Origin of the sequence: Flectobacillus longus (genome assembly GCF_030056705.1) — a bacterium.
GTDB classification, from domain to species: domain Bacteria; phylum Bacteroidota; class Bacteroidia; order Cytophagales; family Spirosomataceae; genus Flectobacillus; species Flectobacillus longus.
The window spans coordinates 1-57671 of sequence record NZ_JASHIC010000031.1 but is presented as its reverse complement, the minus strand read 5'-3'; the positions used below and the strand labels follow the sequence as shown (position 1 = coordinate 57671).

Here is a 57671-nt window from a genome sequence, read left to right as displayed (position 1 = left end):
CTCAATCTAAGGATTCCAATCCTATTATAAAAATTAACCCCCTTGCAAAGTTTTGGAAATAAAGCCTCAGGATAGAATCCAGAGAAAAAAAGGTGCTGGATTCAATCCAGCACCAGCACAGTCTATTTTACTTTATATCCGAAATCAGAAATCCCAAATCTACAATAGTCTCACAATTCATCACTCAAAACTCATAATTAAAAAATAATCCCCATCTTACTCGGTAAAATGGGGTTATTTGCACTAACGATTACACAATACAAATTAATTCCATCCGCCGCCGAGTGCTCTGTAAGCATTTACAAAAGCATTCATTTGGCGCATTTTTGTTTCAATCAATTCCATACGTGATTCTAATACATCACGCTGGGTCAACAACACTTCCATATAATCTGCTCTAGCCGACTTGAAGAGTTTGATAGAGATTTCCGTAGATTGTGTAAGTGCCTCTACTTGATTAGACTTCATGTTGAAGTTCTTATCCAAGTTATCTATGTTTGATAATTGGTTTGTTACCTCAATACAAGCATTCAACACCGTTCTTTCAAACTCGATGATTGCTTTAATTTGCTTGGCACTTGCTGTGTTATAGCCAGCAATCAAGGCATATTTGTTTACCAATGGTCCTGCAATATCGCCTGCCAATGAGGTAATCAATGCTTGAGGTAGATTGACCAAATACAAAGGATTGTAAGATCTAAAGCCCAAACCAGCACTCAAACCCAAAGAAGGGTAGAAGTTGGCTCTCGCAATACTTACGTCTAGTTTAGCAGCTGAAAGTTTCAACTCTGCTGCTCTTACGTCTGGACGGTTGATAATCAATTGCGAAGGCAAGCCAGCATATATCTTTGTTGGTGCCAAAGTGTTGAAATTGTCCGAACTTCTATCTACATGTTGTGGGTAACGTCCCACCAAAAAGTTGATTTTGTTTTCGGCTTCAACAATTTTCTGCTGAATTTCATACTGCAAACTTTGCGTTTTGAACACCTCAGCCTCGAATCTGCGCACAGCTAGTTCAGTAACTTTAGCTGCTTGTTTTTCTTGTCTGATGATATTCAAGGCATTGTTCAAAATCTCGATGTTTTGCTTGATAATAGCCAATTGGTTATCTAATGCCAACAACTCGTAATAAGAGTTAGCGATTTCGCCTACCAAATTGGTTACCAGAAAGTTTTTGCCCTCAATGCTTGCGAAATAGTTTTGTGCAGCTACTTTTTGTGCGTTACGCAATTTGTGCCAAATATCCACTTCCCAACTCGCTCTTGCGCCCACCATCATATCAGGCAAAACCTCTGGAGTTCTTACGCCAGGGCGGATTTCAGACATATCGTCTGCCGCACCTTGACTGGTATATCTCGAAACTTTGTCGACACCTAAGCCACCGCCAAGTTTTACAAAAGGAAGGTATTCCCCTTTACGAGCATTGATTTCGTTGCGCGAAATTTCAATTTCTTGTAAAGTAAGATTCAGTTCCTGATTGTTTAACAAAGCTGTATCAATCAAGGCTTCCAATTTTGGATCGGTGAAAAACTCTTTCCACTTGATTTTAGCCACATTGGTCGAATCGCTTGTACCGCCATTGTAAGTAGCTGGTGTGTTACGGTTTTCTATTTTAGTCACAGGTACCAAAGACTTTGGTACGCAGGCCGCTACCATCATCAGTACACAGCCCGTTGCTAAATAATTGATTTTTCTTATATTATTCATCGTCGTTACTGTCATCTGGTTGAGGGAATGAATCTAATTGGTGAACAAGGTTTTCTGTCAAGGAGTCGTTCTCTTCGTCTTTGATGAGTTTGCGACCTTCAGCCATTGAACCAAAGATATAATACAAGCCTGGTACAATGATTACCCCGAAGATGGTACCGAATAACATACCACCCAAGGCCGAAGCACCAATTGTTTTGTTACCAATTGCACCTGCACCGTGTGCCAATACCAATGGAATCAAACCTGCAATGAAGGCAAATGAAGTCATCAAGATTGGACGGAAACGAACTCTAGCTCCTTCGATAGCTGCATCAAGTACGGTTGCACCTTGATGGTGTTTTTGCATCGCAAATTCTACAATCAATACGGCGTTTTTACCCAACAAACCAACCAACATGACCAAACCAACTTGTGCATAAATATCGTTGGCCAAGCCCATAGATTTAATCATCAAGAATGAACCAAATACCCCTGCTGGTAATGATAATACTACCGACAATGGAATAATAAAGCTTTCATACTGAGCAGCTAATACCACATATACGAATGCCAATACGATAAGGAAGATATATACGGCTTCGTTACCACGTCTAACTTCATCATAAGAAAGGGCAGCCCAGTCAATATCAAATCCGTGTGGCAATGTTTCTTTGGCAACTTGTTGTACAGCAGCAATCGCCTGACCCGAACTAAAACCTTTGGCAGCACCACCACGTATTGCGGCAGTAGTGTACATGTTATAGCGGTTGATTTCGTTTGGCCCTTGCATCTTCTTGATTTTCATGAAAGATGAGAAAGGAACCATTTCGTCACGGTTATTTTTCACATACAATTTCATGACATCTTCTGGCAATTGTCTAAACTCTGGCGATGCTTGTACGAATACTTTAAAGAAACGTTGGAATTTGATAAAACCTAGTTCGTAAGTACTACCAATCAAAATAGACAAAGTGTTCATGGCATTACCAATCGATACGCCTTTTTGCATAGCCAATTGGTTGTCAATTTCTAGTTCGTACTGAGGATAGTTGGCACTAAAGAAAGTAAACAAACCTGTGAGTTCAGGACGTTTTTGCAAAGCTTTCATGAAATCATTTTTCACGCTTTCCAACTGATTGTAGTCACCTGAGTTAGTTTTATCCAACAATTGTAGGGCAAAACCACCCGCTGCACCATAACCAGGAACCGCTGGTGGATCGAAGAATTCGATGGTCGCTCCAGGGATTTCATGTGCTTTTTCTTCTAGTTCGTAAATGATTTCAGAAACAGAATGATGACGTTCATCCCATGGTTTTAAGTTAATCAAACAAGTACCTGCGTTTGAACCACGACCTTCGGTAAGTACCTCATAACCAGCCAAGGCTGATACCGATTGAATACCTTCTACTTTTTCAGCAATTTCTTGAAGTCTACGTGAAATATCGTTGGTACGTTCCAATGTAGACCCTGGAGGCGTTTGGATAATCGCATAAATCATACCTTGGTCTTCACTTGGAATAAAACCTGAAGGTAGATTAGAAGCAATACCTGCAATACCAAGCACAAATACAATCCATAATACGACAGTAACTAATTTGCGGTGAGCGATTACTTTCAATATACTCACATAATAGTTTGTCAACTTTTCGAAACCTGCGTTGAATACATCCAAGGCTTTGTCTAAGATATTTTTCTTCTTAGGTTTACCGTGATTATTTTTCAAAATCATGGCACAAAGTACTGGTGTTACCGTAAGGGCAATAATCCCCGAAAGAATGATCGAACTTGCCATTGTGATAGAGAACTGACGGTAGAAAATACCTACAGGACCACTCATAAATGCTACTGGCACAAATACCGCAGTCATCAACAAGGTAATCGCAATAACGGCACCACTAATCTCACCTAATACTTTTCTTACGGCCTTATAAGGGGACAGATGTTCCTCTTCCATCTTGGCATGGACGGCCTCGACGACGACAATGGCGTCATCCACTACGATACCGATAGCCAATACCAAGGCAAACAAAGTAATCATGTTGATGGTCAAACCAAACAACTTAATAAAGATGAATGCACCAATCAATGAAATAGGTACTGCAAGTGTTGGAATCAACGTTGAGCGCCAGTCTCCCAAAAATACAAATACTACTAATGCCACTAGAATAAAGGCATCGCGAAGGGTATGAATTACGTTTTCGGTAGAAGCATTCAAGAAGTTAGATACGTCATAACTGATTTGATAGTCCATACCTGGAGGGAATGACGACTTTTTCAGTTCATCTAATTTATCTTTAACACTCTTGATTACATCACTAGCATTTGAACCATAAGTTTGTTTTAAGACAATCGCCGCCGAAGGATAACCATTTAGATTTGAGTAAATATCATAATATTCACTACCTAATTCTACCTTGGCAACATCTTTTAACCTCAGGATTTCACCATTAGGATTCGACCGAATAATTACATCTTGATATTGTTCAGGTTTGTTAAAACGTCCCTGATAGGTTAATACATATTCGAGCGCTTCGGCACGTTTACCATCGGCACGACCAATACGACCAGGCGAACCAATCACACTTTGGTCACCCAAAGCCTCCATGATTTCGTCGGCTGAAACGTTGTAAGCACGCATACGGTCTGGGTTTAACCAAATACGCATAGCGTACTGACGGCTACCCAATATACGAGCCTGACCGATACCATTCAAACGCTGTAACTCAGGAATCATGTTCACCCCAGCAAAGTTGAACAAGAATTTCATATCCGCATTTTTGTCTTTCGAGTAAAGGTTGACATACATCAACATACTGTTCATTACGCGGTTTACGACAACCCCTTCACGTTGTACCAAGGTCGGAAGGCGGTTCAATACTTGGGCAATCCTAGTATTTACCTGTACGAGGGCTTGGTCGGGGTCAGTTCCTAAGTTAAATACAATCTGAATGTTGGCTTCACCCGCTGAGGTAGCATCGGAAGTCATGTAGCGCATACCCCAAACACCGTTGATAGCCTGCTCAAGGGGAATAAGCACAGACTCGGTTAGTACTTTGGCACTAGCACCAGGATACGATGCACTTACCATTACTACTGGTGGTGCAATTTCTGGAAATTGTGAAGTAGGGAGTGTCTTCAAAGACAAAATCCCCATGAAAACGATGACGATCGATATTACTATCGCTAATACCGGTCTTTGTATGAATTTACTAAACATATTCTTCTTGAAGTTTTTGAATACACAAGTGATTGAAGTAAGTATTGAAAGAGTTTGAATTGAGTGAATTGGTGGTTATGAAACACAACCACCTCATCCATAACCCAATGCGTGCGAATTCCAGAACTCACGCATTAAGAATTCACTCAAGCATAATAGCTAACTCTCACAATTTCTACTATTATTCAGCATACACTCTTAAGTGCGAAATCACTTTTTGTGGATCCTCGTAATCGAACTTAATCTTGTCGTTGTCTCTAACTTTCTTAATACCTTCAAGAAGTATTTTTTCATCACCTTTCAAGCCTGATTTGATGATATAAATATCTGGCAATTCAGCAGCGATGGTAATTTCACGTGATTTTACCGTATTATTTTTATCTACGACAAATACATATTTTTTCTCAAGTACTTCGAATGTAGCTTTTTGTGGAATGATAACTGCATTTTTCAATGGAGACTCCATCAAGATGCTACCTGTTTCACCATGTCTCAACAATTTCTCTGGGTTTGGAAACGTAGCACGGAAAGCAATGTTACCTGTTTCGTTATTGAAATCCGCTTCAATCGTTTGAATCACACCTGTATGAGAGAAAATATCTTGGTTAGCCATTTTCAATTTTACGATTGGTAAAGTTGTTCCTTTGGCTTTTGTTTTCAAGTCAAGATATTGAGATTCAGGTACATTGAAATAAACCCACATTTTGCTGTTGTCTGAAAGGGTTGTCAACAAATCACCGTCATCCAACAAACTACCTTCACGTACAGCGAAGTGATCCATAATACCATCAAATGGCGCTCTGATTTCGGTAAAGCCTAAGTGTACTTTGGCTAAGTCCATTTCAGCTTTTGCTTTATCCCATTTTGCTTTTGCCAAGGCTAATTCGTTTTTAGAAACAATATTGCTCTCTGCCAACGATTTAGTGTTTTGGTATTCAATTTCAGCAAAATTTGCTTCAGCTTGTGCTTTTTGGAACTCAGCTTGATATTGCAAAGGAAGGATTTGGAACATCAACTGTCCTTTCTTCACAAACTGACCTTCATCAACATAAATCTTTTTTAAGTAACCTTTTTCTAATGCACGCAATTCGATGTGCTGAATTGCGCGGATCTGGCTCACAAACTCGTGAATGGCGGTTGTGTCTTTTTTTAGCGGGCTGGTTACAAGAAGTTTGATCTCTTCTTTCTTTTCTTCCTCTTTTTTAGAATCGCAGCTTGTATGGCATAGCATCATAGCCACACCCATAAGGATGAGAATTTTTTTCATGATTTTGTATTGTGAAATTGTGAGATAGATTACTGTAATCAGTTCTAGAAGCAATTTAAGCAAAATGTATAGGCAAAGTCAATACCTAATATACTGTCTTAATAATCACTTACTTAGGAAACTGAAACAATAGTTGGAATGAAGACGGGGTACGACTCCCCAAAGCATCATCTCATAGTCTGATTACTCGAAAAACTATGAATAATTTGTTGGGAGATAATTGTGAAAGATTCTTATAATAATAAGAAAATTGAGGACTGCGAAGTTGGATTAAATTTTGGTACCAACTAAAGAAAAGAGATGCAATGGCATTGCCACCCTGAATATGTTCTGATGAAGCAAGAGTTGCTTCATCTTCTTCTACTTCTTTTTCGTTTGCATCAAAGAATACTTTTTCCCCTCTTTCTGAAACAGGTACAGTATAAATGGGGCTTTGATGAGGCTCAAGAAGTGCGTTGTGAAAAGACGAGTTTGACTTAGAAGAAGACACTATAATATCTCCGTCCTTGTGCGAGCGAGCCATCAACTGGTTCGTGAAGCTCAACACGAGGATAACTAGTGAGAAGAGATATTTTACAAATGTCTTGTTCATTTGATGCGAAAAGTAGTGTGTTGAAATAACACTTGCAAATGTTTTAACTCAAATTTATTATTTAAGAAACAAGAATCTTGTATTAGTTATATTATATCCTTATTTCTTATTAAAAATGATTGAAGACCTAAATTTTTTTGTACTTTTTGGGTATCTACAAAAACTTCAAAATCTGGGAGTGTACTGGATACCATACAAGATAAAAAAGCGGAGTTTTTAAGTATTTGAAATATAGTGATTTATGGTTTGTATATGGCACTAATTATTCAATCTGTATGCTCTTGGTACTCATTAATCTTGTAGAGTTATCAAAGACAAATATTTTATTTCTTGGATTTGTCCTATCACAATTTTTACTCGAATATCAACCGATTCTAGTTTTTGTTCAAAATTGTTGACCTCTTATCTTCTTGAGACTCTCCAATTTTATAAAGGTTTAACTCTTGATCAAAAAAAAGTGAAATTTCATTCAGCCAAAGAAAATTTACTAATGAAAAAGCTGACGATAATGAAGAGGTGTCATCTTTTTTATTTTTTTAAATTGTCTATTAAAATTTGAAACGTTTTGAAATCCAGCATCAAAACAAATATCGGCAATAGAAATTTCTTTATCTTGAAGCATTTTACAGGCATATTCTATGCGGATTTCGGTCAAGATATGGCTAAAAGTCTCTCGAGTTCGATTTTTGAAATATCGACTAAATGCCGATTCGCTCATATTGACCAAACTGGCAACTTGTTCGAGATGAATTTCATGTTGAAAATTTTGCATCATATAAGCAAATACCTGCTTGATTCGAGCCGACTCCTCTGAATTATTGATGGTGATAGTATAGGAATTCAAATACTTAATCGTGGTTTCTTTACTCATCTGATTAAGGATAGACAAAAAACCTAGCAATTTGTCCAATCCTTCTAGCTGGCTCAATGATAATAAAGTTGGTTTTATTTTTTGACAAAATTCCTTACTAAATTGAATACCTCGCTTAGCATTTTCTAATAAATCAAACACTTTTTGGTTTTCTGGTTTTAAGAAAAAATCACTCCCTAAAAAATCTTCTGTAAAATGTATCACAACTGATTGAGCCATTTCTGAGGACTTTCCTTCAATAAAATCATTATCATTTTTGTAAAAATGTGGTACAAACGACCCAATAATTACCAAATCATCGGGACTAAAATCCTCTATACTTGTACCTATGTACTTTTTGCCCGTACTGGATTTCATCCAAACAATCTCAATTTCAGGATGAAAATGCCAAGGCGTTGGAAAAAATTGACAGGATTGTTCAAATATATTGAACGACAAGTCCGAAGGTTTATTAATCTTAAGTAATTGTGGTTTCATGGTATTGATTATACATATTTCTAACTGAATTTGTCAAAAAAGTATTAAAAATTAAATGAATTGGTAAATTATTACTTGTATTACTTTGATACATTTGTGTTAATATTTAAAGAAAATTTTGAATAAAATTTACTATGAAAAATATTGTACCTTATTCATTAAAGACGATTTTTACTATTGGTTTAGTAAATATTTTGGGAGTAGGATATGCTCAAAATCCCCAACAACCTTACTTGGGGCATAGAACAGTACCCATTTTGACGGTTGGAAAATTAAAGTTTAAAGACCTAAACAAAAATGGGAAACTCGACGCCTATGAAGACTGGCGATTACCCATCAATACCCGAATCCAAAACCTTGTAAGCCAAATGACTTTGGACGAAAAGGCTGGTATGATGCTTATTAGTACAACTCGTATGGCCGGTGATTTTGCTTTCGAACAAGGTAAGCCGAAAGGATCTATTACAAGCGGTTTTAACGAGGAAGATTTGGTTCAAAATATCAATATGTTTAGTCGAAAACCTTTGCCATATCCATTACTGTCGGCATCGGGAACGACTAAGGGTGTGAAAGAAAAACACCTGCGAAATTTTATTTTGCGAGCCAATACAGACGCCAAAACCATAGCTGAATGGTCCAACAATTTGCAAGCACTTACCGAAGATACTCGTTTGGGTATCCCTGCGATTGTGGCATCTAACCCTCGAAATCATATTACTCGTGATAATTCCGTAGGCTTAAGTGTAGGAGCAACAGTGTTTTCAAAATGGCCAGGTGAATTGGGCTTGGCTGCCATGAGAGATTTGAAACTAACACGTCAATTTGCCGAAATTGCTGCCCAAGAATGGAGAGCCGTGGGACTTCGCAAGGGATATCAATACATGGCAGATTTAGCTACAGAACCTCGTTGGCAACGAATAGAAGGCACTTTTGGCGAAGATGCTGATTGGGCTGCCAGCATGATTTTTGAAGTGGTACAAGGTTTTCAAGGGAAAAAACTGAATGCCAATTCTGTAGCGTTAACGACTAAGCATTTCCCTGGCGGAGGTCCACAGGTAGAAGGTCAAGACCCACATTTTGATTTTGGGAAAGATCAACATTACCCTGGAGGAATGTTTGAATACCATCTCAAACCATTTATTGCGGCTATCAAAGCGGGTACTTCTTCGATGATGCCTTATTATGCGAAACCTATCAAAACCGAATTTGAGGAAGTTGGTTTTGCTTACAGTAAAGCCATTATTACTGATTTGTTAAGGAAAAAACTAGGTTTTCAGGGTATTGTAAACTCTGATACAGGACCTATCGAGATGATGCCTTGGGGAGTAGAAGGTCTTTCTATTTTGGAACGTTATCAAAAAAGTTTAGACGCTGGCGTTGATTTATACTCTGGTTCTGCCGACCCAAGTTTATTGATTGAAACCGTTAAAAAAGGGCTTGTTAGCGAAAAACGCATTGATGAATCTGTTTCGAGAATTTTGAAAGAAAGATTTGAACTAGGACTTTTTGAGAATCCTTATGTAGATGCTGAAGCGGCTCAAAAAACGGTAGGAAATGCTAACTTTCAAAAAGTAGCTGATATTGCCCTTCGCAAATCCATTGTGGTACTGAAAAACGAAAAGGTTTTGCCAATCAAAGCTAAAACTAAGGTGTATTTCGAAACGTATTTGGAAAGTGGCAAAAACAATCCTCATTATGTATATCAATCAAAATCTTCAGCGGATTATGCGGTAGAGTTTGTAAAAACGCCTGAAGAGGCAGATCAGGTTATTGTTTGGTTGATGCCAGGAACGGCAGGTGGCTTATTTGGTTCGACAGGGGCACCGATTGATTTACGTCTTTCTAAAAACCTGATTGATGTTGAATATGTCAATAAAATTTTAAAATTGGGTAAATCAAGCACACTTTGTGTCAATTTTACAAGCCCTTGGGTGATGGAGGAATTGGCGCCAAGTAATGCCTTATTAGCTACTTTTGGTACAACTCCTGAGGCTATTTTGGATATAGTTTTAGGAAAATTTAAACCTTCAGGTAAGTTGCCATTTTCTATTCCTGCATCATCAAAAGCAGTGTTAGAAAACCTTTCAGACGTACCAGGTTTTATGAAAAAAGGAGATTATGCCCTCTATAAATCTGGAGATGGCTTACAAGCATTGAAATAAGGTTAATATTTGGATAATTAGTTGTTATGTCTTGCTCGTTTGAATAAAGCGGGCAAGATTTTTTTTGAAAAACATATCGTTAAATTTGTATATCGCAATATTACGATATACTTTTGTTCTGTCAATAAAATTTCTCAATGCGCATGACTCATATTGTCAATGATATAGTAATCCGAGCAATGCAGAAGAGTGATTGGAAAAGTGTTGCGCAAATCTATCAGGAGGGTATGGATACCGACATGGCCACATTCGAAACGCAAGTACCTTCATGGGAAAAATGGGATAGCGGGCATTTAAAAATCTGTCGTTTGGTTGCAGAGTACGCAGGCAAAGTTTTGGCTTGGGCTGCCCTAAGTCCCGTTTCTACGAGGCAAGTTTACGCAGGAGTTGCCGAATTGAGCATATATGTAGCTACTGAGTCCAAAGGCAAAGGTCTTGGAAGTATCCTAATGAGCAGGGTGATAGAAGAAAGCGAAAACGCAGGTATATGGATGCTCCAGTCAAGTATTTTTTCAAATAATACCGTTAGCATTCATTTGCATCAAAAGGCTGGTTTTAGAATAGTAGGGTACCGAGAAAGAATTGCTCAAAGAAACGGCATTTGGCGCAATACGCATATCCTTGAGAGAAGAAGCCCTAGTGAGTTTTGAGTGGTGAATTGTGAATGATGAATTAGGGCTTTACGAAAGTTTTTATCTTGTTCAAAAGAGTTCTTACTCATTGTTTTTTAACGTGAAACAGCAAGAGTTACCACTACATCAATTTTATTTTGCGTCATTGCTCAACATTCACAACTTATATTATAACCAACATTTCTAATGATGATTTTCAGTCCAATTCAAAACTTAATTGAAGCCTCAATTGCTCAATTTGATACGATTTCAGAAGAGAGAAAGGCTCTTCTAACACAAATTTCAAGCTTTATAAGCGCACAAGTAGCTAATCAAGAACCTGTGAGATTGGTATATATATGTACACACAATTCTCGTAGGAGTCATTATGGGCAAATTTGGGCTGGTGTGGCGGCTGCTTATTATGGTATTCCGCAAGTGGAAACTTATTCGGGTGGAACTGAAGAAACAGCTTTTAACGAAAGAGCAGTTGCAACATCCGAACGTTTAGGATTTAGAATAGAGAAAACTACGAATGGCGCTAATCCTGTCTATCAGGTCTATTTTGCTGACGATGTGGCACCTGTTACAGCATTTTCTAAAAAATATGATAGTGATGCGAATCCAAAGGCTGGATTTTGTGCTGTAATGACCTGTAACAGTGCCGACAAAAATTGTCCAGTGGTATTTGGCGCAAGTGCAAGAGTTGCAACGCCATACGAAGATCCCAAAGCCTTTGATGGCACTCCAGAAGAATCTGCCATGTACGAAGCCAGAAGCAAGCAAATCGCCTTGGAGACGCTGTATGTTTTTTCTTTGGTAAAATAAAAATTGCTCAATTACTCACTCATTCAATCACTCAATTAACATGGGTATTACAAAAACAGATTTTTTTTCTGATGAGCAAAATGACTTAGCCATTATGTTTAAGGCCATTGGTCACCCTGCTCGGGTAGCTATCTTAGACTATCTCTTGAAGGTAAATGCTTGTATTACAGGAGATATAGTTAATGAGCTTCCTTTGGCACAACCTACGATTTCTCAACATTTGAAAGAACTCAAAAATGCAGGATTAATCAAAGGTGCTATTGAAGGTAATGCTATTTGTTACTGTATCGACGAAAAAGGGGTCGAGAAGCTTCAAAGTTATTTTGGAAATATTCTCTCCACGCTCAATAGCCGTAAAGGTTGTTGTGAATAAAATTGCATTAATACGCTCTAGGCTATAAGCCGTAAGCATTAGGCAAAAAAGTTTCTATTACTTCATGAGAAATACTATTTAACTTTTAGCCTACCGCATAAAGCCTAGAGCTTAAAGCGGGTAAAATTTAAGATTGGGCTTTGGGCTTTCAGGTAACGGCTTTCGGCTGTGGGCTTTGGAAAAAAGCATGACTGTGGTTATTAAAAAACATTTTAACACTCTTTGCCTTGTGCCTGTTGCCTAGTGCCTAAACACATAACTTAAATCTTATTTTGCACGATTACTTATTTTCATCAAAACGCATAAAATCATGAAACTTTCAGAAGTAAAACAACATTTAGCAACTGCCGAATCGGTAAATTTTCAATTAGCAAATGGCACTTTTGTACCAGAACATTTTCATGTAACAGAAGTCGGACTAATCACCAGACATTTTATTGATTGCGGTGGGGTGGAGCGCATCGAGAAGATAATAAACTTCCAATTATGGGATGCAAATGACTTCGAACATCGTTTGAAACCACAAAAATTGTTGAATATCATCGCATTATCCGAAAATAGATTAGGTATTGGAGATTTGGAGGTAGAGGTTGAGTATCAGTCTGATACCATTGGTAAGTATGGATTAGGATTTGATGGCATAAACTTCCAATTGCTACCGAAGAAAACAGCTTGTTTGGCGCAAGATGCTTGTGGTGTACCTGCCCAAAAACCTAAAGTGTGCTTGAGTGATTTGCAAGCAAGTCAGTCAGCATGTTGCACGCCTGGAGGCGGATGTTGTTAAAAATGTTTAATCAGACTTCTTCGCATCATCAGGACTAAGTCTTTGGCATTGAGGTTAACAAGATTGATAAGAAACAATTTATATTTTGGCTTAAGGCATAAAGCTTACAGCCTAGAGCAAAAACGATATGAAATGTCTGCAAATAATTGTGCCCCAGTTGTAGAACGCAAGCAACTAGGTTTTTTAGATAGATATCTGACTCTTTGGATATTCTTGGCGATGGCAATTGGCGTTGGAATCGGGCATTTTTACCCTGAATCCTCTAATTGGATTAACTCATTTTCGAGTGGAACTACCAATATTCCATTGGCAATTGGCTTGATTTTGATGATGTATCCTCCACTTGCAAAAGTGAAGTACGAAAAAATGGGAGAAGTCTTTTCTAACATAAAAGTATTATCAGCGTCATTGGTACTGAATTGGATTATTGGACCCATTTTTATGTTCCTCCTAGCTATTACTTTTCTCAACGATTATCCTCATTACATGGTTGGTTTGATTTTGATTGGACTGGCAAGATGTATTGCAATGGTGGTAGTTTGGAATGATTTAGCTGATGGAAGTCGTGAATATGCCGCTGGACTCATTGCCCTAAATAGTATTTTTCAAGTGCTATTGTATAGCGTTTATGCGTACATTTTTATCGGAGTCTTACCCACTTATTTTGGTATTCAAGGATTGAATATTGAGGTAAAAATGAGTCAAATCGCAGAGAGTGTGGGGATTTATCTTGGGATTCCTTTTGGTTTAGGACTTTTTAGTAGATGGATTTTGATTAAAACCAAAGGCGAAACTTGGTTTCAAGAAAAGTATGTTCCTATGATTTCTCCGATTACTTTGATAGCGTTATTGTTTACCATTGTGATTATGTTTAGTCTTAAAGGTCAACTTATCGTACAGATTCCGATGGATGTGGTTCGTATTGCCATTCCCTTGATGATATATTTTGCAGTAATGTTTGTGGTAAGTTTCATTATTGGAAAAAACTTTGGCGCAGATTATGCCAAAAGTACTTCTATCGCCTTTACTGCAACTGGTAACAATTTTGAATTGGCGATTGCCGTAGCGATTGGCGTGTTTGGCATCAATAGTGGAGAGGCTTTTGCAGGTGTTATTGGACCGTTGGTAGAAGTGCCAGCCTTGATTGGATTGGTAAACTTAGCCTTTTGGTTTAGAAAAAAATGGTACACTTAGGTAGAGTGCTGAATTTCGAGTGCTGAATTTTGAGTGTGATTTTATGACTTGCCTAGTTCGAGACTTAGTCTTGAACTAGGTATGTTTTCAAACAGTTTCGGATTTGTTTTTTTGATTTCGGAAAAAATTCAGAAGACCATTTCTATTAGTTATATACTTTGTCTTAAACTAGAAATTTTCATACATCAAGCAATGAATACCGTACAACTTGGCTTAAAAGAAAACTGGAAGCAATTTTCGATTCTTGTCATCATCAATGCCTTTGTGGGAGGAATGATAGGATTGGAACGCTCGGTCTTGCCACAATTGGCTGAGAAAGATTTTGGGATTTCCTCCAAAACGGCAGTGTTTTCATTTATCATTGCTTTTGGTATCACGAAGGCAATCTGTAATTATTTTACAGGAAAACTGGCTAATCTTATTGGGCGCAAAAAACTCCTTGTGATAGGTTGGGCATTTGCCTTGCCTGTACCTTTTATCTTAATCTACGCCAACAATTGGAACTGGGTTATCTTGGCAAATATCTTACTGGGTATCAATCAAGGTTTGGCTTGGAGTATGGCGGTGATTATGAAAATAGATTTGGTTGGTAGTAAAAAAAGAGGTTTAGCGGTAGGGATCAACGAGTTTGCAGGATATGTATCGGTAGGAATTGTAGCATTTTTGACAGGATATATTGCCAATACCTACGGAGTTAGACCGTATCCTTTTTATCTGGGTATTGGTTTTTCAATCATGGGGTTATTGCTTTCAGTACTTTTTGTCAAAGATACTCGCCTACATGTGGGGCAAGAAAGTACCCAAAGCACTATTCCTTTACTCAAAAATATTTTTCTGAATACATCCTTTACCCATAAATCCCTTAGCGGAATTACACAAGCAGGTTTGGTCAATAATCTTAATGACGGTATGGTATGGGGGTTATTACCCATTTTATTACTCAGTAAAGGATTTTCGCAAACTAACATCGGTATTCTTACAGCGATATACCCGATGGTATGGGGCTTGAGTCAGCTTTTTACTGGTAAGCTTTCCGATGTGTATTCTAAGAAGATGTTGCTTTTTGGAGGAATGTTGTTTCAAGGTATTGCGATTATGGGTTTAATCAAGGCCGATTCTTTCGAGATGTTTGGAGGAATAGGCATACTTTTAGGTCTAGGTACAGCTTTGGTATATCCTACCTTTATCAATGCTATTGCAGATTATACACATCCTTCACAACGAGCCGAAAGTTTGGGTACTTTCCGTTTCTGGCGTGATTTGGGCTATGCGGCAGGGGCTTTGTTGACAGGTATTTTGGCAGATTATTTCGGCATAGAAATGTCTATCTTGTTGATTGGTATTCTTACGATTCTTTCCTCGTTCATTATTTTATTTCGTGTTGAAAAACCTTCGTAAATTTGAAGATTTGGGAATTTGAAAATTTGAAAATGTTTTTAGTTTGATTGCCGTCAGCCCAAAGCTGACACCTCAAAACTCACCCTTAACATTAATTTAACATTGGAATACATATTAGTTAATATTGGCGATGTAAGTTTGTACCATGAAATTCTGGAAACATATCGTCATAACCCTAATCACGCTCTTTTCTATTAGCACAAGAGAATCGGTGATTAGTCATGAGCACAAGCTTGTTCATGCTACGACGAAATCTGTTTCTCATCATTCCAACCAGCATGCTGTAAAACTACTGAGTGTAGTAGATAGCCAAACTAATGCTTCTCTTGAAAATATAGAGTCAGACGATACTGATGATATTCAGGAGATTAAAGCGTCAATTGCTCGCGAAATAGAAGCTATTTCTCTTTCGTTTCAGCCATTGTCAAAAACATTGGTTACACAGCTAAGAAGTCTATTTAAGTTTGGACGCTACATTTTGTTTTTACAACTCCTCATTTAAGATTTTCCTACATTATTCTAATCACATTTTCTTGCATTCATATTGAATGCAACATGGTATTTCTTTATTCACTCTTTCGTAAAATCATGAAAACGAACGTTTACGCTAAACAACTTTCACAGTTGTTGACAGTTATTGCTGTATTTTTCTTAAGCATGACTGCAATCCAAGCTCAAGTAACAACATCTTCTATTTCTGGAAAAGTAAAAGACAAAACTGGTCAGGAAGTACCAGGAGCGTCAGTTATCGCTACCTATTTGCCAACAGGTGCCAAATACGGTGTAGCTTCTAGTGGTGATGGTCACTTTACTATTGCTAACATGAACCCAGGTGGTCCTTACAAAATCGTTGTGACGTTTGTAGGATACCGTTCACAAGTAGTAGAGGGTATCACACTCAATTTAGGTTCAAACTCTAACGTTGATTTTGTACTTCAAGAAGAAAGTACGTCACTGGCTGAGGTTGTAGTAAAAGGCGAAAAAGGTGGTGCTAAATTAGGTGCAGGCACTAATTTGGGCGAAGCTCAAATCAAATCATTACCAACGTTGAGCCGCAGTCTTACCGACATGACTCGTATGACGCCACAAAGTGCCAACAACTCTTTTGCTGGAACAAACTTCCGTTACAACAACGTAACAATTGATGGTACTATCAACAACGATGCGATTGGTTTTAGCCCATCTTTGGGTGGACAAGGTGGTACTTCGGGTATGCCTGGAAGTAGTACTCGTACCAATCCTATTTCTTTGGATGCGATTCAGGATATTCAAGTATATATTGCTCCTTACGATGTAAAAATCGGTAACTTCACAGGTGGTTCTATCAACGCTGTAACGCGTAGTGGTACAAACGACGTAACAGGTTCGGTATATGGTTTTGGTCGTAATGCAACAATCACTGGTCCAAACAACGCTGGTGATGGCGCTAAAATCCCAAGTAGCTATTATGACTACCAAACAGGTTTTAGAGTAGGTTTGCCTTTGATTAAAAATAAATTGTTCTTCTTTACAAACGAAGAAATCACTCGTCGTCAAGAACCCCTTTTCTATGGTGCAGGATATAAAGATGCCAATGGAAATACGCTATCGTTGATCGATGCTGCAACGGCTCAAAAAATCTCTGATTTTGTAAAAACAAACTACGGTTTTGATGTAGGTACGGCAGGAGATTATAACATTTCTTCAAGAAGTAATAAATTCTTCAACCGTTTGGATTGGAATATTTCTGACAAACACCAATTGTCACTTCGTAACAACTATATTACTTCTGAAGCTACCAACTTGGAAAGAGATGCTGCCAACTTCAGATTTGCGAGTATGGACTTCAAACAAGTGAACAATCAAAACTCAACTGTAGCAGAATTAAAAAGCCGTTTTGGGAATGCTTCAAACAGTTTGATTTTGGGTTATTCAGATATTCATGATTACAGACAGCCATTGAGTGGTAACGTATCGATGCCACAAGTGGAGATTGCAGCAAACGGAGGAACAATATTTTTCGGTAACGACCGTGAGGCTACAGTATTTAACATGCGTCAAAAAACATTTGAAATTACGGATAACTTTACTTGGTTTAGAGGAAAACACACTTTCTTAGTAGGTACGCACAACGAGTTGTATTCAATCAATTATGGTTTTGTGAACTCTTGGAATGGTCGTGTATCTTACAGAAGTTTGGATGAGTTTTTTGCGGGAAAAGTAAACCGTGTTAGAGGTTCATATAGCTTTACAAACAACGACCGTGATTATAACTTCGATAACCCTTATGCGAAATTCAACGTAGGAATGTACAGTGTATATGGTCAAGATGATATTCAAGTAAATGACCGTTTGAGATTATCTCCAGGTTTACGTTTTGACTTAGCAACTACTGATTCTCCATCTATTAGTTCGGCAACTCAAAATACCCAAATTGATAAAAATGCAGGAACTACATATTCGTCAACGCCTTTGTCTCAAATCAACAACAAGATTTTTGGACAGGTATTAGTTTCTCCACGTATTGGGTTTAACTATGATGTAAATGGCGACAAGTCTGTTATCGTACGTGGTGGTAGTGGTATTTTCACAGGTAAAATTCCATTTGCTTGGTTAGGATATGCCTTCTATAACGACGGTGTTGGTTATGGTTCATTTGACGTAAACAACTTGGCTACAAAATCAGGCGTAAAAGGTGATGTATTGAAAGATGGTGCTAAAACTTATGCTTTCAATAACGGTCAAGGTAACCAAACACAAGTAGACGTTGTAAGTAATAACTTCAAAATGCCACAAGTATGGAGAAGTAGTTTGGCTGTAGATTATAACGTAAAAGGTTATAAAATTACCTTGGAAGGGATTTATACCAAAACAATCAACGACTTGAAATTCCAACAAGTCAACTTGAAAGACTCGGTTACTTATTTCTCTTATGATACTCAGCACCAAATGCCAGTATATTTGTCGGGTGGTTCGACAGGGCAAAAAGTGAATTCTTCATTCTCGAATGCTTATATGTTGTCGAATACTTCACAAGGATACCGTTATAGCTTAACAGCGCAAATTGCTAAAACGTACTCATTTGGCTTGAACGCTTCAGTAGCTTATACTTACGGACAATCGTGGGATTTGACAAACGGTATTCGTAACTCAATGGAATCTAACTGGCAGTTGAACCAGTCATTGACACCAAATGATCCAGCATTGGCTCACTCAAACTTTGATATTCGTCACCGTATTATTGCTTCTTTGGGTTATAGAAAACAGTGGAACAAAAATCACGCAACGCAGTTCTCGGCAGTAATCAATGCTCAATCAGGTAATCCATTCACATGGGGCTTTGTGAACTCAACGATTGCTAACACTCCACAGGCTGCTGGTTTGGCGTATGTGTTCAAAGATGCAACAGAAGCAACAAAATACATGGTTGATTACAAAGATGCTAGTGGTAACACCATTACAGCAGCTCAACAAGCACAACAGTTTATGGATTTTGTAAACGGCGATTCTTACTTGAGTACTCGCAAAGGCAACTTCACAGAGCGTAACACTGGTAGAACTCCTTGGAATACAACAGCCGATGTACGTTTGATGCACGACATTAATATTACTACAGCAGGAAAGAAATCACACACATTACAGATTTCACTTGATATTATCAACTTTACTAACTTGTTGAATAGCGAGTGGGGAAGAATCTACTTCGTATCAAATACATTCAACTCTACAGCTAGTATTGGTTTAGTTCGTAAAAACTCAGGTACTGCTACAGACCCAACTTATAACTTTATCAAACCAACTACAGCACCGTTCTCAGTTGACCAATTATCGTCACGTTACCAAGCTCAGTTAGGTTTACGTTACAGTTTCTAAGAATAAAGAAAAGACGTTATTAGTTAATAGTGTATCGGTTATTGGATTATTATTCCAACAAGCGTACCCCAAACAATTAAATCAAATCCCCATAGTCTTCTTGGCTTTGGGGATTTTGTTTTTATAAAATCTACTCACTTTTCAGTATTGAACCACTGTTATAGATTAAACTGATTTGGGATTTTTGGGAAATAATCTTCTGTTGAATTCAACTATTTCTTCATTGGAAGGATATGATGGAAGAGCTGAGAGTTCAACAATAGCGGTATCTCTAATTGCTGCTGCATTTGTCGGTAGCGAAAGGATGATGACATCGACATCTTTGACCACTTCTTTAGACGTTGCTGGGATTGCCCCCAATTCTTCAGCACGGGCTTTCAATCTTTCAGCATCGTTCGAATTATTAATTTTAACAGTGTGACTAGCTGCCACCATTTTTGGGGCAATTGTACCGCCAATCGCGCCAGTATCTATGATTCCAAATCTCATATAAAAATTTGTTAATATATTCCTTTCAAACTATCGTTTGCATCGTGATATATGACCAAAATTGGGACTGAGTTTATCATATTCTTACAAATGATAAATGCAAATTGAAAAGGTAAACCCAAATGTTTTCGAAGTGAAGAACCAATCTATTCACTCCTTATCAAACCTCTTTTGGCAATATTCGAACTACCGTTACAACAAAACCCGTTAGCGATTACAATCCCGAATCTGGCATAATACTTCGGCTGTATGCCTTGACTGGTAGGGAGTTGTGTTACAACTTGCATTTGTTTGATATCCTTTATCTCAATAGTTAATTGTACCGCAAAGGTATCTGTAAAATACTTTCATTTGTATAGTACTTTCCTTGAGGAAAGTACTATCTTTTGGGAAGTGTATTTTAATTATCTTTGTCCAATGCTTTAATGCCCTGAAGTTTCATGACGCTTAAATGATAGTGAAAAGTGTATTGCATTTGATGTATGCTTAGCACTAAACGTTTCATTTGGATAGATGGGACAGAAAAATTCGTTTAAAGAAAATTAAATAATACTTTCTTGGCATCTCAATGCAGAGTAGTTGATAGCAATTGGTAAGATGAAAAAAAATATAAAATTTTCCGTTTTAGAGTTAGCAACTGTATCCCAAGGGTACAGTTTCAAAGAAACATTAAATAACTCATTGGCTTTGGCAAGAGTAGCTGAAGAAAGTGGATACGAAAGATATTGGTTTGCCGAACATCATAACTCTGAAATCGTAGCAAGTTCTGCAACGGCAGTTTTAATAGGTTATGTGGCTGATAATACCCAGCGTATTAGAGTTGGGTCTGGCGGAGTTATGTTACCTAACCACTCGCCACTAATTATTGCAGAACAATTCGGGACGTTAGGACAATTATATCCTAGCAGGATAGATTTGGGTTTAGGAAGAGCCGCTGGAACTGATAGTTTGACGGCACAAGCTATACGTTCCGATTCTTTTGAGGCAGCACGTGCTTTTCCAGGAGAAGTTCAAAAAATACAGGATTACTTTTCACTTTCGAATGGGTCATCTAAAGTAAGAGTTGCGATTGCCGAAGGTATCGAAGTCCCCATTTATATATTAGGTTCAAGTACTGACAGTGCACATTTGGCAGCCAAAAAAGGTTTACCTTATGCTTTTGCGAGCCATTTTGCCTCCACTCATTTGTATAATGCATTACAAATTTATGAGCAAGAGTTTCAGCCATCGGAATTTCTGAAATCTCCTTATACTATTGCTGGAATCAATGTAATCGTGGCAGATACTAATGAAGAAGCAGAAAGAAAATTCACTTCATTGATTGGAATGTTTTACGGAATGATCACAGGCAATATGCAAAAAGTACAACCTCCAGTAGAAATGACCGAAGAATGGAGGCAGATTTTTAACCATCCTAGTGTATATCAAATGCTTAGATTTTCTTTTGTGGGTGATAAGGAAAGTGTAAAGAAGCAAGTTGTTAAATTCTTAGAAGAAACAAATGTGGACGAACTAATTGCTGTCTCTACCATGTATTCATTTGAAGATCGCATCAAGTCTACTCAATTATTCGCTGAGGTAATGAAGGAAATAAATATGAATTTTACCCGCTTTAAGCTGTAAGCCGTAGGCATTAGGCAAAAGAGCTTAAGTTATTTCATGAGAAATTCATTTCAACTTTTAGCCTACAGCATAAGGCCTAGAGCTTAAAGCGGGTAATTTTTTTTTTAAATTTTGCCCACTAACTTAAGAGAAGGTATGGCACAGAAAAAAAAGCATTGCGATTGTTTGGATACATTAAAGCCTGTTCGAGATACCCTAGATGTAATCAATGGAAAATGGAAGATACCCATTATCATATCCATTAGTGTAGGGAATGACCGATTTACTGATATTCAGGAGAGTATTCCGGGAATAACGCCAAAAGTTTTAGCCAAAGAGCTTAAAGATTTGGAACAGCATAAGCTAATACGACGAATAATCATTGAGGAATATCCCATAAAAATTTCCTACAAAACAGAACCTTATGCAGATACTTTAACCCCCTTAATCTATGCCTTGAAAGATTGGGGATTAAACCATAGAAAAGTAGTAACAAGAGACTAAGCATAAGAAAAGGTGTTATTATGCCTTTGTTGGAGTTATCTCCAATAAACACTTTAGGTGTCGGAAGATGTTATGTTTCAGTTGTTTATATATATTATTGCTACCGATAGGCTAGTTGTAGAAAACTCCAACTAGGGAGAAACATAAGTCATCCCGAATTTAGCGAGTGAGTGATTATGTGAAAATTTGTATTCCATCAGTAGAGACGCAATGATTGTGTCTTAAGCTGAGTAAAATCTAGTATGGTAACATCAAAAAAGCGTTCGGGAAATATTTCCCGAACGCTTTTTTGATGAAAAATTGAAACAGCTAGTGGAACATATGGATCTGAAAGATGAATTGCGTATCGCTCTTTGAGAGCGGATGGCCTCAGTCGTAATGATGCCAAAGCAGCAATTAATATAGCTGATGATTATTTCACTAATTTAGGAGTCAAAAGTACTACCCCAACACGTATCCCATATGCATGATAGAATAAAATGGAAAAGAAAAAAATTGAAAATACAGTTAAGAAATTATTAGACCTTATGCTTGAACAGCAGTTTGAGATAATTTATAATAGTGATATTCAAAAAAAAATATCTCAGGAGATTTTAGAGGAAGAAATATCAGCATATCCAGGTATTTTAACAAAGCCACCAGCATACCAACTTAATAATTTAGATTTATATGACACTAATTTTGATAATCAAGTTTGGATTGATATACCCTTATGGTTTGACAATGAGGAGAGTGATCTAACATTGAGTTGTATAATTTATGATGTAAATGAGGCAGAATATAAATATTCTATTGAAGATATTCATGTTCTTTAGCCCCGAGCTGTTTCAAGTTTAACAACTTGAAACAGCTCGAGAGACTGCTTTTTATTGGGCGTTCCGAGTTCTTAAACCTGAAAAGCTAGAGCGTAAATTATCATCTCAGTCAATCAAAAATTCAGAATTTATTCAGAATCTAATCCTAATTTTGAATATGAAAATTCTCATCATAGAAGACGAAAAAGAATTGGCTTACGCTATGGGCGCCTATCTTGCAGACGAAAATTATCTGTGTGAATTGGCGTTTACGTTGGAAGATGCCCGTCAAAAACTGGCCTGTCATACCTATGATTGTGTATTGCTCGACTTGATGTTACCCGATGGTAGTGGACTTGATTTGCTGGCAACGATGAATCACCAACAGCGTTTGGAGGGTGTGATAATACTTTCGGCCAAAAACTCGGTAGAGGACAAAGTGAAAGGATTGCAGTTAGGAGCGGATGATTATCTCCCAAAACCTTTCCACCAATCCGAGTTGCTGGCGAGAATTTACTCCGTCATCCGACGAAAGAATTTTAATAATTTGAATACCGTTCAATTTGAGGAAATAGAAATTAATCTTTTGTCCAAAAACGTAAAAGTCAATGACCAAGAAATCAATCTGACTCGCAAAGAATTTGATTTGTTGGTATTTTTTATCAGTAACAAAAATAAAGTTATCTCCAAAAGTGCCCTTGCTGAATATCTTTCGGGCGATATTGCAGATATGTTTGATAATCATGACTTTGTGTATGCTCATATCAAAAATTTAAAGAAAAAACTGCTTGAAGTTGGCGGGAATAATTACTTGAAAACACTCTATGGTGTAGGCTACAAATGGGAAAAATGACCAAACTCCTCGATAAGCCCCTAAAGGCATTTACGATTTATGCTTTTGTGATTTTGAGCTTGAGCATACCTGCCTATTATTGGGTGGTAGAAACAGTTTGGCAAAAAGAATTAGACGAACATAATCTGATTATTAAAGAACGTATTGTTTCGCAATTGCAAAATTTGTTGCTCACCCAAGCACAATTTGATAGTGTGACTCACATTTGGAATGTATTGCAGTCTGGAACTAGGATTTTCCCTGAAAATCAACCCTTCAAAAAATCCGATAGTACCTATTTGGTCATGCGAAAGAATAAGCATAAAAAACATACCGAGATAGATCGGTTCAGAGGTCTAGCCAGCCATATTCATTTTAAGGGAAAGCGGTACAGCTTATGGATTGAAACCAATGTAGAGGAGGCCGACGAAATCGTATATATTATCTCGGTGGTGTCGTTGTTCTTTTTTGTACTATTAGCCTTGGGTTTTATTTTTTTGAATAGAACCATTGCCCAAAAAGCTTGGCGTCCCTTTGAAAAAACATTAGAGCAACTCAAAAGCTTTGACCTGTCTGCAACTGAGACAATCGACTTTGAAAAAACCGAAATACAGGAATTTGAAGACCTTCATAATACCCTTCAAAAGATGCTTTATGCGGCGATTAGTGCTTACAAACAGCAAAAAACGTTTATCGAAAATGCCTCGCATGAGTTGCAAACACCTTTAGCAATATTAAGATCAAAAGTAGATTTATTTTATCAACTGCCAGAACTCAATGAAGCACAATTGCAGGTACTCGAAGGTATCGAAAAGCCACTTGCCAGAGTTTCTCGTATCAATAAAAATCTTTTGCTTTTGGCAAAAATTGAAAATCACCAATTCGAAAATGTAGAAATACTCGACGTTGGCGGTATGATAAATGATATTTTGGAGCTTTTACAAGATTACGCCGAAAGCAAAAACTTAAGAATTCAGGTAAGACTGGAAGCTCGTCCAGATATTAGAGGAAATAAGTTTTTGATAGAAACACTTTTGTATAATTTATTGACCAATGCTATCAGATATACTTCAGAAGAGGGTGAAATAGTAATATTTTTAGATAGCCAACAATTATACGTTCAAAATACAGGGATAATATCTTTGAATCCTGCACATATTTTTCGACGTTTTTCGGTATCCTCCTCCGAGCAAGTAAGTAGTGGCTTGGGGCTGGCTATTGCCAAAGAAATTTGTCATAGATACAACTGGAAAATGGGGTATGCCTTTGATATGAATAAGCATCAATTTAAGGTCTTGTTTTAGTATTAATACAAAACAAAATTGCATTAATAAGCTCTAGGCTATCGGCCTTAGGCAGAAAAATTTCTATGAATTCATAAGAAATATTTTTACCGAGAGCCCATAGCTAAAAGCCGAATGTCAAATAGTTGAATTTTATTTTGAATTAATACGCTCTAGGATATCAATATTAGGCATTTGGCTAATATTTGAAGCGAATAAGGGTATTCTGCTTAAAGCTTATTGCCAAAAGCCCCAAACAATTTTATATGAAAACATTAACGTCTCTCATTCAAAAACTAACATTATTAAGCTTGATGTTGTGGCTTGGAAATGTCGCTCAGGCGCAGGTTACGTCTGTAAGTATTTCGGGTCAAGTCAAACATAAGAGTAATACAACTGTGTTGCCTTATGCCAATATTATCTTGAAAACTGCCAAGGATAGCGCCTTTGTTACAGGAACAGTCTCGAATGAGGAGGGACGTTTTACTTTGACTAATGTAAAGCCCAATGATTATATTTTGACGGTTTCACTGGTTGGATTTAATGTAGCTAAACAAAAGGTTTTCGTAGGAAAACTTTCCGCATTCTTGGATTTACCCGTTATTGAACTTGTCGAAAACGTACAAACCTTAGGAGAAATAACCGTTCAAGGAAAAGCCGATGAAGTGAGCGCCAAAATGGACAAAAAGGTATTTTCTATTGCCAATAATATTTCGCAAAGTGGGGGCTCGATTTTGCAGGCTATGCAAAGCGTACCAGGTGTGACAATCGAAAGCGGAAAGGTATCACTAAGAGGCAATGACAAGGTAACTATTTTAATAGATGGTAAACAAACGGCGCTGACAGGATTTAACGCCCAATATGGTTTAGATAATATTCCTGCCTCTAATATCGATAAAATTGAGGTAATTAATAACCCTAGCTCCAAGTACGACGCCAACGGTAGTGCAGGGATTATTAATATCATTATGAAGAAAAATATCAAGCAAGGTTTTAATGGGAAATTGGGTTTAGCCACGGGTTTGGGTGCTCTTTGGCAGCGCCAAGACAACTATCCTGATGTGCGTCCGCAGTACACGATGACGTCCAAAATCAATCCATCGTTGGCATTAAATTATCGTACCAATAAAATCAATGCTTTCGTTCAGGTAGATAATCTTTATACGCACACGCTCAACAAAAACGAATATACTACTCGTACTTATGACGATGGAACAGTCATAAAACAACAATTGAAACGTAATCGAGATACCAACTTTTTTAACTCAAAGGCAGGTTTTGATTGGTTTCTGGATAATCAAAATACCTTGACTGTTTCGGGCTTATTTGGTACTGAGAAAATATTAGATAATGGCGATGAGCCATTTTTTAACGGAGATTTTAGTAAAAGATTACGCCTTTGGACTTTCTTGGAAGATGAATTGAAAACTACCGCTATGGCAACACTTGCCTATCAGCATAAATTTAAAGACCCTGGGCATTTGTTGAATTTTGGCTACAATTATACATTCCACCGTGAGGATGAGAAATACTTTTTTACCAATGCTATGCCAACTTTTACGGGTAAAGATTCATTCAAATTACTTTCTGATGAAACGGTATCAGATTTTAACCTAGATTATATCAAACCGCTCAAATTTGGTAGAGTAGAAACAGGTGTAAAATACCGTAAACGTGATATTCCGACCAATATGCAGTTTTTCCCTGGGGTTAATTCTCCTTTGGATTCTTCTGCGGGTGGACCAGCAACCTATAAAGAATCTATTCCAGCGGTTTATGGGAATTTGGTTTTTGAAACTCGAAAACTCGAAGCCGAAATTGGCTTGCGTATGGAATACGTGTCGGTAAATTATCAGGTGAGTCCAACACACAATACTTATAAAAGTGATGGATATTCGTACACACAGCCCTTTCCGAATGTACGTTTGGGGTACAAAATCAGTGATAATCATCAGTTAACTTTTTTGTATACTCGTCGAGTAGACCGCCCAAATGAGGTAGATATTCGTGTTTTTCCGAAATATGACGATGCGGAAATTATCAAAGTGGGTAACCCTGCCCTTAAGCCTCAGTTTACCAATAGTCTAGAATTGGGTTATAAAACCAGTATCCCACAAGGTTATTTTTATACATCATTGTACCACAAAATTGTAGACGGAACTATCACTCGTATTTCGAGCACAGTGCCTAATAGTACCTTGATTTATGCCATTTTTCAGAACGTAAATAAAAGCTATAATACGGGAATTGAAATGGTATTTAGTAAGGAAATAGCTCCTTGGTATTCGTTAAATGTCAATGCCAATGTTTACCGAAATCAAATAAATGCTTTTGCTATTATGAACCTTTATCCGACCCCACATATATCGAGTTCGGATGAACAAATGCTGGTTTCATGGAATACTAAATGGAACAATATCATTCATTTACCCAACAAAACAGACTTACAAGTTTTATTCACTTATTTGGCGCCAGATCTAATCCCACAAGGGCGAATCCAACAGCGTTTTTCTTGTGATGTAGGTTTGAAAAAGTCTTTAAGCAATGGCAAACATGAATTGGTGGTTAATGCAACAGATCTGTTTAACACGATGAAAATTAAGAAAACGGTCAATGGCGATGGTTTCAAATACACGAGTGCAGATTATTACGAAACACAGGTCATTCGAGTAGGATATAATTATAAATTTTAAGGAGTTTCTAATTAAGGATTTTCAAGAGTAAAAGTTGCCATTCAATAGCTCCGCAAATTATCTGGAGGATATTGAATGGCATTGTGTTTGTTAATTGGGTGGTCTCAAAAAAGACAGAGTGTACATATTTGAAAGCTTTATTTTCAAAAAGAGAGCAGAAAATTAGAAATCTGTGTAAATTTGTTGGCTAACAAAAATCACCAATATAAAACCGCTGCTATTGCTTTTATTGCTTTAGGGTATATACCTATCTAATGCTAAACTCATCTGAAACTCCATTAAGTAATACCTTGAAGGCGATACTCGATAGTTCACCCGAGAGTTTTGTGCTACTTTCTGCCAACCATTCTGTTATTCTTTATAATCGTACTTTACAACTAACGATTTACCGATTTTTTAATAAATCTCTTCAAATAGGCGATGATTATCAGGATTATTTGTTTGAATCCACAAGACAGTTATATGCAAATAGTTTTCAGAAAGCGTTAAATGGAGAAATCACAATTGTACAAGATGAGGCCGTTGTAGGAGATAAAACGATTTGGCTTGAATACAAAATGAATCCTGTGTATGATACTAATCACGAGTTGGTTGGTATAGCCTTATATGTTAAAAATATTGATGCTCAAAAGAAAGCTGAGCTTGCACTTGAGTACACAAATACAACCTATGAAGCTATTTTTGCTAATAATACCGAAGGACTTATTTTGATAAGTAAAGACTTTAAAGTTCTACAATTTAATAATGCTATTGCACGAAGGATTTTTGAAAATTTAGGAAAAAAAATCTATGTTGGTGCCGACTTTCGAACATTTATTTATGCCAAGTATCCACAAGAATTGTTGGATGTATTTGCCTTAGCAGTGAGTGGTGAAACCATTGAAAGAGAAATCCTGACTTCGACAGTTTATGGAGAGGATATTTGGTTTATGGTAAAAATGTACCCTGTTTTTGATAAGCATCAACAACTACTTGGTGTGGTGGTGCAGTCGTTTAGCATTGATGAAAAAAAGAATGCTGAAATCTCTATGCAGGAAAGCGAAATGAAGTTTCGTCGTATTATCGAAACAGCACCTATTGCCATTTTGATAGTCGATAATCAAATGAAAATTACATTATGTAATCCTGAAACTGAAAAAATATTTGGATACACCTGCGACGAATTGTTTAATCAACATATTGATTTATTGATACCTCAACGTTTCAAAAATAGCCACCATTTGCATACAGCTGAATACCTAGAGATGCCAAGAATGTATCAAATGGGAGCTGGTAGATTTATTCCTTCAATAACCAAAGAGGGAAAAGAAATTATTGTGGAAGTAAGTTTAAATGCTTTTGTGATTAATGGAAAACAATTGGTGTTGGCAATGATTCAGGATGTAACAGGGCGTATTCATAATGAGATTCAGCTAAAAGAACAAGTGCAAATTCTAGAAAAAATCGCATGGCAACATTCCCATGAAATACGTAGACCAGTGGCAAATATCAAAGGCTTGATTGACCTGATTAATATGGATTATGAGGCTATTCGTTCGATTCCTACATGGACATTTCTTGAGCAAGAAGTTGAAACACTCGATAAAGTAATTCATAAAATTGTAGCAGATACCTACCGAGATTATAAAGGAAAAAAATAATAGAAGACGTAAAAAATTACTAGTTCAAGACCAAGTCTTGGACTAGAGCGATTCAGTTCTAAAACTATCATACCTATGAAAAATCTACTATACTTATTACTTTTCTTTGTTTTACTAGGATGTAAAAAAACAGAAGGTATTGCTGAAGCAGTCACGATTAATGACCCTATTTTTGAAAAAATGCTTGTCACTAAAGGAATTGATTCCGACCAGCAAGTAAATGGGGAAATATCAAAAATAGATGCCATGAAAGTGGATACCTTACTGATTCAAGGAGATGTTTCAAACATTACTAACACCATTTCAAACCTTGCAGGAATAGAGGAGTTTGAAAACCTAACATATCTTGATTGTTCCTACAATTCCTTATCCATTTTAGATTTGAGTAAAAACCACAAACTGACTTATATAAAATGCTCAGGTATTCAAGAGTTGATTGCTGGTGTAACCGACTATAAACAAATCCAAACCATACAATTAAGCCCCCTCGCCAATCTTCAACACCTTAATTGTGCCTATACCAATATTTCAAATTTAGATTTCTTGAATAACTCCACACAGCTTAAAGTCTTGAATTGTACTGGAAGTAGTTTAAGCTCGTTCAATGTATCTCAACTGACAAATCTAGTGGAGCTTTATGCCTCATGGATTATGTATAATAGACTAGAAACGATTGATTTGCGACAAAATACCAAGCTTCAAGAATGCAAATTGCAGATTTATGGACTTAAATCTATTTGTGTTGCTTCTATAGATAAAATTCCTGCGAATGGATGGGAGAAAATGCCCAGCACAGACTATGTGAATTGTCAATAATGCCTCGAACTAGACAGTTGTAGCCTCAATACATCCCATCATTTTTTCCAAAAAAATCAATCTAGTATTGCGTATTAAATTTTTTATTCTACATTTGTAGAGTAAATTCTAAATATGTAGAAATGAAGCTTTCAGAGACTGAAGAAAAACTGATGGAATACCTTTGGCAGAAGGAAAAAGCCTTTATGAAAGATTTACTAGAGGCATATCCCGACCCCAAACCAGCCACGACTACCGTAGCAACTTTATTGAAACGGATGATTGATAAAGGATTTGTGGCTTATCGCGAATACGGGAATTCGAGGGAGTATTACCCACTTGTATCCAAAGACGATTATTTTACGAAGCATGTAAAAGGACTCATTAAGAATTTCTTTAACAACTCGGTTGGGCAGTTTGCATCCTTTTTTACTCAACAAAGTGAAATGAGTACAGAAGAATTAGAAGAATTGAAAAAAATCATTGATGATCAACTTCAACAGAAACAGCAATGATACTCTACTTACTCAAATTTTCAGCCTGTCTGGGTTTGATATACCTATTTTATAAACTATGTCTCGAAGGCGAAAACTTTCATGTGTTCAAGCGCTATTTTTTACTCATAGGGCTAGTCTTGAGTACGTTAATTCCGTTGATTTCATTCGAGATTCCATGGTATCAAGAACATGTTATGGAAATAGTTCTACCTATAAAAAATGCAAATACGATTGATGGGAACATACCTACGATTGAGCAATTCCAATCAAGTGATGAGCCCACAGTCGAAATGCCTATTTGGTTCTACATCTATGGTCTAATACTAGGAGTGTTGTTGATCAGATTTTTGCGAGGACTGTATCTGATTACTCGCAAAGCTGTGACTAACGAGAAGCTAGTACACCAGAATGCCCATTTGGTATTGATTGAGGAGAAAATCGCCCCGTTTAGTTTTTGGAACTACATCTTTTTAAACAAGTCAATTTATCAAACCAAAGGAATTGAATCAGATATTCTTTTGCATGAATTGACTCATGTAAAGCAAAAACATACTTGGGATATTCTTTTTGTGGAGGTATTTCTGATAGTTTTTTGGTGGAATCCTATCTTGTATTTGTACAAAAAAGCCATTCAATTAAATCATGAGTTTTTGGCTGACAGAGAAGTTCTCGCTCATACACAAGTACCGACCTATCAGCAACTATTACTTCAAAATGCGACAGGCAATGCTCTTTATTTAACAAGCAGTTCAACCTTTTCTATTACTAAAAAACGTTTTCTTATGATGACACATCACACCTCCGTAACCGCACGTATCTTGCGTGGCTTGGCTTGTTTGCCTTTAATTTTGGTATTGATTGCTGGATTTTCAGACTGGTCTTTAGGGCAAAAAACTGAGAAAAAGATTCAAAAACCAATGCCTGTAGCTATTGATTCCAACAAAGTGAAATATTTGGTTACAACCTTTTATCCAAGTAAACCAAATAGCCGACATGAAATAATGAAAACCTATGCTGAATTAACTCAGGAAGAACGAGAAACCTTGAAAAAACCAAGCTATTTACCCTTCGAACGACCAACTGCTGAAATGCTAAAAATCTGGACGCATCCACGTTGTGGTATTTGGATTGATGGAAAACATGTGCCATATCAAACGCTAGCAAAATACAAACCTGAAGACTTTTCAAATTACTTTGTCAGTCGACTTTTTAAAAATGCACAAGTAGGTCAACGGAAATACCAAATTGACTTAATGACTAATAACTATTACGAAAATGTTTACAAAAAAGAAGTCTTGGCAAATCCTCATTTCTTTAGTAAAACTGGTGATGGGGAGGATAAAAAACTTCTAGGAATAGAATTGATTAAAGAATAAAAACTTGAAAAGGGATTCGAAAAGGAGTAATTTTCCTTTCGAATCCCTTTTCAAGTTTCTAACCAGTTCTTCAGATGAAAATAGTAATTATTATTTTAGTTTTAAACCTTGTAATAAACCTGATTGCCACCTTTTCTTTTGCTGCACGTATTGCTGGCATTCGTACAGGCAAGATAGCTTTGGCATTTTCGCTCTTCAATATCCTCAATGTTTTCTAGAACGACTGTGATTTGGAATAGTATTGATAATCAGGTATTTTAGTTACAAACTTCTTAGATGATAGCTTCATCTCATCATTTACATACCCTCCACATAAACCTTTATTGCTATGAAAAATCTATTTGTAATCCTATCGGTGGTGACCCTTTTGGGCTGTCAATCTCAAAAAGAAGATTCTAATAAACAAAAAGCAGAAGCCTTTGTCAAAAACTATTTTGAACACTTTAACCGCCATGATTTTAAGTCAATGGCAGCGATGTATGTCGACTCAGCAGATTTTAAGGACCCCTCTTTTGGTAATGGTACTGTGAAGCAATCACAGCAGCAAACTATTGCTAAATATGCCGAACTAGCCAGAATGTTTCCAGATATTCGGGACAGTGTTATTAGTGTTTATCCTTCAGATTCGAACCATATCATTGTAGAGTTTATATCGAAAGGCTCCATGCCAAGCAATACTTTTGAGTTACCCATCTGCACGATTTTTACCTTACAAAATGGAAAAATTACAAAGGATTTTACTTATTATAACAACCAATGAGAGGAGTGAGGAGTTTTGAGTGCAGAGTGTTGAAAGGAGAAATAATAAAGCAAAAAAAGGAGTGATGAAACTCATCACTCCTCATTCAAAACTCATCACTTCTTAGTATGATGGATTCTGCACTAAGTAGCCTGGAAGGTTAGATGCACCGTCGATGGCTGTTTGTGGAATTGGGAAAATACGTTTGTTGCGGTCTGTATTTGTTTTTTCAGTCCAAGTATCTTCGTATTTACCAAAACGAATCATATCTGTACGGCGAAGCATTTCCCAGTAAAACTCAAAACCTCTTTCACGATACAATAAGTCTAATGACATACTTGTCAAAGCTGGAGGAGGTGTTGCCGCTTTTCTAGAAGCACGAACCGTATTAACATCTGCCAAAGCCGAAGCTGCATCGTTACTCTTACGCAATTTTGCTTCAGCACGCATCAAATACACATCTGCCAAACGTAAGATTACAATATCAGCATCTCCTAAGTTACGACCTGAAGTAGATTTCTTCGAGAATTCGTATTTCTCAACACGATAACCAGTTGAGTAATCAGAACCTGCTACTGTAAAGTCTACTTTTTCCGTAAAGATCACTGGAGTAGTTGGACGGTTACGTGTGTCATTGTAAAGTTTACCTACCTTCATTTTACCATCTGGACATTTCAAGAATACCCCATTTTTACGAATCAAACCATATTGTTGACCACGCAAAATACCACGGTTGATATTAAAGCTCTCAGCCGTTACACATGAGTCAGCAGGGTTTGAATAAATCGAAAGATTTTGCTTGTAAAAACGTGGATCAACGCTAGGGTCTTGCGAGCCATAAGCATTTACCCAAGTACGATAGAAATCAGAAGTAATGGCTGGTCCATCAGTACCATTAGCCGCAGGGAATGCTGGCAATGGGAATTGGTCACCCGACAACGAGAAGTATGCCAAACGGTTATGACCATTCAACTCGGCACGTTGGTCAACAGCAAAGATAATTTCTTTGTTGCTATGGTTATCGCTATTGAAAATTGAGAAATAATCTGGTGATAATTGGTACTGATTTGAGTTAATGATTTTATCAGTATACTCAATTACTTTGTCCAAATCGTCATTTGAGAAAGTTACAGTCTGTGCTGTCACATTACGATAAACAGCAGCATTTAAGTACAAGCGAGCCAATAAACCCCAAGCAGCAGCTTTGTTCAAACGACCAGGACCTACTGTAGTTGAAAGGTTTGGTTCAACCGCCAACAATTCTGATTTGATATATTCTACTGCTTCTGCACCACGGATTACTTTCGAAGTTTCACCAACACTATTTTTTACAAAAACAACACCAAACAAATCCAACGTCAACATTGAGTAATAAGCACGCATACCACGTGATTCTGCCAAGTACAACTGAGAAGTTGCATCGGTTTTGCCTTGAAACTCATTGATAGCTGAAACCGAACGAGAAATACCTTGGAGAATAAAGTTCCAAGTGTTTTTCAAGTTTGGATCTGTACTGGTTTGTGTATGCTGGTGCAAGGCTAAATAAATACCATTGTCACCCCAGTCTGTACCTCCACGGTAAGGCAAAATAGCCTCATCTGTAGAGATTTCTTGAATAGCAAAATAGTTAGTATGTAAAAATACACTTGGCAATAAAGCATATACTGGTGCTAAAGTACCATTAGCAATATCAGCATAAGAAATACTCGGAGAAAAAGATTCGTCTAGTACTTGTTCTTCGAGGTTAGTACAACTTTGACTAGCAATCAAAGAAGCTAACAATGAAAGGAATATAACCGGTTTTTTCATGTTTCTTTAGAAAATTAGAATGTTACGTTAAGTCCAAATACAACTGTTCTTGCTTTTGGATAACTTAAATAATCGATACCATAAGAAGTAATACCGTTGATTGTACGGTCGGTGTTTACTTCTGGGTCATAACCATTGTATTGGGTAATTACGAATAAGTTTTGACCTGTTACAGATAATCTCAAGCCCGAAACCCACTCGTTGATTCCTAGCTTTTTGGTATCGAATGTATAACCTAGAGCTAGGTTATTCAAACGTAAGAATGCGCCATCTTTCAAGAATCTTGTCGATACTGGAGCTGAGTTGTTTACAGACTCATTCGGGAATGCTAATACCTCTGGAGTAGTGTTGATTCCTTTAGAAAGACGTAGTTTATAGAAGTTAGAGTTAGCAGTGTTATCGTAGATTTTGTTGCCTGATACACCGTTGAAGTTTACAGCCAAATCAAATCCTTTGTAATTTACACGACCAAAGAAGTTATATTGTTTGTTTGGTAAGGCTGTACCTGCTGCAATACGGTCGTTGTCAGTAACGATACCATCACCGTCAACATCTCTGTATTTACTCAAACCTTTGTCATCCAAACCAATAAATTCTTTCAAGAAGAATGTACCAATAGGTTGACCATTTACGTAACCATTGATTGTAGCAGAAGTCAAACCAGAACCTGACGCCGAACCAGAAGGAATTACTGAGTAAGGTGATTTGTTTACTACGTTGCTGATGAAAGTAATGTTTCCACCAAATTCGTAAGTCAAACCTTGTTTCGTAGAATGACGGTAGTTCAATTCTAATTCCAAACCTTTGTTAGTGATAGTCATATCCTTCACATTTGTCCAGAATGTACCTGCTGGTTGTACTGGGTCAGAAGGAATTACTTCTAACAAAATATCGCCAGAAACTTTGTGGAAAGCATCGATTGTACCACTCAAAGCGCCATTCAAAAATGCGAAATCTAAACCTAAGTCAGTTTGTGTAGACTGTTCCCACTGAATATTCGGGTTAGCCAAACGAGTATATGAAGTACCAGCAGGGTAGGTAGAAGACTCATCCAAAGGATAAGATGTTGTCCCAGAAACCACTGAAGTAAAGCGTGCTTGAGTAATTTTTGAAGGAATTTCTTGGTTACCTGTTCTACCCCAACCAGCTCTTAGCTTTAAGTTGCTTACAGCCGAACCCTTCATGAATTCCTCTTCAGAAATTCTCCAACCTGCCGAGAATGATGGGAATACCCCGTATTTATTGTTAGCACCAAATTTTGATGAACCGTCAGCACGAACTGTTGCTGTCAATAAATACTTGTCTTTGTATGAGTAATTTACACGACCAAAGAATGATTGTAATTCGTTGATAGTTGCATAACCATAAGGCTTGTTGTTTGCCAAAGTCAATTCTTGTCCTAAGCCTGGGTTATAAATTGGCTCAAGGTCAGTAATCGGGAATTTATTGATACTATAGCCACGACCTTGGAAGTAGAATCTTTGATAAGAGTGACCCACCAACATCGAGAAAGTATGATCTTTGCCAATGTTTCTGTTATAAGTCAAATAGTTTTCAATCAATCGGTTAGTGTTCCAAGTGTCAATCGATTCTAAACGACCATCTTGTTGTGGTACAGCGTTAGCCAAGGATTGCAAATCACGGTGTGCGCTCGAATAGTCAATCCCGAAGTTAAGTTTGTACGTTAAGTGGTCTGTAATTTTCAATGAAGGAGAGATATTCCCCAAAAGTCTGGTAGTGGTTGTTGCATCTTTCTCCAACTTTAAAGCCAACAATGGGTTTGTACCTGATTGGTACAAATAGATATTGCCATTGGCGTCATAAGCAGGAATCGTTGGGTTTGTAGAAATAGCACTACCCAATACAGATCCGATTGGAGGGCGTTCGTTGTAGGTCTGTGACGCATTTAAGTTTACATCAACAGTCAAACGGTCTTTTAATAGTTTTTGCGTAACATTCAAACGACCAGAGTAACGATTCAATTGACTGTTTTTGATAATACCTTCTTGATTTTGGATACCAAATGAACCATAATAAGTCAATTTGTCAGCACCACCACCAAAAGATAAGTTATGGTTTTGTGTCACAGCAGTACGGCTGATTTGTTTTTGCCAGTCGGTATTGCCTTTAAAATCTTCTAATACACCACCAACAGCTACTACTTGCTTACGATATTCATCCGCTGTAAATACATTCAACGGACGAGCCATAGTAGACAAACCGTAGCTAGCAGAATATGTCAACGAAGAGAATCCTGATTTTCCTTTTTTAGTAGTAATCAAAATAACCCCATTGGCACCTCTTGATCCATAGATAGCCGTAGCTGAAGCATCTTTCAATACGTCAATCGACTCGATGTCTTGAGGGTTCATAAATGTCAAAGGGTTGGTTGCACCACCTGTTGACGAGTTATCAAGCGCCATTCCATCTACTACAAACAATGGCGTACTCCCTGTACGAACACCACCTGGTCCACGAACCGTAATGTTTTGTGTACCACCTGGTTCACCACTCGCTGAAGTTACGTTTACCCCAGATACTTTACCTTGTAATAAAGATTCAGGAGTGTTGATGATACCTTGGTTAAATTCGGCACTTTTCAATGATTTTACCGAACCTGTTACATCTTTTTTCGTTGTACTACCATAACCTACAACAACAACTTGTTCTAAGTCAGATGCAGTAGATTTCAATGATACTTCTATCTGTGTACGGCCATTTACCGCTATTTCTTGTCTTTCGTATCCTACAAAAGTGATGACCAAAGTTGCCTTTTCGTCAACATTCAATGCAAAATTTCCTTTTGCGTCGGTATTTACACCACGCTTGCTACCTTTCACTGCAACCGAACAGCCAATAAGCGGTTCGTTAGTTGTGGCATCAATGACTTTTCCTTTTACGGGAATTTCACTAGTCATCAATTTTTCTAAGCTATAATTAGATAATGCTGCACGGTTGTGAGCATGAAGCGGTGTGGGCGAAAGCCCCACACAAACACCTAATAGCAAACCAGCGGCTAGTTTGCTGGTAAGACTCTGAGAGTAGAGTTTGTTCATGATAAAATTGGGTTGATAAGTATGAGTATCAGGATGTTGTATACTTTTTAGAATTATAGAAAATCACGAGTATCCTGTCTCTAGCATTCACCAATGCTTAATTTGGAGGCGCAAGTTATCCCATCAAAACCGAGAGGCTGTAAATAAATCATTAAGTCAACTTGATTTATTCTTAACATTGGGCAAAGTTTATCCACTCTCATATAATAAAATATGGAGATTTTAAGAAAAAGTGAAATATTAGAGGGCTATCTATTGCCGTTTTTTGCTAAAAATACGGAATAGTTTAGGTATGAAAAATGGGGTTGGATTGAGAGTAATTGTTCGGTTCATAATCAAATGGTCATATTGGTTTGGAGATAACTTTACAGCTGAAATTTATCTGAATTAAGCCTAGGAATAGAAATTTAATTATTTTTTTTATTAATAAATCATTTTTTGACAAGTATTTTTATGAAATCGATTGTAAACCGAATTGTTTCAAAAAATGGCTCTATGTAATTGTATCTGTATTTTTGCTTATGATTTTAACCAAAAATAAGCCCAACTTCTTAAGGTATGAAGTTGGGCTTAATAATTTCTTAATATACTTAGGTAGTAATAAGCAATTTCCGAGAGGGATTTGGTACAAAACACCTAAGTATTCTTGCAAGATAAGATTGTATGATTACACTTGAGGCTTTAAGCCGTAGGCATTAGGCAAAAAAGCTTTCGTTATTTCACGAGAAATACCTTTCAATATTTAGCTTACAGCATAAAGCCTAGAGCCCAGTGCAGGTAAAATCATTTTAATTTTACTCATTAACCTAAATAAAAAACAGCAACTATATATCTTCAATTCTGAACAAGTGCATTGGCATAATATGTGGGTCAAGGTCCACAAAATTATATTCGCCTTTCCAGTGATATTTGGCTCCTGTCAACAAATCATGAACGACATATTCTTGGTCTTGATGCTTATGGATTTGCGAAAGCGGTACTCTCACTACACCTCCTTGGCGATTGTAAGGGTCTAAGTTTACAACGCATAAAATACGGTTGCCATTTGCATGTGTTTTTAGATATGCTAATACTTGGTCATTTTCAATTTGACAGAAAGTAATGTTATTGGTTCGTTGCAAAGCCGAGTTTTCGATACGAGCTTGGTTAGTCAAACGAATAATTTGTGTCAACTTATTTTCAAAAGACCAATCCCAATGTTTGATTTCGTATTTCTCCGAATTACGATATTCTTCTTTTCCAGGATTAGCTTCATTGTTCATGCTTTCAAATACAGGTCCAAAAATACCGTAATTAGCCGAAAGCGTTGCCGCCATAAAATATCGAGTGATAAACATAGGTTCTAATCCACCTTGCAAACACCATGGCAAAATGTCATGGGTGTTTGGCCAAAAATTAGGACGCATGTAGTATTTCTGTTCGGTATGCGTCAACTCCATCATATACTCTGTCAATTCGGCTTTGTTATTACGCCATGTATAATAGGTGTATGATTGTGCATAACCCAATTTGGCAAGTTGCGCCATTACTTTAGGCTTAGTAAATGCCTCCGCCAAGAAAATCATGTCAGGATATACAGCTTGTACCTCTGCAATAACCCATTCCCAGAAATTAAATGATTTGGTATGTGGATTGTCTACACGAATAAGACGAATTCCCCATTCTGCCCAAGTCATAATTACATGCTTTAATTCATCCCAAAGTGCTTCCCAGTTTTCTGACTCAAAATTGATTGGGTAAATATCTTGATATTTTTTGGGAGGGTTTTCGGCATATTGAATAGTTCCATCGGGACGAACCTTAAACCATTCAGGATGTTCTTTGGTATAGGGGTGGTCTGGAGAGCATTGAATAGCCAAGTCTGTAGCTAATTCAATACCATTTTCTTTACAAGTCTGAATCAGGTGTTTCAAATCATCTAAAGTTCCTAATTCTGGGAGAATCGCTGTATGACCGCCCAACTCAGAACCAATACCATAAGGAACTCCAGGCTCGCCAGGTTCGCATGTGGTTGAGTTATTTTTCCCTTTCCTAAACTGATGTCCAATTGGATGAATAGGAGGGATATACAAAACATCAAACCCAAGCGATTTGATACGAGGAATTACATTTTCTTCAACATCTTTGAAAGTACCATGCACCCCTTTTTTTGATGCAGCTGAGCGAGGAAACATCGAGTACCAAGAAGAAAAAGCGGCCTTTTCACGGTCAACCCAAAGTTTGAGTGTCTTGTAAGTACTAACATATTTTTTGTTGGGGTACATCTGAATCCAATCGTGCATAGTTGACCCTGTGGCAAACTCAATAGCATTTTGGTATTCTTCAGGATTACGGAATAGGCTTGCCGCATGTGCAATCAGCGGCTTGTCCGATGCTGAAGCTACTGTTGCCATATAATCCAATAAATTAGCACCTACCAGCAGCTCGATATTGACATGTTGCCCATCTTTGATTTTCATGCTGATTTCGTGCTCCCAGCTAGCAGCATGGTCAACCCAAGCCTCAATAGTATACTCGTACAAGCCATTGTCTTCAACCCCAAACGACGCCCCATAACGGTCGTTGTTAATAAAATACATCGGTGTTTCCATCCAGTCTTTGGCATTACTGCGTTTGTGAAGCAATCTTGCTGCAAGAATATCATGACCATCCAAAAAAACATCAGCTTCTACATGAATGCTATCACCTTGTACAGCTTTAATAGCAAAACGCCCTCCATCGATTTCAGGAGTTACACGTTCGATAATTACTCGACTTTGCCCGTTTTGCGGTTTTTTTGAAGATTGTTTTGTCTTAGCCATAGGGATTTGTTCTAAAATGGGAAAATGATTTTGGTATCTAAGTATTAGTGCTGAATTATGAGTTGTGAATGTAATTTTTTAATTTTCAATTATACAAGAGAGATAAGCCTGTTTATTAGGATTTTTCAGAAACCAATCTTTTCATCAGTTTCGTAGGAGCTGAAAGTTCAAAAGTGTTTCAAATAAAATCATGAATACATTTTTGCCTAATGCCTACAGCTTATTAATGCAATTATATTTTGCATTAATGCTTAAAAAGATGGAATGTAATTGATCGAATAAAAATCTAAGCTCATTACTCAAATTTACTTTAGATACACAGAATGTTTTTGTTTATAAAAATGTTTTATTAATAGTAGCGTTTTAGGAAGGTTTTGTTTGAATATTGCCTAAACTGCCTCTACACAAATATATTTCTAATTGTCGAAATCTAAAATCGAAATGTAAAACAAGTTTTTTTTATAAAATTTTGAGTTTTTCAAAAGTTTGGCACGATATAAGCTTGTAATAAATTAAGGACTTACAGTTTTTATAAAAGAATTTGAAAACCTAGCCTTGGTCAGTATTAATTTTTGTAAAAAATCAATTCTTTTTGTAAGCCACTCAAATCTCATATCTCCTTACTTCACTCTTTATAAAGTATAATGTTTTGTTTGAAAGTTGGACAAAACATAGAATTTGAAATATTAGAAAAACCTTGAATTGGTTTGAAAAATATCCAATTTGTAAGTTTTTTATGGCTTTTGTCTATCAAATTTGAGGATATAGCCTTCTAAAGCTTATATTCAGCTAAAGTATTTTAAAGTTGGCATGATTTTTGTTAAAAATTGTATAAACTTTATAAAGTCGTTTTATACATTTATCTCAAACCTCAAAGGTTTATCGAATATTAGCACTACGTATTCTGAATACACATCTGAAAAATAAACACATAATCTGAATAACAATTATGAAAAAATTAATCGCATCCGCTTTCCTTATTTTAGTTCAAGGTGGTTTGATGGTTACAAAAGCTCAGAACTCTGGGTATGGTAGTTCTTATGGAAATAATGTAGTAGAAGAAGGGATTGCAAAGTATTATGGTAAAAATTTAACTGGAAATTTAACGTCTTATGGAGAGCGTTATGATGATGCTCAGCTTACAGCTTCGCATTCAAAATACCCTCTAAATACGGTTTTGAGAGTAACTAATCTCGAAAACAATCGTACCATTGATGTACGTGTAAATGATTACTGTCGTTGTGAGGAAGAAGGTAAATTATTAAACCTTTCAAGAGAAGCTGCTTCTCGTTTGGGTATGATTGCGAGTGGTAAAGCCCAAGTAAGAGTTGAAGTGTTAAATGCTAGACCTGCTTCTCAGGTAAATATTTATAGAGATTATGACATAGCAGCAAGTACTCAAGATAGAGTGCCTGTGCAACCAACGTCATTGATGCCTCAGGCTTCGGTAGCTGCAACAGCTCCAAGCAGTTATTCAACGGCTTTTTCAGAAGACAGAACTTATGATATCAACGGTACAGTAAAATCTCCAAGAGGTTTTGCCGTTCAAGTAACAGCATTGACAAGCTTAAACAAGATTCATGATATGTATGATGAACTTGTGAAACTTGGTTTATCACCAGAAGAAATTTTTGTGCAAGTGGGTCAAAAAGAAATGGGTAAAGTTTATCGTATCCTTTTCGGAGAATTTCATACTAAAGAATCTGCTTCAGAAAGAGTTATGTGGTTACAAGAAAGAGGTTATAGAGGCTTGGTTCGTACCCATTACAACTACTAAGATTTTATATTACTATCATTATTACCACACAGTAAAAGGAGAAACCTAGTTTCTCCTTTTTTTATGCCCTTTTCTCAAACTCTTCTTTAAATTTGGGGCTTTCTGTTTTACCAATTTTATCCCAAAAGGTAAAGTATAAGCCAAAATTATATCGATAATATTTGTGATGTTGACTATGATGTGTAGCCCCAATCATGAGTTTCCCGAACCAATTTCCCCATTTTGTTTTGGGATAAATCTCAATATCTAGATGATTTATGGCTGCTGTGATAGTCATAATTGTAAGGTGAAATGTTGCCACATAAATGTGCATAGGGATAACACAAATAATAGCAGGCATGATAAGTGCCTCTAAAAGCCCTTCAATTGGATGAAACGAAAATGCAGTCCATGCCGAGGTTATCTTACTGTCGTGATGTACTTTGTGAACTAAATGATAAATTTTTGGGTGGTGCATCCATCTATGTACCCAGTAATAATAAGTTTCATGGATTAACATTGAAATAATAATACTGCATGGAAGCCAGATGATAGGGTATTGATTAATATCTGTGTATAGAAGCGTATAACCTTTTTGCCAAAGAACAGCCGTTAAAGCGCCAATAATTGAAAATAAGATAGCAGTAAGAGTTGACCAAATGATTTCTCTACGAAATTGTTGACTTGGATAGGACTTTTTGTTGATTTTACGAGCTTGCCATTGGTCTTTAGCCCAAATATAAAAATAGGCATGAAATAACCCTGATAGAATAAAATAACGAACCATTATTACCAAAAACATGGCCAAACAAATGATAATAAAGGTAATAGGTTCCAAAAAATCGAAATCAGCTAATGAAGTTTTCATACCTCAGTAACAGTTTTAAGCGAGAATTGTTTGAAGGAAATATGTTATTGTTTAATAGCGTAAAATAATAAACAATCAAAAACATGAGTCATCCCTAATTTAACGAATTAGGGATTGAGCGCATGAGTGATTATTTTTAATCTATATTTTACTAGTAGAGACGCAATGCTTTGGTCTAAAGCGATGTCATGTTGAAATATAGTATGCAAAAAGGCGTTCGAAAAACTCATTTCGAACGCCTTTTTGCATACAACAGTACAATGGTTCATCTTGTGAATCCCAATAAGTCAGACAAGAGGTCTCTATTTCAAATTATTCCAAAATTAGAGATGACACATGTTTCAATCCTATTGAGATACTAGTTTAGGGAATGGACTTCTTTGATTTTTTCAATCAATACCTCATTGATTTTTACATAGCTTTCGTGAGTCCATCCTCCAATATGCGGTGTTAGTATCACATTTTTTTTCTGAAAAAGAGATTCATAATGACTTTCTTGTTCTGGGCTTAGTTGTGTCATTTTCTCATTTTCTAATACATCCAAACAAGCTCCACGAAGTTGACCTGTATCCAAAGCATTTACAATACTACCAATGGAGGCAACTTCACCACGAGCAGTATTTACTAAGAAAAATGGTTTTTTAAATGAATTGATAAAATCTGTATTCACCATCATTTTAGTTTCATCAGTCAATGGCACATGAAGACTCAAGACATCTACCTGCTCAAACAATTCCTGCAAAGTGGCTTCTTGGGCATATTGGTCACTAAAATTGTTTTTGTATTTGTCATAAGCCAATACTTTTACGCCAAATCCTGATAATCTTTTTGCTACCGAACTGCCCATATTTCCATATCCAATCAATCCAACAGTCATACCCATGAGTTCGATGCCACGATTAGCTTCTCGCTTCCAGATTTTATGACGAACCTCTATATCAGCTGTATTGATATGATTGAAAAGGCACAAGAGCATTCCAATTACATGTTCACCTACGGCATCACGATTACCTTCATTGGCTGCAAAAATAATAATACCTCTGCGCTCGGCTTCTGCAATATCAATAAGATCGAGACCAGCGCCTGCTCTAGCAATAAACTTTAACTCAGGTGCGGTATCGAGCATTTCGATGTCTACCTTCGTTTTGCTACGAATAATCAAACCATCGTAGTCTTTGAGTTTTTCCAACAACTCTGCACGAGAAATTTCGGGGAAATAATCATAAGTCATCCCGATTTCTGTTAGCATTGTATGAATGCTAAGGTGCATTTCGTCGGCAATCAAAATATTTTTTTTCATCTAATCTACTTTGTCCTGTCAGAAAGAAAGAACTTAAAATGTACTGTAATTAAGTTTAGTATAAAACGAATCAAAGTTACGGTGGGTTTCATTCTGAATGAAATATTTGTAGGTAAATAGGTATATGTTGGGGGCAAGGGGCTTTTGGGTATCGGCTTTGGGCATTTAGGTAAGGGCTGAATAAAAGCGCAAGTCATTACGAGCTTTGGGATAATAATAAAGAAAATAGAACCAATCTCCTTGCCTACAATTAGCTTTGAAAGTCATACAAAATATTTTCTTTGATAATGAAGCTGTTTAAACATTTTCGTCTAAACGGAAGCCTTTGTCAAGAACTACTTTAATACTAAATACATGTTAAGCTCAACCAAGCATCTTCAAAAAATCAAAAAAGCGGTCGAAATTTTCTCGACCGCTTTTGAGGATGCTAAAATTGTAAATGACACATCTTTGAATACAAGATATTATACCATCTATTATTGAGACGTTGATTGAAAAAAATAATCACTCATTCACTCAACTACTATTCACTCAATTTAAAATGATTACCCTTTAAGAAAAACGGAATTAGAATTTCAATTTTTTCAAATTGTTCAAACTAATTTCGATACCTTCCATTGGCGTGCGCTTGTATGCTTCAAGCTCAACGATAAAGTATTTGATACCTGCTACGTCTTTTTTATTGAAAATTTCTTGGAAATTAATATCTCCTTCACCTACTTCAACACTTACGTTTTTCACTGGATCGTGGTCTTTTACGTGTACGTGTGTGAAACGTCCTTTGTATTTGTTGAACCAATCTGCTGGTTTTTGACCTGCCACTACTGCCCAATACAAGTCCATTTCGAATACGATATGTTTTTCTGTATTGTCTAATAAAGTAGTATAAAGCATTTCACCATTTTGCGATTTGAATTCGAAATCGTGGTTGTGATAGCCAAATTTCAAGTTCAATGTTTTAGCATATTCTGCTGCTTTGTTGAAGATATCAGCCATCAATTTACCTTGATTACGGTCGTCGTCGAGCATATAAGGTACAATAGTGTATTTCTGACCAACTTTGGCTGCATCTTCCAACATACGCTTGTAGCTGTCTGAAAGCTGACCGTTTACGACATCTTTTGACGTAATCATGTTATGAGCAGATGGCATTTTTAGGCCATTGTCATTCATGGTTTTTAAATATTCGTCTGCCGACAAGCCAAAGAATTTACCATTTGAATATCCGAAACCTTCTACGTTTTTATAACCCATTTTAGCAATTTTAGCTAAAGCGGCTTTAGGGTCTTTAGAAACATCTTCACGTACCGACCACAATTGGACACCAATGTGGCTTTTTTCACCTTTTTTAATATTTGCGAATAAATCGTTCGAAAGAAGTGCTGCGCCAGCAGTTGTCAAAAGACTAGTTCTGAGGAAGTCACGACGAGATGTTTGTTCGTTCAACATTGCTCTAAATTGATTAAGTTAAATGATTATTGGTAATAACTGGATAGATAGTTTGAGGTCTAAACCTCTTCATAATTAAATACCCATCAACTTAACGTTCATGGGTATTTTAAATTTTGTTTCAAAAGTAAGAAAAAGTTTTACTTTTCTTCTATTTCTACAGCGGATTCTTTGCGGTTTTTTACAACATCAATAGCTGTATAAATCGCTTGAAGCATTGAACTTTCGCTTGCTGTATTTTTGCCAGCAATACCATAAGCCGTTCCGTGGTCGGGCGAAGTACGAACTACTGGTAAGCCTGCCGTGAAGTTTACGCCATTTTCAAAAGCAATATATTTGAATGGAATCAAGCCTTGGTCGTGGTACATGGCCAAAATAGCATCGAAATGACGATGTTGCATATTGCCGAAGAAACCATCGGCAGGGAATGGACCAAATACCAAATGCCCATTTTGCTTGAATTGCTCCAAAGCTGGAATGATAACGTCTTTTTCTTCGCTACCCAATAGACCATCTTCGCCAGCATGAGGATTGAGTCCTAGTACAGCAACTTTAGGTTTTTGAATCCCGAAATCATTGGTCAATGATTCGAGCATCATGGTTAATTTTTGAGAGATACGTTCAGGTGTAACTTGCGAACGAACACGCCCCAATGGAATATGTCCTGTCACTACTCCAACACGAATTTGCTCAGAAACCAAAAACATTAAAGAGTCTTTTGCTTCGAAAGCACTGGTAAAAAACTCAGTATGTCCCGGAAACTTAAATTCCTCTGACTGGATATTGTACTTGTTGATAGGCGCCGTAACGATAGCCTGAATGTGACCGTCTTTCAAGTCCTGAGTGGCTTTTTGTAAGCACGCCAAAGCAGCAGTGCCAGCTTCTGGAGTTACTTTGCCAGGTTCAACATCAGTTTGTTTGTCATCCCAACAAGTAATCACATTGGTTACTTTGTAATTGATTTGTTGAATTGCAGGGATGCTATGCAAAGTCCAATCTTTCAAATCCAATACTTTACGGTAATAACTCAGTACACGCTGCGAACCATAGATTACGGGTGTACAGATTTTGAGGATGCGGTTACTGGCTAGGGCTTTTAGTATTACTTCTGGACCTACGCCATTGTAGTCACCTAAGGTAATACCTATAACAGGTTTTTGATGTTCCATATTCTTTTGAGATTCTTGATTCGGTTTTGCCGAAAACATATTGTATCCTTGGATACGCTATTCGATAAATTCCTGCAAGTTTACTTAAAAGATAGGTAAATAAAAACCCATTCGCTGACAGATTACCCTATTGTGATTTTTTGACGTTGCATTTTTTGCCACTTTCCGTACGTTGCCGAACGCCAAAGCCATTCTATTGGGCCATAATAATACCGATTCAGCCACCATTTACTTAGTATGATTTGTAATAAAAAGACTCCCACAGCTCCTAGTAAACACCAAGCAGGATTAAAGTCCCCCGCCAAGCCCAATCCGAGACCATAAAAAAGAAGTATTCCTACGAAACTTTGGAGTAAATAATTCGTCAATGCCATTCTGCCTACATAAGAAAGTTGTTTTAAGATACCTTCCCATGAGCTTTTTGACAGTAATAAACTGAAACCAGCTACATACATTAGAGTCATGGTGGCAGAATGAATCGAAAATAAAAATTCAGAAAAGATACCGAACCAAGAGGGTAATTTGTCCCAAGGAATAGTGGCTTGAAGGGTAATGAAAAAAGTAACAATGACAATATTGAGTATAAAACAAACCCAGACTGCCTTCTTAAATTGTTTTTTGTATTCTTGAAAATGATCAAATAAACGAAGACGCCCCACCAGCAATCCTAAAAGGAAAAAACCAAAGGTGACAAAGATGCGTCCAGAGTTCCACTGAAAATCGGCTTTGAAAGCAAAATCCTTAAAGTTTTGTTGAATAATTTGGGTATAACTACCAGCCTTGAGCGTTTGGAAGTTTTTTAGCTGTTCTTTATTTGATTTTTCTTGCTCTTTTTTGGCTACGACTTCAGAAACTTTTGGCGAAGGGTGCCAGTATTCGACAGTACGAATGACTAAAATAGGCGTATTGAGGCTCATTAAAATAGCTAAAATCAGTACCACTCGATTTGAAAGCAAATTTGCCAGTAATAGAAATATCCCTAAAAAAGCATAGATACCCAATATGTCGCCACGCCAATGGATATGATGAATAAAGCCTATGACAAAAAGCAACGCGAGTCGCCAGAGAAATCTTAATTCGAAGTGCGTATCATCTGCCTTTCTATTGGTAAATTGTAGAGAAAAACTTAAGCCGAATAATAGAGAAAAAAAGGTATAAAATTTCCCTGAAATAAAAATGCCATCAAAATAATTAACAATGGTAGTGGGTAAAGAATTTTGATAGGATTGCCATACTGACTCTGGAATAAAGCCAGCAATAAACCAACCTAAAGCATGAGCAATTACGATGCCTAAAAGAGCAATGCCACGTAAGCCATCTACTAAGGTAATTCGATTGGAAGAGGAGGATGTTGAGTTCATAGTGGGTTCAAAGAGATTTTTAGATTTTAACCCTAAGATGCAAGATTTTAACCAAAGGTTGCAGACAAATAGAGAGAAGTACTTAGGTAGACCTGTCGATTTAACTATTTTTAAGATAAAAATTGGTGATTTGTTATGGAAATAGTTAGCATAACAATCAATCAGTTGTATCTAACCCAAACAAAATTGCATCTTTCTAATATAGACCAAATTTTCTTGTGAAAGTTTGGGTAAATACACAATTTATTTTTGATTTTTGTATGAATTAATAATTCTTTATTCTGTTAATCTTGTAAATGATAGAAGAAATCACGATTGCGAAAATTTCGTATTTCAAAGAGTACCTTTTATCTATTTTTATTCCTGACTGTTTTAAACTCCAAACTGACAAACTCAAAAAATGCCACAACCATACGTTCAAACGATTAATAGCTTACTTGTCGCCAACCGTGGTGAGATTGCTATCCGTATTATGCGTGCTGCCTCTGAGTTAGGTATCCGAACGGTTGCCGTTTACACATTTGAAGATCGTTATTCGCTTCACAGATACAAAGCGGATGAGGCTTATCAAATTGGTAAGGACGACGAACCTTTAAAACCATATCTCGATATCGAGGGGTTAATAAAGTTATGTAAGGAGAAAGAAATAGACGCTATTCATCCAGGTTATGGATTTCTTTCTGAAAACGTAACATTGGCTCGTCGTTGTCGTGAAGAAGGAATCAAATTTGTTGGTCCTTCTCCAGAAGCAATGAATGCTTTGGGCGATAAGGTAGCTGCCAAAGATGCTGCTCGTAAGGCTGAAGTACCAATGATTGAAGACTCGAAAGAGGAGCTAGTATCGTATGATATTGCACTTAGAGAGGCTCGTCGTATTGGTTTTCCTGTAATGGTAAAAGCTGCGGCCGGTGGTGGTGGTCGTGGTATGCGTGTAGTACGTGAAGAGGAAGCTTTAGAAAAAGCTTTCGCTGAAGCGAAAAACGAAGCTAAAAATGCGTTTGGTGATGATACTATCTTTATTGAGAAGTTCATCGACCAACCAAAACATATTGAGGTGCAGTTGTTGGGTGACCAACATGGCAACTTAGTACACCTTTATGAGCGCGATTGTTCGGTACAACGTCGTTTCCAAAAGGTAGTAGAAGTAGCACCTTCTGTGGGTTTGAAAGATGAAACCAAACAAAAGTTGTACAAATACGCCTTATCGATTGGTAAAGCCGTAAATTATTACAACGCTGGTACGGTTGAGTTCTTGGTAGATAAAGACGAGAATATCTACTTTATCGAAGTAAACCCACGCGTTCAGGTAGAACATACTATTACAGAAGAGGTAACAGGTATCGACATTGTGCGTACCCAAATTTTGATTGCTCAAAACTACCGCCTTTCTGACCCGAATATTTATATCCTTCGCCAAGAGGATATTCCATTGAGAGGTTATGCTATTCAGTGTCGTATTACTACAGAAGACCCTGCCAATGGCTTCAAACCTGACTTTGGTACTATCATTGCATATCGTAATGCTGCTGGTTTTGGCATTCGTTTGGATGAGGGTTCGTCGTATCCTGGGGTTAAAATTTCTCCTTACTTCGATTCAATGCTCGTAAAAGTTTCGGCTAAAGGTCGTACTTTGAAAGGTGCTTCTGAACGTTTGTTGCGTGCTCTTACTGAATTCCGTATTCGTGGGGTAAAAACCAACATTCCTTTCTTACGTAATGTAATTCAACACCCTATTTTCCAACAAGGAAAATGCGTGGTACAGTTTATTGACTCACATCCAGAACTTTTCAACTTTACTCCTACTCGTGACCGTTCTACAAAAGCTCTTCGCTATTTAGGCGAGGTGGTTGTAAATGGCAACCCAGATGTAAAAGTGAAAAACGAACGTACTTTCCGTACGCCAGTAGTTCCTGCATTTGATAAATATGCTGAATATCCAATAGGTAACAAGCAGCGTTTGGATTCGATGGGCGCTGATAAGTTTGCACAATGGGTAAAAGACCAAAAACAAATCCTTTACACAGATACAACTTTCCGTGATGGTCACCAGTCGCTTTTGGCTACTCGTGTTCGTACCCGTGATATGTTGGCTGTGGCAGAGGGTTTTGCCAAAAGCTTCCCAGAACTATTCTCAATGGAAGTGTGGGGTGGTGCAACCTTCGACGTATCGATGCGTTTCTTGAACGAATCGCCTTGGATGCGTTTACAGGCTTTCCGTGAGGCTATGCCAAATATGTTGTTGCAAATGTTGTTCCGTGGCTCCAATGCCATTGGTTACTCAGCATATCCTGACAACTTGATTGAGAAATTTGTAGAAAAATCTGCCGAAAACGGTATCGATGTATTCCGTATCTTCGACTCATTGAACTGGGTAGAAGCTATGAAAGTTTCGATTCGTGCCGTTCGTGAGCGAACTAACTCCATTGCTGAAGCTTCTATTTGTTATACAGGTGATATTTTCAACAACGAAAAATATACACTTCAGTATTACTTAGATATGGCTCGCCAGTTGGAAGACGAAGGTGCTCACATGCTTTGTATCAAAGATATGGCTGGTTTGTTAAGACCATACCAAGCACAAACTTTGGTTACAGAGTTGAAAAAGGCTCTTGCTATTCCTGTTCACTTACACACACACGACACAGCGTCGATTCAAGCAGCTACCTACTTGAAAGCGATTGAAGCAGGTGTCGATGTTGTTGACTGTTCATTAGGTGCCATGTCTGGTTTGACTGCTCAACCAAACTTCAACTCAGTGGTGGCAATGATGCAAGGCAACGAGCGTGATTGTCCATTGAACTTAGGCTTATTGAACCAATATTCTAACTATTGGGAAGATATTCGTCAAATCTATTATCCATTCGAATCTGAATTGAAAGCAGGTACTGCTGAAGTTTATGACAATGAAATCCCTGGTGGTCAGTACACTAACTTGCGTGGTCAGGCGATTGCCTTGGGAGTGGGTGATAAATTTGAGTTGATGAAGCGCAATTATGTGGAGGCAAACAAATTGTTTGGTGACATTGTAAAAGTAACGCCTTCTTCAAAAGTAGTAGGAGATATGGCTATCTTCATGACTGCAAATAGCTTGACTGCAGAAGATGTATATGCTCGTGGTGCAACACTTTCTTTCCCTGAATCTGTAAAAGACTTCTTCAAAGGTGGTCTTGGTCAGCCTTATGGTGGTTTCCCTAAACAATTACAGGAAATTATCTTGAAAGGAGATCTTGCCATTACAGGTCGTCCAAACGATAATATTACACCAATTGATTTTGATAAGGATTTTGCTGATTTCCAAGCTAAATTCCCTGAAAATCAAGAAGGTTTCTTGGATTATCTTTCTTACAAGATGTATCCGAAAGTATATGAAGACTATTACAAAGCTCAACAAAACTACGGCGATGTATCTGCGCTTCCTACTACGGCGTTCTTCTATGGTTTGAAGCAAGATGAAGAAATTCTAATCACCATCGACGAAGGTAAAACCATCATTGTGAAATATTTGTACGCTTCAGAACCAGACGAATCAGGTTTGCGTACTGTTACTTTCGAATTGAACGGTCAGGCTCGTCGTATCAAGATTTTAGATAGAAATATCAAAATTGAACGCCCTCAACACGCAAAAGCTTCTGCCAAAGGTGATATTGGTGCGCCATTGCAAGGTCGTTTGAGTCGTATCTTGGTAAAACCAGGCGATGAAGTGAAGAAAAACGCGCCATTGTACGTAATTGAAGCCATGAAGATGGAATCGATTGTATCGTCTCCGTTCGAAGGTGTAGTTTCTCGTATTGTGCTCAATGAAGGTACCGTAGTTGAACAAGAAGATTTAGTATTGTCGGTAGAAGAAGCAAAACTTCCTGAGCCAGACAAAGAAGAATTCTTATTTGTTTACGGAACTTTGCGTAAAGGATACGGTAACGAATTACATAAATTGATTGCTCGTAATTCTGAGTTTATCGGTTTGGCTAATTACCAAGGAAAAATGTTCAACATCGGAGAGTATCCGGGTATTGTTCCTTCTGATGACGCATCTGATAAAGTTGTTGGTGAGTTATACAAATTAACAAACCCGCTTCGTTTGGTGAAAATTTTGGATGAATACGAAGAATTTTATCCAGAAAACGAATCAGAATCTGTATTCTTGCGTAAGGATATCCAAGTTGAGGTAGATGGTACAAACTATGCAACTTATGGATATTTGTACAATCGTCCTTTGGATGGTTTGGCGCAAATTACTTCAGGTGATTTCTTGAATCAATAAGAAATATCAAACACTATAAAAAAAATCCTCCTTGGCTTGCCTTGGGGGATTTTTTTATTGAGTGAATAATTTAGTGATTAGAATTAATAGTGTACGAAGGATTTCCAACCATTTCAGGTTTGGGATTTCTGATTTCGGAAATAAAGTAAAATGCCTTTATTTGTACAAAATATAGAAGTTATCATTTCCGAAATCCAACATCCGAAATAAACAGTTTTGATAATCCTTCATACAGTTCTAGATTAGAATAGTTAATCTGTAGAGATGACAAGTTTGTTTCTGTCATTGATTCTGAAAATTACCCCCTCAAACTCCGCAATCAAAAATCTGAAATCCGCAATCGAAAGTGTCTACTGTTTTTGCTATATTAGATACCTTATTTAAACTCGAACCAAAATGCACACACTTTTGAAGACTAGCGCCTTGCTAGGCCTGCTTGCTATGGCCTCTTGCAAGCAAAAATCACAAGAACAACAAACCTCAACAAACTCCACGTTAGCACAAGTAAAGGTTGATTCTACGAATATGTTTCCCAAGGAAACTGATTACCAAATCAAGGTACAAATGCCTGGCACATTTCATGAAGGACAAGTACCTTTAGACTCAGATAAAAAATCTTGGGTTGGTATTTTTCAAACTGAAAAGGGCTTTGAACTAAAAACGACTAGCGTTGCTTTGGAAATGGTTCATGATGACATGATTGACGAAAAACCTGAAGCTAAAACAGGTATTCAAATCAATATTGCTCAAAAAGATACTTGTTTGTTATTGATTGAATCGCAGTCTTATCTGAAAGACCATGTCATTGCGCCGTTGACTTTGTCTAAAACAGAGTTATATCCCAATGATGCCATCGAATTTGAGTATTTGGGGGTGAAATACAAACTATTTGCTATAGGTAAAAAGGAAATTTCCAAAGACGACCCTAACCAGATTTTGGTGACTGATTATACGCTATCTATTTCATTTACAAAAGAGGGTAAAAATTACAGTAATGTCTTGCTTCGTCAATCACGTTTTGATTCTAAAATCCCTACCGTTCAGTTTGCAGGAGATATTGATGGCGATGGTATATTGGATTTAGTGTTAGATGCCGCTACTTATTACAACGATATCAACAGTACCTTATATCTTTCAAAAATCGCGAAAGGAACACAAGGGCTAACCATTGCTGGCGGATTTACGGCTGGTGTGGACTGATTTTTAGAATAAACTCTATGACAATCCATTTATTATGAAAAAACTAATACTACTATTATGTACACTTTGGTGTAGCTCAACTTATGCTCAGTCTGTCTATACAGGTATGATTGACAAATATCCTATTGAGCTGATTTTGAATATTTATTCTGACGATGAAATCCAAGGCATTTATGTTTATACCAGCAATGATGAGCCAATAGATATTTCTGGTTCTATCAAGAATAAAATGCTTTCTATTCTCGAAAAGGATGCCAAGGAAAAAGTTACGGGTAAAATGGTAATTGATAAGTTTTCAGCTCAGGCTACTCAATTGTCAGGAACTTGGACGAATCCTGCTGGTACAAAAAGTTTTAAAATAGTATTAACAAAGAAATACGACATTGATGAAACAGAAGGTGTAGCTTGGAGTAATCGTGAGCTTTTACAAAAAGCAACTTCTGGTAATCAATATTTTAAAATAGTGCTAAACAAAGCCAAAGACGATTATCAAGCACGTGTAAAAGCTTTGAAAGTTTATGAAAAAAAAACGGATAAGTTGCTTCAAACCATTGCGGTAGATTGTCAACCAATGGGCTTTAATAGCGTAGAAACGGGCGATTTTAATTTTGATGGTCAAGCTGATATATCGTTGTTTGAATCATCTTATGCTGGTGCAAATACCTCTTCAAAATACTTTTTGGTTGACGGAAACGGACAATACAAAGACAGTGGGTTTGAAGGTATTTCACTGACATTTGATGCGAAAACCAAAAGAATTACCGAAGTAAACCAATGTTGTGCAGGCTCACAATATACCTCGACTTTGTACAAAGTGGCAAATAACAAAATGGTAAAACTTGAGCAACACTGTTTTGTTTATGACGAAAAAAAACAGGACTTTGTAGAACGTAAATGGAAAGATTGTCAATAGAAAGTTTAAGTTTCGTATTTTCTTAGCCCACAGACAAAAGCTGTGGGCTTTTTATATTTTTTATTGACTCATTTCATGCTTAGCAACTTCATTATTTCTTAAGGTTTTGATTTCGAAAAAAAAGAGTAGAAATTTGTAAAATAAGGGCTTTGGGTTTCTAAAAAATCGATTTGGGGATAACATTTTGTTAAAATAGATACTTAGAGATACCTTTTTGATGATCTGTAGTAAGACTACGAACAAATGTCTTACGTAATTTGTTATTTTTTTATGATGTTATACCCTCAAAATATAGAACAAAAATTAGGATTTGACCGAATTAGAGAACGACTCAGTGAATTATGTATTAGTCCACTCGGCAAGGCATTTGTTGAGAAAGTTCGTTTTTCGGATAACTATGATTTAGTCCAAAAAATGATTCGTCAGGTAGACGAAATGCGTGAGATTATGCAATATGAACCACAGGCATTTCCTTCTCAAAACTACCTTGATGTCAATCACCAATTGACCAAAGCCGCAATTGAAGGCGCTTTTCTTTCCGAAGCTGAGTTTTTTGATGTAAAACTTTCGCTTCGTACAATTCAAGAATGCCTCCGTTTTTTTGACAATAAAGAACCTGAACAATATCCACAACTACGTGAATTATTGGGCATGGCTTTTCAACCTCGTGCCGACAAGAGTCAAGAAGAAGTAAAGCCTAGTAAAGATGCCAAATTAGAAATAAGGGGCATCTTGGATGCTTTAGACAAAGTAATTGATGACCGTGGTCGTTTGAAAGATAACGCTAGCGCTGAATTACAATCGATTCGTCGTCAGTTAGTTTCGCAAGAAAATGATTTACGAAAAAAACTGGATAGTATTCTTCGCAATGCTCGTAGTAATGGCTGGGTAACAGATGACTTTTCATTGACTTTGCGTAACGGTCGTATGGTGATTCCGTTGGCGGCTGAGCACAAACGCAAAATCAAAGGGTTTATTCATGATGAATCGGATACTGGTAAAACTGTATTCCTAGAACCGACAGAAGTATTAGAAGCCAATAACGAAATTCGTGAGTTAGAATCTGCTGAGCGACGTGAAATTATCCGAATTTTGATGGATTTGACCACACGTTTGCGTCCGCATGTACCCGTATTGAAGCGTGCTTATACTTTCCTTGGAATCATTGATTTTGTTCGTGCCAAAGCTTGTTATGCTATTGAGCTGGGAGCTATTGCGCCTTTAAGTGTGAATACTCAATTGGTAGACTGGAAAAATGCACGTCACCCATTGCTTTATGCTTCGTTCAAGAAGATGGGTAAAAGCGTTGTTCCTTTGTCAATTACCTTGGAGTTAGACAATCGTATTTTGTTGATTTCAGGACCTAACGCAGGTGGTAAGTCGGTCACACTCAAAACTGTTGGTTTGATTCAGTATATGTACCAATGCGGTTTATTGGTGCCTATGGCTGAGTACTCGACTATTGGTTTGTTTAGAAATATCTTCATTGATATCGGTGATGAACAAAGCTTAGAGAACGACCTAAGTACCTATAGTTCGCACTTGACGAACATGAAACATTTCTTGGTACAGTCTGATCGCAAGACTTTGTTTTTGATTGACGAATTTGGTACAGGTACAGAGCCAGCCTTGGGTGGGGCTATTGCTGAGAGTATCCTTGAGGACTTGAATCGTTCGGGAGCGTATGGTGTGATAAACACGCACTATACCAACTTGAAAACTTTTGCTGACCGTACCAAAGGACTTGTCAATGGTGCAATGCGTTACGATGCAGAACATTTAGAGCCACTTTATGAGCTCGAAATCGGAAAACCAGGGAGTTCTTTTGCCGTTGAGATTGCTTACAAAATTGGTTTACCCAAAAATGTAATCGATCGTGCCAAAAACAAGATGGGTAAACAGCAGGTGAGTTTTGAAAAATTGGTGAAAGAATTAGAAATCGAGAAGAAGGTATTTGCTGATAAAAATGTTGAAAATGCCCAAAAACAACGTCATCTCGATCAGTTACTTGATCAGTATAACTCACTGAAAAACTTATTAGATTCAGAGAAAAAGACTATTCTGAATAGCGCAAAATTACAAGCAAAAGAGTTGGTAAAAACTGCTAATCAAAAAATTGAAGCAACGATTAAAGAGATTCGTGAACAAGAGGCTGATAAGTCAGCTACGAAAGAATTGCGCCAAGATTTGCAAGATTTTCAAGAATCTTTAGTAATCGAAAAAGTACCAGAAAATAAAAATAAGCCTGCTCCAAAGAAAGAAGAAGAGGAAAAAGATGTGATTGAAGTAATTGGAGGCGATATTGTGATAGGTTCATTGGTACGTATCCAAGGACAGGAAGCTATTGGTGAAGTATTGGGCGTCCGTGGAAAAGATATTGAAGTAGCTATTGGCGATTTAAAAACTACAGTAAAACTTAATCGTTTGGAGAAAATTTCAAGAAAAGAGTTTCGTCAAAAAGCATCTCCTAAAGCCAAGCTTGTGGGAATTGATATGAATGAAAAAATGCAAAACTTTTCATTCAACCTTGATTTAAGAGGGAAAAGAGGAGAGGAGGCTTTGGTAGACGTAGACCGCTTTATGAACGACGCCATTATGGTAGGATATGACGAGATTAGAATTGTACACGGAAAAGGGGATGGTATTTTAAGAACACTGATTCGTCAACATTTGAGAGGATACAAACAAGTCGATAAAATGGTAGACGAACACGCTGACCGAGGCGGTGCAGGTGTTACTATTGTGAAGATGAAGTAAGATTATGTTTATTTGGAGAATATTTTAAAATGTTATTTGACATTAGTGATATAAACAAAATATCCCTTCGCCTCACCTTACTTTTCTTCACTGGGCGTGCCCGTCTAACACAAGAAAAGTAACCGCAGCGGCGGCCGCAAAAGAAAGTCAAGAAATCCTAATCGGAGTGGCGACCCACCTCGCCTTCGGCTCAAACAGTAGGATTTCATTAAAATAAATATAAAATTTAGTATTTTAATAACTTATAAAATTTAAACATGCGCTAAATAAAAAAGCCGACTCATAACAGAGTCGGCTTTTTTTATGCAGTTGTCTAGTCCTGAAATAGGTTGTCATCCAACCGACTTATTAAATGGAAACAAGTTCAAAAGCGAAACAGAAGCGTAGTCAACGAGATTACAGTATGGCTTTT

The 57671-nt window shown here is 37.2% G+C and carries 40 protein-coding genes; 26 read left to right on the top strand and 14 right to left on the bottom strand.

Features of this window, described 5'->3' with window-relative positions:
* Positions 1–264: 264 nt before the first annotated feature.
* From QM491_RS21110 to QM491_RS21090, 5 genes are all read right to left on the bottom strand, one after another.
* Positions 265–1707: a TolC family protein gene (locus tag QM491_RS21110; RefSeq protein WP_283329513.1), complete on the bottom strand. Its 1443-nt coding sequence runs from the start codon at positions 1705–1707 to the stop codon at positions 265–267.
* On the bottom strand, positions 1700–4906 hold the full coding sequence (locus QM491_RS21105) for an efflux RND transporter permease subunit (protein ID WP_283329512.1): 3207 nt from the start codon (positions 4904–4906) through the stop codon (positions 1700–1702). The genes QM491_RS21110 and QM491_RS21105 overlap by 8 nt, the downstream gene beginning before the upstream one ends.
* Positions 4907–5087: 181 nt before the next feature.
* Positions 5088–6173: an efflux RND transporter periplasmic adaptor subunit gene (locus QM491_RS21100; protein ID WP_283329511.1), complete on the bottom strand. Its 1086-nt coding sequence runs from the start codon at positions 6171–6173 to the stop codon at positions 5088–5090.
* 172 nt (positions 6174–6345) lie between these two features.
* Entirely contained in the window at positions 6346–6765 is a 420-nt protein-coding gene (locus tag QM491_RS21095) for a hypothetical protein (RefSeq protein ID WP_283329510.1), read from the bottom strand.
* Between the two features lie 487 nt (positions 6766–7252).
* The gene (locus tag QM491_RS21090) at positions 7253–8113 is read right to left on the bottom strand and encodes an AraC family transcriptional regulator (protein ID WP_283329509.1); all 861 of its coding nucleotides are present in this window, start codon (positions 8111–8113) and stop codon (positions 7253–7255) included.
* A gap of 134 nt (positions 8114–8247) precedes the next feature.
* Between QM491_RS21090 and QM491_RS21085 the strand changes: the two genes are divergently transcribed.
* The 9 genes from QM491_RS21085 to QM491_RS21045 all read left to right on the top strand — a co-directional run bounded on the left by QM491_RS21085 (position 8248) and on the right by QM491_RS21045 (position 19315).
* Complete coding sequence (locus QM491_RS21085) at positions 8248–10275, top strand: glycoside hydrolase family 3 protein (protein WP_283329508.1); 2028 nt, start codon at positions 8248–8250, stop codon at positions 10273–10275.
* Between the two features lie 143 nt (positions 10276–10418).
* Positions 10419–10925, top strand: coding sequence for a GNAT family N-acetyltransferase (locus QM491_RS21080; RefSeq protein ID WP_283329507.1), 507 nt, complete (start codon positions 10419–10421; stop codon positions 10923–10925).
* Between the two features lie 168 nt (positions 10926–11093).
* Entirely contained in the window at positions 11094–11714 is a 621-nt protein-coding gene (locus QM491_RS21075) for a low molecular weight phosphatase family protein (protein WP_283329506.1), read from the top strand.
* Positions 11715–11754: 40 nt separating this feature from the next.
* A complete protein-coding gene (locus QM491_RS21070) occupies positions 11755–12087 on the top strand; it encodes an ArsR/SmtB family transcription factor (RefSeq protein ID WP_283329505.1) in 333 nt (110 codons plus the stop codon).
* A gap of 310 nt (positions 12088–12397) precedes the next feature.
* Positions 12398–12871, top strand: a complete 474-nt coding sequence (locus QM491_RS21065; protein WP_283329504.1) for a DUF6428 family protein — start codon at positions 12398–12400, stop codon at positions 12869–12871.
* Positions 12872–13003: 132 nt separating this feature from the next.
* Positions 13004–14065 carry an ACR3 family arsenite efflux transporter gene (gene arsB, locus QM491_RS21060; RefSeq protein WP_283329503.1) on the top strand — a complete coding sequence of 354 codons (1062 nt, stop codon included), beginning with the start codon at positions 13004–13006 and terminating at the stop codon, positions 14063–14065.
* A 192-nt stretch (positions 14066–14257) separates the two neighbouring features.
* Complete coding sequence (locus tag QM491_RS21055; RefSeq protein ID WP_283329502.1) at positions 14258–15463, top strand: MFS transporter; 1206 nt, start codon at positions 14258–14260, stop codon at positions 15461–15463.
* A gap of 145 nt (positions 15464–15608) precedes the next feature.
* A complete protein-coding gene (locus QM491_RS21050) occupies positions 15609–15965 on the top strand; it encodes a hypothetical protein (protein ID WP_283329501.1) in 357 nt (118 codons plus the stop codon).
* An 86-nt stretch (positions 15966–16051) separates the two neighbouring features.
* Positions 16052–19315 (top strand): TonB-dependent receptor, encoded by a 3264-nt coding sequence (locus QM491_RS21045; protein ID WP_283329500.1) that lies wholly within the window; start codon positions 16052–16054, stop codon positions 19313–19315.
* Between the two features lie 165 nt (positions 19316–19480).
* On the opposite strand, the gene QM491_RS21040 is transcribed toward QM491_RS21045, so the two are convergent.
* Positions 19481–19804, bottom strand: coding sequence for an NAD(P)-binding domain-containing protein (locus tag QM491_RS21040; protein WP_283329499.1), 324 nt, complete (start codon positions 19802–19804; stop codon positions 19481–19483).
* A 597-nt stretch (positions 19805–20401) separates the two neighbouring features.
* Between QM491_RS21040 and QM491_RS21035 the strand changes: the two genes are divergently transcribed.
* The 12 genes from QM491_RS21035 to QM491_RS20980 all read left to right on the top strand — a co-directional run bounded on the left by QM491_RS21035 (position 20402) and on the right by QM491_RS20980 (position 32580).
* Positions 20402–21427, top strand: coding sequence for an LLM class flavin-dependent oxidoreductase (locus tag QM491_RS21035; RefSeq protein ID WP_283329498.1), 1026 nt, complete (start codon positions 20402–20404; stop codon positions 21425–21427).
* 135 nt (positions 21428–21562) lie between these two features.
* Positions 21563–21910 carry a winged helix-turn-helix transcriptional regulator gene (locus QM491_RS21030; protein ID WP_283329497.1) on the top strand — a complete coding sequence of 116 codons (348 nt, stop codon included), beginning with the start codon at positions 21563–21565 and terminating at the stop codon, positions 21908–21910.
* Positions 21911–22389: 479 nt separating this feature from the next.
* A complete protein-coding gene (locus QM491_RS21025) occupies positions 22390–22725 on the top strand; it encodes a DUF7668 domain-containing protein (protein WP_283329496.1) in 336 nt (111 codons plus the stop codon).
* A gap of 157 nt (positions 22726–22882) precedes the next feature.
* Complete coding sequence (locus tag QM491_RS21020) at positions 22883–23557, top strand: response regulator transcription factor (protein WP_283329495.1); 675 nt, start codon at positions 22883–22885, stop codon at positions 23555–23557.
* Entirely contained in the window at positions 23554–24840 is a 1287-nt protein-coding gene (locus QM491_RS21015; protein ID WP_283329494.1) for a sensor histidine kinase, read from the top strand. Before QM491_RS21020 ends, QM491_RS21015 begins: the two co-directional genes overlap by 4 nt.
* 245 nt (positions 24841–25085) lie before the next feature.
* Positions 25086–27512 (top strand): outer membrane beta-barrel family protein, encoded by a 2427-nt coding sequence (locus QM491_RS21010; RefSeq protein ID WP_283329493.1) that lies wholly within the window; start codon positions 25086–25088, stop codon positions 27510–27512.
* A gap of 254 nt (positions 27513–27766) precedes the next feature.
* Positions 27767–29152, top strand: a complete 1386-nt coding sequence (locus tag QM491_RS21005; RefSeq protein WP_283329492.1) for a PAS domain S-box protein — start codon at positions 27767–27769, stop codon at positions 29150–29152.
* 75 nt (positions 29153–29227) lie between these two features.
* Positions 29228–29968: a leucine-rich repeat domain-containing protein gene (locus QM491_RS21000; protein ID WP_283329491.1), complete on the top strand. Its 741-nt coding sequence runs from the start codon at positions 29228–29230 to the stop codon at positions 29966–29968.
* 122 nt (positions 29969–30090) lie between these two features.
* Positions 30091–30462 (top strand): BlaI/MecI/CopY family transcriptional regulator, encoded by a 372-nt coding sequence (locus QM491_RS20995; RefSeq protein ID WP_166549244.1) that lies wholly within the window; start codon positions 30091–30093, stop codon positions 30460–30462.
* Complete coding sequence (locus tag QM491_RS20990) at positions 30459–31820, top strand: M56 family metallopeptidase (RefSeq protein ID WP_283329490.1); 1362 nt, start codon at positions 30459–30461, stop codon at positions 31818–31820. The genes QM491_RS20995 and QM491_RS20990 overlap by 4 nt, the downstream gene beginning before the upstream one ends.
* Positions 31821–31894: 74 nt before the next feature.
* Positions 31895–32038 carry a lipid II flippase family protein gene (locus tag QM491_RS20985; protein ID WP_283329489.1) on the top strand — a complete coding sequence of 48 codons (144 nt, stop codon included), beginning with the start codon at positions 31895–31897 and terminating at the stop codon, positions 32036–32038.
* A gap of 110 nt (positions 32039–32148) precedes the next feature.
* Positions 32149–32580, top strand: a complete 432-nt coding sequence (locus tag QM491_RS20980) for a nuclear transport factor 2 family protein (RefSeq protein WP_283329488.1) — start codon at positions 32149–32151, stop codon at positions 32578–32580.
* A gap of 102 nt (positions 32581–32682) precedes the next feature.
* Here QM491_RS20980 and QM491_RS20975 read toward each other — a convergent pair whose 3' ends face one another.
* From QM491_RS20975 to QM491_RS20965, 3 genes are all read right to left on the bottom strand, one after another.
* Positions 32683–34368 (bottom strand): RagB/SusD family nutrient uptake outer membrane protein, encoded by a 1686-nt coding sequence (locus QM491_RS20975; RefSeq protein ID WP_283329487.1) that lies wholly within the window; start codon positions 34366–34368, stop codon positions 32683–32685.
* 14 nt (positions 34369–34382) lie between these two features.
* Complete coding sequence (locus QM491_RS20970) at positions 34383–37286, bottom strand: SusC/RagA family TonB-linked outer membrane protein (RefSeq protein ID WP_283329543.1); 2904 nt, start codon at positions 37284–37286, stop codon at positions 34383–34385.
* 962 nt (positions 37287–38248) lie between these two features.
* Positions 38249–40225 (bottom strand): alpha-1,4-glucan--maltose-1-phosphate maltosyltransferase, encoded by a 1977-nt coding sequence (locus QM491_RS20965; protein WP_283329486.1) that lies wholly within the window; start codon positions 40223–40225, stop codon positions 38249–38251.
* Between the two features lie 949 nt (positions 40226–41174).
* On the opposite strand from QM491_RS20965, the gene QM491_RS20960 reads away from it, so the two are divergent.
* On the top strand, positions 41175–42002 hold the full coding sequence (locus QM491_RS20960) for a septal ring lytic transglycosylase RlpA family protein (protein WP_283329485.1): 828 nt from the start codon (positions 41175–41177) through the stop codon (positions 42000–42002).
* Between the two features lie 61 nt (positions 42003–42063).
* Here QM491_RS20960 and QM491_RS20955 read toward each other — a convergent pair whose 3' ends face one another.
* The 5 genes from QM491_RS20955 to QM491_RS20935 all read right to left on the bottom strand — a co-directional run bounded on the left by QM491_RS20955 (position 42064) and on the right by QM491_RS20935 (position 48128).
* Positions 42064–42849: a sterol desaturase family protein gene (locus QM491_RS20955; protein WP_283329484.1), complete on the bottom strand. Its 786-nt coding sequence runs from the start codon at positions 42847–42849 to the stop codon at positions 42064–42066.
* 358 nt (positions 42850–43207) lie between these two features.
* On the bottom strand, positions 43208–44149 hold the full coding sequence (locus tag QM491_RS20950) for an NAD(P)-dependent oxidoreductase (protein WP_283329483.1): 942 nt from the start codon (positions 44147–44149) through the stop codon (positions 43208–43210).
* 567 nt (positions 44150–44716) lie between these two features.
* Entirely contained in the window at positions 44717–45598 is an 882-nt protein-coding gene (locus QM491_RS20945) for a TIM barrel protein (RefSeq protein ID WP_283329482.1), read from the bottom strand.
* A 140-nt stretch (positions 45599–45738) separates the two neighbouring features.
* On the bottom strand, positions 45739–46806 hold the full coding sequence (gene pdxA / locus QM491_RS20940; protein WP_283329481.1) for a 4-hydroxythreonine-4-phosphate dehydrogenase PdxA: 1068 nt from the start codon (positions 46804–46806) through the stop codon (positions 45739–45741).
* An 83-nt stretch (positions 46807–46889) separates the two neighbouring features.
* A complete protein-coding gene (locus QM491_RS20935; RefSeq protein WP_283329480.1) occupies positions 46890–48128 on the bottom strand; it encodes a DUF418 domain-containing protein in 1239 nt (412 codons plus the stop codon).
* Between the two features lie 400 nt (positions 48129–48528).
* Between QM491_RS20935 and QM491_RS20930 the strand changes: the two genes are divergently transcribed.
* The 4 genes from QM491_RS20930 (at position 48529) to QM491_RS20915 (ending at position 57259) form a co-directional block, all read left to right on the top strand.
* Positions 48529–52389: a pyruvate carboxylase gene (locus QM491_RS20930; protein WP_283329479.1), complete on the top strand. Its 3861-nt coding sequence runs from the start codon at positions 48529–48531 to the stop codon at positions 52387–52389.
* A 396-nt stretch (positions 52390–52785) separates the two neighbouring features.
* Entirely contained in the window at positions 52786–53589 is an 804-nt protein-coding gene (locus QM491_RS20925; RefSeq protein ID WP_283329478.1) for a hypothetical protein, read from the top strand.
* Positions 53590–53623: 34 nt separating this feature from the next.
* Entirely contained in the window at positions 53624–54502 is an 879-nt protein-coding gene (locus QM491_RS20920; RefSeq protein ID WP_283329477.1) for an XAC2610-related protein, read from the top strand.
* Positions 54503–54775: 273 nt separating this feature from the next.
* Positions 54776–57259, top strand: coding sequence for an endonuclease MutS2 (locus tag QM491_RS20915; protein WP_283329542.1), 2484 nt, complete (start codon positions 54776–54778; stop codon positions 57257–57259).
* Positions 57260–57671 lie beyond the last annotated feature (412 nt).

Coding starts and splice junctions, on each gene's coding strand:
- QM491_RS21030 (WP_283329497.1), top strand. CDS start 21,563: ATGGCACAGAAAAAAAAGCATTGCGATTGTTTGGATACATTAAAGCCT.
- QM491_RS21090 (WP_283329509.1), bottom strand. CDS start 8,113: ATGAAACCACAATTACTTAAGATTAATAAACCTTCGGACTTGTCGTTC.
- QM491_RS20930 (WP_283329479.1), top strand. CDS start 48,529: ATGCCACAACCATACGTTCAAACGATTAATAGCTTACTTGTCGCCAAC.
- QM491_RS21105 (WP_283329512.1), bottom strand. CDS start 4,906: ATGTTTAGTAAATTCATACAAAGACCGGTATTAGCGATAGTAATATCG.
- QM491_RS21025 (WP_283329496.1), top strand. CDS start 22,390: ATGGAAAAGAAAAAAATTGAAAATACAGTTAAGAAATTATTAGACCTT.
- QM491_RS20950 (WP_283329483.1), bottom strand. CDS start 44,149: ATGAAAAAAAATATTTTGATTGCCGACGAAATGCACCTTAGCATTCAT.
- QM491_RS21035 (WP_283329498.1), top strand. CDS start 20,402: ATGAAAAAAAATATAAAATTTTCCGTTTTAGAGTTAGCAACTGTATCC.
- QM491_RS21065 (WP_283329504.1), top strand. CDS start 12,398: ATGAAACTTTCAGAAGTAAAACAACATTTAGCAACTGCCGAATCGGTA.
- QM491_RS21010 (WP_283329493.1), top strand. CDS start 25,086: ATGAAAACATTAACGTCTCTCATTCAAAAACTAACATTATTAAGCTTG.
- QM491_RS21000 (WP_283329491.1), top strand. CDS start 29,228: ATGAAAAATCTACTATACTTATTACTTTTCTTTGTTTTACTAGGATGT.
- QM491_RS21050 (WP_283329501.1), top strand. CDS start 15,609: ATGAAATTCTGGAAACATATCGTCATAACCCTAATCACGCTCTTTTCT.
- QM491_RS20970 (WP_283329543.1), bottom strand. CDS start 37,286: ATGACTAGTGAAATTCCCGTAAAAGGAAAAGTCATTGATGCCACAACT.
- QM491_RS21070 (WP_283329505.1), top strand. CDS start 11,755: ATGGGTATTACAAAAACAGATTTTTTTTCTGATGAGCAAAATGACTTA.
- QM491_RS20915 (WP_283329542.1), top strand. CDS start 54,776: ATGTTATACCCTCAAAATATAGAACAAAAATTAGGATTTGACCGAATT.
- QM491_RS21095 (WP_283329510.1), bottom strand. CDS start 6,765: ATGAACAAGACATTTGTAAAATATCTCTTCTCACTAGTTATCCTCGTG.
- QM491_RS20965 (WP_283329486.1), bottom strand. CDS start 40,225: ATGGCTAAGACAAAACAATCTTCAAAAAAACCGCAAAACGGGCAAAGT.
- QM491_RS20985 (WP_283329489.1), top strand. CDS start 31,895: ATGAAAATAGTAATTATTATTTTAGTTTTAAACCTTGTAATAAACCTG.
- QM491_RS20935 (WP_283329480.1), bottom strand. CDS start 48,128: ATGAACTCAACATCCTCCTCTTCCAATCGAATTACCTTAGTAGATGGC.
- QM491_RS20955 (WP_283329484.1), bottom strand. CDS start 42,849: ATGAAAACTTCATTAGCTGATTTCGATTTTTTGGAACCTATTACCTTT.
- QM491_RS20975 (WP_283329487.1), bottom strand. CDS start 34,368: ATGAAAAAACCGGTTATATTCCTTTCATTGTTAGCTTCTTTGATTGCT.
- QM491_RS20945 (WP_283329482.1), bottom strand. CDS start 45,598: ATGTTGAACGAACAAACATCTCGTCGTGACTTCCTCAGAACTAGTCTT.
- QM491_RS21075 (WP_283329506.1), top strand. CDS start 11,094: ATGATGATTTTCAGTCCAATTCAAAACTTAATTGAAGCCTCAATTGCT.
- QM491_RS20980 (WP_283329488.1), top strand. CDS start 32,149: ATGAAAAATCTATTTGTAATCCTATCGGTGGTGACCCTTTTGGGCTGT.
- QM491_RS20925 (WP_283329478.1), top strand. CDS start 52,786: ATGCACACACTTTTGAAGACTAGCGCCTTGCTAGGCCTGCTTGCTATG.
- QM491_RS20960 (WP_283329485.1), top strand. CDS start 41,175: ATGAAAAAATTAATCGCATCCGCTTTCCTTATTTTAGTTCAAGGTGGT.
- QM491_RS21005 (WP_283329492.1), top strand. CDS start 27,767: ATGCTAAACTCATCTGAAACTCCATTAAGTAATACCTTGAAGGCGATA.
- QM491_RS21100 (WP_283329511.1), bottom strand. CDS start 6,173: ATGAAAAAAATTCTCATCCTTATGGGTGTGGCTATGATGCTATGCCAT.
- QM491_RS21085 (WP_283329508.1), top strand. CDS start 8,248: ATGAAAAATATTGTACCTTATTCATTAAAGACGATTTTTACTATTGGT.
- QM491_RS21055 (WP_283329502.1), top strand. CDS start 14,258: ATGAATACCGTACAACTTGGCTTAAAAGAAAACTGGAAGCAATTTTCG.
- QM491_RS21110 (WP_283329513.1), bottom strand. CDS start 1,707: ATGAATAATATAAGAAAAATCAATTATTTAGCAACGGGCTGTGTACTG.
- QM491_RS21015 (WP_283329494.1), top strand. CDS start 23,554: ATGACCAAACTCCTCGATAAGCCCCTAAAGGCATTTACGATTTATGCT.
- arsB (WP_283329503.1), top strand. CDS start 13,004: ATGTCTGCAAATAATTGTGCCCCAGTTGTAGAACGCAAGCAACTAGGT.
- QM491_RS21080 (WP_283329507.1), top strand. CDS start 10,419: ATGACTCATATTGTCAATGATATAGTAATCCGAGCAATGCAGAAGAGT.
- QM491_RS21040 (WP_283329499.1), bottom strand. CDS start 19,804: ATGAGATTTGGAATCATAGATACTGGCGCGATTGGCGGTACAATTGCC.
- QM491_RS21020 (WP_283329495.1), top strand. CDS start 22,883: ATGAAAATTCTCATCATAGAAGACGAAAAAGAATTGGCTTACGCTATG.
- QM491_RS20990 (WP_283329490.1), top strand. CDS start 30,459: ATGATACTCTACTTACTCAAATTTTCAGCCTGTCTGGGTTTGATATAC.
- pdxA (WP_283329481.1), bottom strand. CDS start 46,806: ATGTTTTCGGCAAAACCGAATCAAGAATCTCAAAAGAATATGGAACAT.
- QM491_RS20920 (WP_283329477.1), top strand. CDS start 53,624: ATGAAAAAACTAATACTACTATTATGTACACTTTGGTGTAGCTCAACT.
- QM491_RS20995 (WP_166549244.1), top strand. CDS start 30,091: ATGAAGCTTTCAGAGACTGAAGAAAAACTGATGGAATACCTTTGGCAG.
- QM491_RS21045 (WP_283329500.1), top strand. CDS start 16,052: ATGAAAACGAACGTTTACGCTAAACAACTTTCACAGTTGTTGACAGTT.